The organism is Paenibacillus phytohabitans, assembly GCF_013141775.1.
Lineage (GTDB): Bacteria > Bacillota > Bacilli > Paenibacillales > Paenibacillaceae > Paenibacillus_AQ > Paenibacillus_AQ phytohabitans.
This window is the reverse complement of record NZ_WHOB01000097.1, coordinates 288,357-338,741: the sequence shown is the minus strand read 5'-3', so window position 1 is coordinate 338,741 and position 50,385 is coordinate 288,357. Positions and strand designations below refer to the sequence as shown.

The following is a 50,385-nucleotide window of genomic DNA, read 5'->3' as shown; positions in this document are numbered from 1 at the left end:
CCGGGGCCTCGCTCTTGCCCGGGTACCCGGCCCGCGAACCCGAAGGGCAGCGCTGGGCCGGGGCCTTGCTCTTGCCGGGTACCCGGCCCGCGAACCCGGAGGGCAGCGCTGGGCCGGTGCCTCGCTCTTGCCGGGCATCCGGCCCGCGAACCCGTTAGGGCAGCGCTGGGCCGGGGCTTCGCTCTTGCCCGGGCATCCGACCCGCGAACCCGAAGGGCAGCGCTGGGCCGGTGCCTCGCTCTTGCCGGGCATCCGGCCCGCGAACCCGTTAGGGCAGCACTGGGCCGGGGCCTCGCTCTTGCCGGGCATCCGGCCCGCGAACCCGTTAGGGCAGCGCTGGGCCGGGGCTTCGCTCTTGCCCTGGCACCCGGCCCGCGAACCCGAAGGGCAGCGCTGGGCCGGGCTTCGCCTCGGGTCTTGTCGTTGTAGTTAAGGCCCCGCAGGCGTACCCGTCAGGGCAGCCTAAGAAGGGCCGCGCCCTCCGCCGCAGTAATCCTTCCCCTTCCGCCATCGTCCCTCCCCACTCGGAGCAGTTGTTGCGGGTGTCCAGAGGGCGGCCAGCCCTTGGGGTCCCCCTTGGAAAGGGGGATTTAGGGGGATGTAAACACAAACGAGCGCCATCCAGCCCCCAAAGGGGCGAGACAGCGCTCGCGATACCACCCTAATTTGCACCTCATGCACATCCTTAGGGGAGTGTATTCAGTACAATCTCAGTTCCGCATGCAGAAATGCCACACGGGTCCGGGATAACGTCCGGCAGACGGCATAGCTTACACACGTATGCATATACGCTTCAGCTTAGCTTCTAGGGGAGGATCTTCCGGCAAGGCGTGAACGATCGGCTCGCAGCAAACACCGACTCTCTGGAGAACGTTACCTTATCGTACTTGTCCCGTCATCGAATTTCGATTCAATGGATTACAGATATGTTCTAGTTATAGTCTGTTTAGAACCAATTGTCAAGATCCATAGGCCCGGAACCGGGAAGGCAGGGTTATAATAACAGCTCCCAGCTTACCGGAGTGCCGCGGGGAAGATCCTTTTTCATTTGTTTTCCTAACAGCAGGTCGTAGTATTTCGGATCTAGACCATATCCTGGACGAATTACTTTAATATTATCCCCAGTCAGCACTTCACCAGCCTTTATATCCTTAGATACATATATCGACCGCCTGAATTGAAGTGATTTCTCCTCGTCCTTCGTGGGACCGATGGAAACCCTGCCGAGTGCCCTCCAGGCCGTATCCGTCTCTCTCACGAGGGAAGCAAATTCCCCGGGCTCCAGTGAAAAAGCCGCATCAACCCCGCCATCCTCACGGTTAAGGGTAAAATGCTTTTCAATGACAGTGCTGCCCAGCGCTACACTTGCAACGGCGGCCCCCACGCCCAGGGTATGATCTGATAAGCCTACCTGGCAATGAAATACTACGCTCAGATACGGAATGGTGTTCAGATTTGAGTTTTCGGGCGAAGCCGGATAACTGCTTGTGCATTTTAATAGAATATACTCACTGCAGCCTGCACCGGTTATTGTGTTTACCGCATGTTCGATTTCGCCGAGCGAAGCCATTCCTGTGGAAATAATCATCGGCTTTCCCTTGGAGGCGACTTTTTTGAGCAACGGGATATCATTATTTTCAAAAGAGGCAATTTTATAGCAGGCAACACCCAGGGTCTCCAAAAACTCAAGCGAGGTTTCATCAAACGGTGTACTGAAGGGAATCATCCCTAATTCCCTGCAGGCGTCGAATATTCTACCGTGCCATTCCCAGGGGGTATACGCCTCCTTATAGAGCTCAAATAGAGACTTTCCTTTCCAAAGCCCGTTGGATTCCGGAATCATGAAATCTCTCTCATGGATATTCAGCGTCATCGTTTCGGGTGTATACGTTTGAATTTTAAACGCGTGTGCGCCAGCCTTGGCCGCTGCCTTAACCAGCTCAAGCGCCCGGTCAAGTGACTTGTTATGATTGCCGGACATTTCCGCGATGATAAAAGGTGGATGCCCGCTTCCTATACGCCGGTTACCGATCGTGATTTCCTTCATTTGCTCCCGCAGCCTCCTCTTTCAACACTTCACTGTGCTTCTCCCATTGCTCGCGAAAGATCGCCATTAATACCACATCGGTATATTGTTGATTTCTTAGAATCTGCTTGCACAGCCTGCCTTCCTCCACAAACCCTAATCTGCGGTGATAGGACAAGCTCTTCTGGTTAAAATCCAGGATTTGGGCGCTTACCTTCCTCATCTGTCTTTCTTTGAAAATCAGATCAAGCGCTAAGATCCCCATGATCTTTCCCGAACCCCGGGGAGAAGCCTGATCCCCAATATATAAGCCCCATTCACAGGTTTGGTTAGTGAGATTGATATGTGAGAATTGAACAAGACCTATAGGCTGTTCTTGATAAAAGCATAATTTCACCAGCTTGCTTGCATCCTTCTCCGCAGAATTCAGCCATCTGTAATGCTCCTCTAAGGGAATGGGCTCAGCATGATTCATAAAAGGACGGATATGGCCGGCATTGCGCCACTCCAGGACAAGGCTCTTGTGTTCTTGACCCAGGTTCTCCAGCTTATAGTCGTTAATGTCCGCCATTGTCCCCTCCCATGATCCTGTCTATAACCTCATTCAACCGCCCTTCTCCCATAAGCTGAAGAGCCTTCTCAGACATTTCTTTCACCAGTGAGGGGCTGGCAAGCATTTCGTTTAATCCGTCTTCAATTCTTTGTACGGTTACGTCAGCACTAAGGCCCAGGCAACGGGCAGCCCCTTTATCATGAACCAGGGCTGTGATCTCCCTTTGGTTATCAGCCGTTACAACGGAGAGCGTAGGTAAGCCTAAATAGCACCGCTCCCAGGTTGTGCTTCCGCCGGCTCCGATGGACAGGTCAGCCTTCCGCATTAATTCGGCTATATAATCGATCTGACAATGAAATACGGCATTCGGCATAGCGCTGCATGCTTCTGCAATGGCTTCCTTGTTGTTGTTCATAGCGCCGGTTACTACATCAATGTGAATATCAGCAAAGGCAGGAAGGGTTAAGGCCTGTAATGTTTTTAAGGTTTCTCCGGTTGGATCTGTGCCGCCAAAAAACACAAGAATTCTGTTGATTCTTCCGTCACGTTCCGCTAACCGCCGCCTGGCAGAGCGGAATTCAGGCCGCAGCAGGGTATAACGGGTACCTATTAATTTCACGCAGCCGTCCGGGACCAGACCCTGATAACGATCCTTGGCATACGATTCATTGGCATCCAGCAGCATGCTGCATTGATGCGGCCGGTCGGCCAAGTCGTCAATTACAACAATCCTGTCCACCTTCTCCGCAAGGACTGCCTCCCATTTGTGATCAATGCCATAATGGTCAATGATCAGGCAATCCGCCGGTGAAGAGGAGGTCATTCGCTCCGCTGTCTCCGCCGCATCCCGGCGCCAGTCTACCTGGAGCCAGGATGCCGCATAAGCCGGATCACCCGGCGCAGGCAGCAGCAATACCTGATGGCCCTGATCCATAATATAATGTGCCAGATTTCCGGGCAGGTCACGGCAAATGAACGTAACCCCCGCACCTCTTCCGGCAAGCTCATTAGCAAGTGTAAGGCAGCGCATAACATGGCCTGTACCCATTTGACGGGAAGAATCGACCCGGAAGAATATATTCACCTGCTTATGCGCCCCGGTTACCATGCGGTCCACCCGCCGTCTACCGAAATGTTCTCCCCTGTAATGTAGCCTGATGCCGCTGAGGCAAGAAATACCATGACCCCTTTTAAATCTTCAGGCTTACCGATCCGGCCCAACGGATTTTTCTCTTCAAGCTGCCGGATGAAATGGGGATTATCTTGAACCGATGGATTGGGAAAAGGGCCAGGGGATACTGTATTGGCTCTGATTCCGTGTTTCCCGAAGTGGCAGGCAATATAACGGGTGAATTGATTAATGGCCGCTTTGCCTGCCCCGTAATTTGCCGGGTTATCCATCCCGCTGTCACCATAGATCACGGGGTTTGGAGAGACCAGGCCATACATGGAGGATATATTGATAATAGAGCCGTTTTTTTGTTCGATCATGTAAGGCAATACGGCTTTAATGCATCTGAACGTCCCGTTAATCGTGCCATCCATCCCTGCCAGCCATTGCTCCTCAGTCATGGTGACCAGCTTTCCCGGTGCGCTGAAGGCGGCATTATTCACTAGAATGTCAATGCTCCCTGCCTCTGCGGAGATGTCCTCAAAACATTTTTTTATAGATTCTTCTTTGCGGATATCCATATATTTACCGAAGCATGCGGCGGCAGTTTGCCCGGCGATCCTCTCCGCAGACTCCCTGCATTTCTGCTCATTGGAGCTTACAAGGTACACGGCAGCACCGGCTTCAGCAAGCCCCTCTGAGATCGCTGTGCCTAAATACCCTGCACCGCCTGTTACTACCGCTGTTTTGCCGTCTAAATTAAATAGTTCATTCAGCGTGCGCACCATGTCATTTCCACCTCCTGGGGTCAATGATCTGTAAAGACAGTTCAGCGAATAAGCCACCCGCCTCTTTCATTATCTTTTGCTTCAAAGGAGGCAAGGACATCCATTTAAGATTTTCCTCTAATTGCTCCACCGTCTCACACCCGACTACGATCCCCGTTAACCCCGGAAGATCTCTTACAAATAAAAAGCAAAGCTCCTTTATGGATATCCCTGTATCTTCGCAATACTTCAGCAGCAGGTTCAAGGGTGCCTCGGCTTGTTTCAGCTTATCAGGAAGCTTCTCCGGGTCCATAAGAAGTAGTCCTTGAAGATAGACACTCCGGGCAAAGATCTCTGTTCCTTTTTCAGATAAGCGGTTTAGCATTCCATTCCTTATCAATCTTTGGTCAAACAAGTTAACTGGTATTTGAATACTGTCCACACCCTCCAAGCTCAAAAAAGTCTCAACCTCCTGAGGATCATATACCGAAACACCGATTCTGCGGATCATCTGTTTTTGCTTTAGCTCATTAAGAATTTCAATTATTCCGCCCTTGTAGGCGCTCATATCCAGAGGATCGTGTAAAAGACAGACATCCAGAGCAGCCAGCTTTAATCTGTCCAGCGAAGACATAACGGAGGAATATACGAAGCTTCTGCGCTCTTCTTCCGTCTTGAGCCCTAATCTCTGTACCGAAGGCAGCTTCGTTACAACTGCAGGCCTGGTCTTCGGATTGAAATCTCCCAAGCAACCGCCAATGATGGTTTCACTGTCCCCGTATCCCGGTGCTGTGTCTAAATAACCGATCCCTGCAGAAATGGCATAGTTAATTAATTGTCTGCTGCTTTGCACAGTCAGATTAGCCTCTGCATTTGCAATCCCATAATTTCCGCCCAGCTGGGCCGTACCCAGCATAAGCCTGGTTTTATTATTCATCATCCGAAGCCTCACATAGTTCATAGTCCGTTCAGTTTTGTCGCTTCATTCAGCTCATGAACCAGTATCGTATCATCCCGCCATTTCACTGTATTCCCTCTGTTTATCGCGGTCACCTTAGGGTTGTTCAGCAAATAGGTCTTTAATTCTTCAAAGTGAAGCGGTCCTTTTCCAATGTCCAAATCACGGTATATTTGCTCAAACAGCTCCAAATCGTTAGCCTCATCCAGTGTCAGTCTCCAGTCCGGATAGACCCATTTCTCGGGAAGGACTAAGGCATTTACATTAAAGATGGTGGGATTATTGATGAAATAAAAGGACAGATATTCTGCATGCGTCAGTTGGTCTGTATGCTGCAACAACCTTCTGAGCGCTTCAACGGTAATGACATCTCCGACTGTGCCCATCGTAGACTCCTTGGCATGGGTGAAATCGGCTCCGCTTTTTACATGCTGCTCTATCATGAAGCCAAGCATCTCCGGTGAAATAGCAGGATTGTCGCCTGTGACACGGACAACAATATCCGAATTTGTTGCTTCAGCAGCAATCAGCAGTCTCTCCGCAACATTCTCCGGATCTCCAGTTACAATCTTCACCCGGTTATCCAGAGTGAACTGCGTAAGGGGCTGATCGTCCGGAAGATCTGAAGTAGCCAGAATTACCTGATAACCATTGGGGACTGCCAGACAATTCATTAGACATCTTTCAATGGAAGGGACACCATGGATCGGAAGCAGCGCCTTCCGCCGGAGCCGTGTTGACTTCAGTCTGCAGAGCACGGCAATACAAATTTTGGGCTCGTGTACCTTATCTGGAGTGATGGGAGTATTGGCTGGAACAGCTACCCTTGAGATAAGGGGAAATCGTTCCGCTGCCTGTTGTGCCATGAAGGCATCGGGTACAGAAGAGCGTTTATAAATAATTTTTTCTTCTGTAATCAGCTCACCCGGACGGAGATCCTTTCTGGAAACTATCTTTAACGTGGAATCCTCAAGATACTTTCTTTCTGATTCTTTTACTTCCAAGCTGCCCTGGACACTCTCTGCGCTGCGCAGCTTATCCACCATGAGCTTGAATTCGCTCGGCTCCAGTGCGGAATAATAATCTATCCCGTTCTCCGAACGGTTCATAGTAATATGCTTTTCAATGAGATCTGCCCCCAGTAAATACGCATACACTGGCATATCTACCGCCATTTCATGGCCCCCATCCTCGTGATCGGCAAATCCAACTTTCAATTGATATTTTTGCTTGAAATAGGCAATACGGCTTAGATTGGCATCTTCCGTGCGTGTAGGGTATCCTTGAAAGCCGTGCATCAAAATGAGCGGACCTTTAAAATTATTTTTAATATAATTTACTTGGGTCTCCATTTCTTGTTCATACCAGCCGCCCACCCCGATTAACAATGGCTTGTTAAACTTCTTCAGCGCTTGAATCAGGGGCTTCGACTGTAATACAGTCGTTGGCAGCTTCAAACCGTCCACCTGATCCTCCAGCTCGGTTAACAGCTCCACGCCCCATTCATCATAGATGTCTACCCATACTTCTAATCCGAGACCCTTCGCAAGAGTTACGGCATCGGCCCACAGGGTCTTATCCATGGACAAATCCATATACGTCTGATAGTGGATAAAGTCCGGTGTGGCTATACTGCCGTAATTAAACCATTGAAATTTCACCCCATCCGCGCCGCTGCCGGCGGCAGCAAGAATCAATGCGCTCAGCTGCCCGGGATCACCTGAATGAGCATTGGCAATCTCCGCAATCACCTTTACTTTGGCCATCCTGATCCCTCCCTTCTTCATTGATTAGAATAATGGCTGATTACCTTCTTCACGGCAGCCACCACATCCATTACATCCTCCTGATCCATTCCTGCGAATAAGGGAAGAGTAATAAACTCCTCGTAGCAGCTTTCAGCGACCGGGCAAATTCCTTTTTGAAAGCCTAAGCTTTCGTAATAGGGGTGAAGATACGTCGGGATATAGTGGACATTCACACCGATATTTTCTTTTTGCAGCGCCTGAAAGATCAGTCTTCTGGTGGCATTCAGTTTGGAGAGCTGAAGCTTGACAATAAACAGATGCCAGCTCGACTCCACATAGGGAAGCTGATGCGGGAGAATGATTTCCTGGATTGCGCCCAGCTCCCGGATATACAGTTCCGCCAGCTGCTTGCGTTTTTCGATGAAGCTGCCGATTTTACGTAACTGTGAGGTACCCAGTGAGGTTTGAATATCTGTGATTCTGTAGTTAAACCCGAGAAACTGCATTTCATAATACCAGGGGCCATGATTATCCCTTAAGCGGCTCTGATCCCTTGTGATTCCATGGGTCCGGAATTGCAGCAGCTTCTCATAATACACCGGGTTATTTGTCGCAATCATTCCGCCTTCTCCCGTTGTTATATGCTTTACCGGATGGAAGCTGAACATCGTCATGTCACCGATGGCTCCGATGCTTCTGTTTTTATATGTTGCACCCAGCGCATGGGCCGCATCTTCAATCACAATCAGGTTATGTTCACGGGCAATTTGCATGATTTCATCCAGCTCAGCGGGCTGGCCGGTAAAATGAACAGGAATAATTGCTTTGGTGTTTGGTGTAATGCTGGCCTGGATCAGCTTTGGATTCAGATTATACGTCAGCGGATCGATATCGACGAATACCGGCTTTCCTCCCTGGTAGAGCACACAGTTGGATGAGGCAGCAAAGGTCATTGGTGTGGTAATAACCTCATCTCCCCCGCCAATTCCGGCTGCATAGCAGGCACCATGCAGTGCTGCTGTCCCGCTTGAGAAGGCCACTGCATACTTTGCTCCGGTAAACGCTGCGATCTCGGATTCAAATTGCTCAATGGCCGGACCCCCTGTCAAGAAGTCACTTTGCAGCACCTTCACCACCGCTTTAATATCCTCTTCATCGATGATCTGTTGTCCATAAGGCAAATATTGCGCACGTACGGGAGCTCCGCCAAGGATAGCCAATCTGCTTTTACTCATGATTGGAAAGGCTCCTTTCGATGAAGGGCGGATTGAATCCATTGCTCCGTCTGTTTGATTCCCTCTTCAATCGGTACCTTCGGTGTCCAGGACAGCTTCCGTTCAGCCATTTGAAAATTGCATAACAGCTTTTGGATCTCACTTTGCGGATGAATATGGGGAATATGATGAATAGGCACTTGTCCATCTGAAATAAGCTCTGCCAAACGGTTAATAGTAATATCCTTTCCGGTGCCCGCATTGACAATTTCTCCGTTTAACTGATCGCTATAGCCCGCTTCAACCACAAAATCAGCGCAGTCCTCCACATACAGCAAATCCCTTGATTGTGTGCCGTCCCCATAGATATTAAGGGGCTCGCCCTTTAATTTATTGTGAATAAAGATGGCGACCACTCCGCCTTCACCGCCGGTCTTCTGAAAAGGGCCATACGTATTAAACGGTCTCACGACCACAACGGGCAATCCGTAGGCGAAGAAATAGGATAATACCATATTTTCAGCAGCAATTTTGGCGCCTGCATAGGGGGATGCCGGCTTGATGGGAGACAACTCGTCAATGCCCTGTTCATCATTGGCTCTGGCATAGACCATGCATGTACTCATAAAGACCATTTTCACTTTCTGCTTACGGCACTCTTCCAGTAAATAAAAGGTAGCCATTGTATCGTTGTTAAACGTCGTTTCAGGATCGTCTATGCTGTCTTGAACATTGATGCTCGCGGCAAGATGGTAGCACAGGTCAAATGCGTTCTCCCGGAAAAGCTCCTGTAAGGACGCTCTGTTTTTGAGATCCATTATTTTAACCCTTTGCAGATTTTCATCGCCCGCATACTCGTTCAAATTATCCAGCGATGAATTGGCCAAATTATCGATTACCCATACCTTTTGTCCATCTTTTAACAAACGCCCTACAACCCATCTGCCAATGAAGCCTGTGCCACCGGTTACGAGTATGTTCATAATAACCTCCACTAGATTAGATTTTGTGCAATGGCCAACTTCCTTATTTGTTCCTTAGTCAGCGGAATCTCGCCTTCAGAGCTGTAGGTACCGGGCTTCGGCCTGCTTGCCTTCCGGTATGCTTTTGGAGAAGCAAACGGAGAGGGCACAATATACAGATCCGGCAGCTCATAAGCACTTAAGGATTCCTCATACGTCATCAGCTCTTCATACCTTTTTTCACCAGGCTTTAGGCCAACCTCAACGATGTCCACTGCTGACGGATGAAGCCCATATTTCTCCGATGCCAATTCCGCAACAATCTCTGCCAGGTCGTTCAGTTTAATTACAGGCATTTTTAGAATAAACGTTTCTCCGCCTTTAGCCAGTTGCAGGGACTGGACGGTTAGCCTGGTCGCCTGTTCTAAGGTCATCATAAATCTTGTCATCGATAAATCTGTCACGGTGATGGCTTTACCTTCTCTGACCTGCTTATCAAATAAGGGAATGACCGAACCTCTGGAGCCCATCACATTGCCAAAGCGCACCGTACAGAACACGGTTGTGCCGGAACCCCGCGAATATTCAGCAGAGGAGATAAGCTTCTCCGCGGATAGCTTGGTTGCACCATAATTGTTGGTCGGAGCAATAGCTTTATCCGTACTGGTAAACACGACTTTTTGCACGTTTTGCTGATTCGCGGCTTTAATCACGTTGTACGTGCCGACAATATTCGTAAGGACAGCTTCATAAGGGTTATTTTCACAAAATGACACATGCTTCATCGCCGCTGTATGGAACACATAATCCATATCCTGCATCGCATACAACACACGGTCATAATCACGAATATCCCCAATCAGGAAGCTTAGCTTTGGATGTCCGCCCAGTTCATTTTGCAGCTCAAATTGTTTATATTCATCTCTGCTGAATACTCTGATAACTTTAGGCTCATCCTGTAAAATCAGTCTGACAATGCTCTTTCCAATGGTGCCCGTTCCGCCGATAATCAGGATTCTTTTATTCCTAAAAAACATCCTTCCTCCTCCCTTCTCATAAGCCCTGTGTTAGATTAGTCAATCGGTTAATCAACTCCGACAGTTCTCTGCCGGAATGCCGGATGCTGTAGGACTGCAGCAAAAACTTATTCTTCACTGCTCTATAGTGTAACTTCTCTTTGTTACTTGAATAATATAAAGAGACGATTGTTGTTAATTCGCCGGGCTCCTTCTGAATATATTTTTCAAGAGCATTATAGTAATTATATTCACGGTTGGCTTCAATGAAATTATAGACAAACACGGGTTTGTTAAATAAAAGACCTTCCAAAGCAACGGTAGAGAGTGTCGCGACAACAGCGTCTGAGTTCATAATCAGATTACGCGTGTCAGCCTTTCTGTCTGTAACAACTCGGATATTATTATGTTGTGACTCCAAACCGGTATACAGTGAAATCAGTTTTTTGGAGAGCTCCCAGGGATGGGGTTTGATGACGATTTGAAATTTCGGATTCGCAGCGAGCTCAGTAATTAGCGCCTGTATCTTGTTTTCATTTAAAGTAGGACCTGTAGCTATTAATAACGTAGTTTTATGGGGGTCAAGCTCATATAAATCTATAAAGCTGCCCTTGGAGGGTGGTGTTGAGGTGAAGATGTCATCATACCGGGGGTGGCCGGTGATCACAATCCGCTTGTCCTCAAGCCCTCTTGCCACATACCATTCATGCTCGTATTCTCCATATATTCCGATATGACTTGAGAAGACAGGGATAAACGCTTCTTCCCCCATCAGAATTCCATGCTGCAGGCAAACGCTGGGAATGCCCTTCATCCCTGCAACGACGGCGAGGGTCCGGCTGACCACATCCTCTGTCGTCCCAACCATTAGAGCGGCTACCGGAATATGATCATAAAGATTAAAAACCATTTCAATTGCCTCAACAATGGCGGGAATCCGTTTGATGAAGGTTTGGCTGAAGAAATCGTTGCTAAAAGCAGGATGTCCTTCGTAGTTAGCCAAAGTTGAAGCTGCTTTACTAACCAGCTCTTCCGCTGCTTGCTTGGTATCCTCCTTAAAGTCCAGGCTGCATACATTGGGTATCCCGTAAAGCTCAGGAGCTCTGGAACGGGACAATATCATTGCCTGATCTCCGCTGAAGTGCTCGCTTATTGTTGTCTCCGAAATTCTTATATAGTCGAGATTGATTAGGATCTTTCCATTCCGATTGGACCTCAAAGGCTGATTTAGAGGTGCGACCACCGTTTCAAAAAAAGGCTGAATCTGATGTTGCTCCTTAATGCTGGAATGCTTCAATTGCATCGCGAATTCCTTGCTCCCCATATCGCTTCTAAGCTCATCATCAATTTGCTGATAGAAATTCGTCATGAGGGCAATGGGAATGTTTCTATACTTCAGATCCTTTGTTACATGGATGAATTCGCTATAGAGAGACCAGTAATTAGACAGATAGACGGACAATCCGTTTCCCCCTTCTTAAAGCACCGTTTTGCAGATCCATTATTTCTTTTGCTGCATTAATTTCAGTTCTTCTCTCAGCTCCTTGCAGGTTCTCTGGGGGGGCAGCATTTGTATGAATTGACTCTTCTCCTGGTGCGCCAATTGATAGTGAATAGATAATTCGGTAATATAGTTGTCATCCAAAACGTCCTCTACCGGGTAGAAATCCCAGAACTGATTGAGCCGCCAAAAAAATCGGCCGTCGCCAATCCGGTAAAACTCCGGATTCTCATCCCAGTAGGAGCCGAACTTCTCTTTGATTACCGGAAGAATGGAGCTTCTGTGCATAACGGAGCAATGATCGATTACGCAAGGCGCTACCGAGACTATTTTTTTGGCCGGCCTCAGCTGGCTCTTGGTAATCTCTTGGTGTTCATTCAGATAATTGACGAGTGATGCAGAGTAAGCAATCATGACGTCGGGATGATTCTCCAGATAGTCCACCATTTGCTCCAGTCTAGTATGTCTATAACGGTTATCATCCGTTGCATATGAAATATACTCACCCGACGATTTCTCCAGGGCTTCATTGATTAGAACAGCATATCTAACCTTCTCCACCCGCTCCTTCATGGTTTGAATATTACTCTTAATAAACTTTATTCTTTTATCCTCTAAAAATGGCTCAATGACTTTCCTGGTTTCTTCATTCGAGTTATCATCCATCAGGAAGAGCTCAAAATCTGTAAACGTCTGATTCAACATGGACTCAATGGACTTTGCGATATATCCGGCCTTATTGTAGCTGGTCATGATTACAGTTACCTTTGGCAATACAAAACCTCCCTCGCTGTTTACTTGCTATAATATGTCTCGCTAATCAAAACGTTATAGGTTAGAAGACTAAATTTTCAAATGAAATAGCACAAACTTTCACCGGATATACAGCCGCATATGAATAAAACGCCTAACAGATTCCCTGTTAAACGTTTTAAAGTCCGGTAAGTCAGGTAAACCTGATAATTCCGGTTATTCCGGTAAACCCGGTATTTCAGGATTGGACCTTCATCAATAATTGATGAATCCGGTGTTGAAACGTATGTGACTCCAGAACCCGTTTTCTGGCTGCTTTTGCAATATGGTCGCGTTCCTCACCGTTTGTCATGTAATAATCAATCTTCTTAAGTAAATCCTCCTTATCTCTGAAGGAAATAACCTCTTCGCCATCCTTGAAATTACATTCAAGCTCTTCTTTATAATCTGTAAGCTGGAAGGCTTCACAGCTGGCAGCATCAAAGGTACGGTTGTTAATACTTTTAGCGATAATCCCCATACGATTTCTATTATATTTCTCATCAGAAGGACGATGGACATTCAAAACGATCTTGGAGCCATTGTAATAATTTACTACGGTTTCGGGCTTTACCCAGGCATTCACCAGCTCTATATTCCGGTTTGAGTGTTGTACCCACTCCTTATAATATTTGCCCCACCCTCTCCCCACGATTTGAATATGATAGTCTGTTCTCTCCAGCAGGAATTCAATCAGCTCAATCCGGTTCCTATAAGGTACTCCTACTAAACAAAGATCACTTGCATACTCTTCAGAGATGGGTGCGGGATGAAATAGCTGCGGATCTGTTCCCAGCGGCAGATGATATACACGGGGATGGCCACGCTGTTGATATTGCTCCAATGCGGCTTGATCGATAGTGAAAATGTAGTCAAAATACGGGGTTAGCGGAACGGTCCAGTCCATGTAATAAGGATCCTCCGTCATCCATATGGCTGACTTCACTTGTGTTTGCTTTATGAATTCCAGCACAGGTATGGAGATTTTCAACCCGGACATGACCAAAATTAGATCTGGCTGCATAGATTCGCTCTTAAGCTTCAATCCATTTAATAAACCATTATTTAAATTATAGGATTCACAATCGTGACCTGTTTTCTGGAACGCTTCTATTATAGTTTTTTCAAAAAAGTGATAAACGGCCCGAAAACCTGAAGTAATAAATAGAATATTCAACTCTAGTCCTCCTTTGCAAATCACAGATTATTCTTAAGTATAGGATGGTGTCTCAAACATAATATCCACCAAGTCCATATAATGTGATTATGAAAAATTGGAGGTGAAAAAATGGCGTATACCTTAGTTGAATTTGTCAGGAGTCTTCAAACCAATCTGAGCCATGGAGTAGTCGCTCCAGTTCAGGCAACACCAACTTTAATATTAGAATTTGGTGCTGGTGTTCCTACTTCAATAAATTTTTTAGAACTTACTACAACCGTAGGCTGGCAGGTGACCAACGTATTTGCTACCCCGCCCGTTCAGCCGAAGCTTTTACTACAAGTCCTTGTGGATGGAATCCTTGTAGGCAGTGCTGAACAACAGTCCGTTTCGAACGATGAAGATGAGCCGCTTCAAATGACCACAATGTTCCAGACCATCCTTAGGAATGTATCTGTAGGACATCATGTTTTTCAGGTATTTGCCACAAACCAAGAGGATCTTCAGGGAGACATCACTGTAACCGGCCCTGTTATCATTACTGCAAAGGTTTTTGCGCCGCAATAAAACACAAAAAAACTCCTTTGTAGAAGTCTTGTTTATTAAACAAACAAGATCAATAACTTCTACTAAGGAGTTTTTTATTCAAATGAATGGCCCGGATTCCCGCTCACAAGGCGTTCTCAGTAACCTCGCGGCTCTCAAGCGCATTCCAGTCATCCTGCGACAGCAGCTCCAGCTGGGCTTCCAGCAGGGTCCGGAAACGGGTACGGTAGATTGAAGCCTGCTTGCGCAGCTCTTCTGTCTCGATCGCTACCTTGCGGGATTTGGACAACGCTTCGTTGATAATCCGGTCCGCATTTTTTTCCGCTTCCTTGAGGATCAGCTGTGACTCTTTTTTGGAGTTGTTCTTCACATCATCTGCAGCCTCCTGAGCTACGATAATGGTCTTGGACAGGCTTTCTTCAATATTGACAAAATGATCAAGGCGTTCCTGAATGGATAAAAGCTGGTTGTGCAGCTCTTTGTTCTCACGAATAACGCTTTCGTAATCCTTAATGACCTGATCCAGAAATTCGTTGACCTCATCTTCGTCATAACCGCGGATTCTCCGAGAGAATTCCTTGTTATGTATATCGAGCGGTGTTAATGGCATGCTGTGCACCTCCTAGAAATTTCGGACATCCATTGTCCCTGAACGATAGTCTGTCCGGATGACAAAGATGAAAGACTGCTTGCTTGGATATCCCCAAAAGTGAAGGGGGGTGTTTCCCTTGAGAATATCAATTTCGACAAGCACGCCTGTAATCCTGCAAAGAACTCAGACAAATTTGCCTACCAGAATCCGGTAACGGCCTTTCTTCGTCAAGCTGCCGATCTCCAGCACCTTGAACCGCCCGAAGCCCTGGATCGAAACTACATCACCGTCTTTCAGACTGCAGGACGGATCCTCCTCTACCTTCCAGTTCACCCGCACCCGTCCGGCTTTGATGGGAGCCAGAATTTTGCTCCGGCTTAGCCGGGTCACATCCGCTGCAATTCCGTCAAGTCTCAGGGAAGCCACGGTGAAATCCATCGTCTCCAGCTTAACCTGGCTGCTGCGTAAGCCGGATAATGGCAGTATCTCTGTACTAACGTTGATCCGGTGTACACCGGTCAGATTCATGGACAAATAATCGGCGATATCCTCAGCTACCACAACGTGACAGCCGTCCTCCAGCACATGAATATCACCGATCTTGCCTCTTTTGATGCCCAGTCCCAGGATGGCCCCCATATAATCACCATGCTCCAGCGCAAGGAATTTCTGCTCCCCCGAGGTAATGGCCAGCACCTTCAGCTCCATGTCCTCACCCGTGAGATCACGGTAATCCGGCGCAACCATAGCCCGCTTCCGCTCGGCATCGTCAGAACCGCCCTCCCAGCGTACAATGACATCGGGGTGGCGGTTCACCAGGCTCTGCAGTATATAACCCTGACGGGGATCGAGAAATTCAGTCAGCTTGGTCTCATGGTACTCTCCTGCATTCGTAACCCATTCCCAGGCCTTGTCCACAAATTGCCGTTCATCCGGGTGGAAGTGGCCGTAAATTTCATTCTTCATGTGATTAGCCGAACACCAGGGCCACAATGGAATGAAGCCCGCCTACCGCAAACCGGAGCACCACGATCGCAATAATCGGGGAGATGTCGATGGTTCCGAACAGAGGCGGGATGATTTTCCGGAATGGCGTAAGATACGGCTCCACAAGCTTGCCAAGCAGCTCACCGATAAAGTTCTCACGCAGATTAGGCAGCCAGGACATGAGAATGTATACGATAATCATGTAATAGTAAATTGTAAATAGGATGTCTATAATTGAAGATATTTGATCCAAAACCTGCTCACCTCATTCTGTTGTAGTCTTGATCGTCACCAAGAATTTCTGTTATGGAGCCTTGAATTTCCACTGTATCTGGAGTGCACATAAATATATTGCCCCCAATCTTGGATATTCCTCCACCCAGGGCATAAACCGTTCCGCTTAAAAAATCAATAATCCTCATTGCCTGATCGTTACGCACCCGCTGCAAATTAATAACTACCGTGCGGTGCGCACGCAGATGGTCGGCAATCTCCTGGGCCTCGTCATACGAACGCGGCTCGTAGAGCACAACCTTCACATTTTTTTGCGAATGGATACTGACGACGTTGGCCCGCTGATTTTTGCGTGTTTCTACAGGGGCGGGTTCGTATTCATCCTCATCACGGGAAATTTGCTCCCGCTCCACTATTTCCTCTTCCTCCTGCAAACCCAAGAAACTCATAAACCGGTTCATCACGCCCATCAATCTCCCTCCTAATGACCTACTAGTACCGTACCCAGGCGCACCCGGGTGGCTCCTTCCTGTATCGCCACTTCAAAATCATTCGACATTCCCATCGACAGCTCTTGTATAGGCTCAGGTGTCAAAGCAAGCTGATTAAGCGAATCGCGCAGCTCACGCAGCCCCCGGAATACGGGACGGGTAAGCTCCGGATCTTCCTCGTGCGGAGCCATGGTCATCAGTCCGATTACCTTCACACGGCTTAGCGGGGCGATGTCCTTCAGGAAACCCTCCACCGCTTCGGGCGGCAAACCGAACTTCGTATCTTCTCCGGAAATATTCACCTGCAGGAACACCTTAACATCCAGTCCGGCGGCGTCCGCCTTCTTGTGCAGCTCCCGTGCCAGCGATAGCCGGTCGAGCGAGTGTATATATTCAAATTTACCTATAACGTCTTTTACCTTATTGGTCTGCAAATGCCCGATAAAGTGCCAGATTCCCTTGTGTCCAAGCGCATTCCATTTAGGCTCTGCATCCTGCCAGCGGCTCTCCGCAATCTCCGTGAGCCCTGCTTCCAGCACAGCGGCTACCGTATCCAGAGGTACATATTTCGTCACCGCGATAACCTTGACGTCACTTACATCACGGCCGCTGACAGCGCAGGCCTGTGCGACACGTTCCAGGGTGATGGCGATTCTTTCCTGTAATGAGGCCAAAATTCAACTCTCCTTTATTCCGATCCAGCTCGTCATTCTCCCCGTAACCCCATTTTCCTTGCGGTACGAAAAGAACAGATCACTGTTACAGCTTGTACACCAAGTTGTACATTCGATATGAGTCGGCAATATTCCTGCTTTTATCATAATGCGTTGATTCATTTCTTTCAAGTTAAGCATACTTTTGCTGCTGTCCTTATCCGAGCTTCTATATAAGTCCGGCGCCCCTTCCACCATCATCAGCGGGTTCAGCCCGGCCTCCAGCCGGCGGACGTGGTCCATTACATAATCATCTACCTCGTAGCAGCATTCGCCAATCGAAGGGCCTATGGCAGCCTGGATATCCTCTGGACGGCTTCCATACTCCTGAGTCATTCTGTCCACCATCGCTGCTGCGATCTCTGCCACAGTCCCCTTCCAGCCTGCATGCGCCAGCCCCACAACACTGTGCACGGGGTCATAGAAGTAGAGCGGCACACAATCCGCATAAAAGGAAGTCAGCAGCACACCCGGCACATTCGTCAGGAGCCCGTCGGTAGCCTGAAAAGCTGTAGACCGGTCCAGGCTGCCTTTTCCGCGGTCCTGTTCTGTAATTACTGCTATATCCTTACCATGGGTTTGTTCTCCGCAGGTCCAGGACTGGAGCCCGAAACCAAGACTTTCCGCCAGCAGCTTCCTGTTGCTGAGCACAACAGCCGGATCATCACCGACATGAAATGCACAGTTGAAGCTGTCATACGGCTTCGTACCGCTGCCGCCTTCTCTGCCTGTGAATCCTGCTGTGATTGCATTATACTTCTCTCGCCACGGCTCCAGATGAAGCAGCATAGGCGTTCCGTCACTCCGCATAAACGGTTCCATATCTTCACCTCCGCTTAAGTGTAACATAAACTCAGCCCCATAAACTCTACCCCACAAAGTGATGTTACGCTCCGATGCCCATCCAAGTACTTTGCGGGGACCCCGAAAACCTGCCAGACAAAATAATCCCCACAAAGCGATGTTATGCTCCGATGCCTATCCAAGTACTTTGCGGGGACCCGACTGAGCCCACCCTATGCCTTTACCTATATCCGCAGAAAAAAGACGCACCCGATTAATAAGTGCGCCGCTCGCTGCGTTCCGGCCGCTCCAGATACATCATCTCCCGCTCTTCCTGGCCCTGAGGCATCCGGGATTCCTCAATCTTCACCAGGACGACATCGGCACCGATCTTGACGATATTCCGCCACGGGATAATCAGATCGGCACCGCCTCCGAACAGTCCCATGAACCTTGTATATCCCGGTACGATGATGGCATCAATAACCCCGCGGCGCAGATCCAGCTCCAGATCACTAATCTGCCCGAGCCGCTTGCCGTCCACAATATTAATGACATCCTTGGTTTGAAAATCAGAAATTTTCATCTTTTTGCCTGACCCTACGGAATCTTCATTCATCCTGCCACCCCTGTACATTCAGACCTATAGCTCCAGTATATGTCCTTAAGGCTTGGCAACATGTCTTAATTCATTTCCGGCCTTCGCCGTTACATACAAAAGGATACCCCGGGCAGCTGCTCACGCGCCTTCCGGAATATCCCCCGCTTATCTATAGCCTGCTGTTTAAGACTTCACATGCTTTTGCATTTGCTGGATAGCCGACTTCTCAAGCCGCGATACCTGCGCCTGTGAGATCCCAATCTCATCCGCTACCTCCATCTGGGTTTTACCTTCAAAGAACCGCATGGACAAAATACGTTTCTCGCGCTGTCCCAGCCGCTGCATGGCTTCACGAAGAGCAATCTCTTCAATCCAGGATACATCTTTGTTCTTATCATCGCTGATCTGATCCATCACATAGATCGGATCACCGCCGTCATGATAGATCGGCTCGAACAGGGATACCGGGTCCTGAATAGCATCAAGGGCAAAGACGACATCCTCTTTAGGTACCCCGAGCGCTTCTGAAATTTCGAGGATCGTCGGTTCCCGCGAATTCTGATTGGTCAGGCTGTCACGGACCTGAAGGGCCTTATAGGCAATATCCCGCAGCGAGCGCGATACCCGGATCGGGTTGTTGTCACGCAAGTAGCGGCGGATCTCTCCGATGATCATCGGCACCGCATAGGTAGAGAACTTGACATTCTGCGATAAATCAAAATTATCGATGGCTTTCATGAGTCCGATGCAGCCTACCTGAAACAGATCATCCACGAACTCCCCACGATTATTGAACCTTTGAATTACGCTAAGAACAAGTCTAAGGTTACCATTTACCAATTTCTCTCTGGCGGATCGCTCGCCCTGCTGCTGCAGCGAAGTGAACAATGCCCGCATTTCCACGTTCGTAAGAACGGGTAGCTTAGCGGTGTCCACACCGCAAATCTCGACTTTATTTCGGGTCATGATGATTTACCTCCCAAGGAGAAACATTACTGTACATTATCTCCCCGGTCCGGCATTTTATTCCTCGGTTCCTTCAGCTTACACCATCTTGTTGAACTCCTTGCGCAGCCGCTTGATAATTCTTTTCTCCAGCCGCGAGATGTAGGATTGGGAAATGCCAAGCAAATCAGCAACATCCTTTTGGGTTTTTTCCTCACCGCCGCGCAGTCCGAACCGCAGCTCCATAATTAATCTTTCCCGTTCACTGAGCTTCTCCAGCGCCTTCTGCAGCAGCTTGCGGTCCACCTGTTCTTCGATATTCCGGTAAATCGTGTCATTCTCCGTTCCCAGCACATCCGATAACAGCAGCTCGTTGCCGTCCCAGTCAATATTCAGAGGTTCATCAAAAGAAACCTCGCTTCTAGTTTTGCTGTTGCGCCGCAGATACATCAGAATTTCATTCTCAATGCAGCGTGAGGCATAGGTGGCCAGTTTTATTTTTTTCTCCGGATCAAAGGTATTGACCGCCTTAATCAGTCCAATCGCCCCGATGGAAACAAGATCCTCGATATTAATCCCTGTGTTCTCGAATTTCCGGGCGATATACACCACCAGCCGCAGGTTGCGTTCAATCAGCATGGCCCGGACTGCCGCATCACCGCTTGAGAGCCGCTGCAGCAGGAATTCTTCCTCTTCCCGTGTAAGCGGAGGAGGCAGCGCTTCACTGCCCCCGATATAATAAATTTCCTGGCTCTTCAGTCCCAGCAGAAACAGCATGCGATAATACTGCAGTTGCAGCACAAGTTTGAATTTGACCATTTATTGTTCCTCCTATATGTTCCTTAACTCATAGCCTTGTCTGCCGGCGCCTCTACAGCGCTCTCATTGTGGGTCAGGTCAGGATGTATGACCGCCCGGTACGCTCCGTCTCCCGACAGTGTCCCGCCATCCAGCCCGATGAGAACCCTCTTGCTGTAAAAGGTTTCTCCGCCAAGCTTTATCATCACTGAATCCGGCTTCAACGCGAGCATGAAGGATGCCCCGCGGTTAACGCCTCTGTACGGCACCAGCCGTATTCTGTCCTGCCACGCAAACGACTGCCCGTCCGCTTCCAGCACAAGTGTATCTGCCCCTGTCTGTGTCAGCCTCCCTTTCCATGAGGCCGGCAGATGGCCTTCCCATAGTGAGGATTCCATAACCATGACCGGAATTCGCGTAAGCGGATCATTGAGCCGGTTTCCGGTGTCCAGCAGCCCTGGACAGGTAACAGATACTCCGTCAATCTCCACGGTCACTTCACCGATATATGTCTCCAGCTGCTCCCTGCGCCTGCGCGAGGATTGAATCAGCTTGAAGAGAAGAAGCACCAGCGGAAGCATCGCAAGCACGAACCAGAATCCAATTTTCAACCGGTAAGCTTGGCCGCCTGAAGAAGTAAAGATAATCCCGTTCCAGATGTCGCCTGAGCTTTGCAGCAAATAATGAATCCCTACTATACCTCCTGCCGCCGCAAAATTAATGATATAAAATGCCCCTAATGCACGAAGATAGCTTTGCAGACTTCTAAATCCGAACGCGATCCACAGCATCACTACCGACAACCCGAATTTGATGAGGAAGGTGTACATGAAGGACAGCTCCGGTACAAACATCATCACGACATAGAGCGCGCCAACCAGCGCAGAGAGAGACAGGCGCCACCAGGACACCTTCAGCTTGACCAGCCAGCTGGTCAGCCACAATAGAATTCCGTCGATCAGCAGATTGGCGGCGAAGATCAAGTCAATATAAACAACCAGTGTTTTCACCTGCCTGGTAACGGATATCTAGCCGGAGGCCAGGGTGAAGGCTCTCTTTTTAGACGATAAGATTAGTATAGGAACTCTCGCATTCAAAGTCTGTCTAAACTTGGGGGGCGTACTTACGTTTTTTTTGTCGAGTTATAGGTCAGCAGAGATATTAAGAGGATAAAAGAAAAAGCCAGCCTGTAGAGGCTGACTTCAAGTTCGAATATTCATTCAAGTGATAGATTTCAACTCTTCTTCAGTCAGTCCGGTTGCCTTCATTACAGCAGGAAGATCCAGCCCCATAGCCAGGAGATTCCTGGCTATTTCCAATTTTGCCTCGAGCTCGCCTTCTGCTCTGCCTTCTGCTCTGCCTTCTGCTATGCCTTGCACTATGCCTTCTGCTCTGCCTTCTGCTTTTCCTACTTCTCTGCCTTCTGATATGCCTTTAGCAAACCCTTCTCTTTGTGCACCGTCTCTCTGCGAGGCTTCGTCAAGCAGAAACTTCTGGCGGTCCTCATATTTACGCCGGGCTTCCGAATCCTGACTCAGAAACTCCAGGGTTTCCATCGCCTTCCTCAAAGCAGGCTCGTTCATCAATAGCACCTCCCAATCCGAGTGGTTTATTCCCTTCAAGAACAGCAGCCAGTTCACCAGACCGCCTTGGCCGGGAACAGCTGGCTGATTCAGCTTGGGTAATTCCAGAAAATGAATTTCAATATCATCCGTGAGCGGCGTTCCGGTTGCATCCTCCCGTAAGTGAAACACACTATGCGGATGTTCGTTAGGCAGCACCTTATAATTCAGAATGTTGATTGTTACGCATTTCTTGAGGTCTGTATATTTGCCGCTTACCTGAAGCTGGCCCGCATAACGTTTGCTCCAGTAATATAAGGTCCTTTTCTCAATATCATATTTGTTGAACAGCTGCATTTCAATATTGATCAGCTTGCCGTCTGCAGACTTCGCCCAAATATCAAATATTGATTGCTTATCCAGCGGATCATCCTTATCTGTATAAGGATTGAGCAGCACTACTTCCTCCAGCGGGGAATCTCCCGCATCCATGAATATCCGGTTCAGAAAAGCCAGCAGCACATCCTTGTTACTCTCGCTTGCAAATATCCGTTTAAATACAAAATCCACCCGGGGGTCCAGCAGTTCCATTCCATCGTCTCCCGTTATCGTTATTATAACAGCCTAAAAACAAAAAAACACCGTATTCGTCCCAGCTCTAGGCGGGTCGAATACGGTGCTTCCGTAAAAAAGCTATGCAGTTCATTGCTCTTCGTTCTTAATCATTGTTGCCGCGTGTCCGGTTGCGCAGGAAGGTTGGAATATCCAGCTGATCAGAGGTTGTCTGATTGCCGAACGGACGCAGATTCGCATTCTTATCCTTGTCCGCTGCCGGCTCACTGCTGGATGCAGGACGGCGAGCAGGCGCTACAGGGGAAGGCTTATGTTCAAAGCCGGTAGCAATTACCGTAACCTTGATTTCGTCCTTCATGCTCTCTTCGATAATCGCACCGAAGATCATATTCACTTCAGGATCGGAAGCAGAGGTAACAATCTCAGCCGCTTCATTAACCTCATACAAGGAGAGGTTGGAGCCGCCTGTAATGTTCATAATTACGCCGCGTGCACCTTCGATGGAGGTTTCGAGGAGCGGGCTCATAATGGCTTTGCGGGCCGCTTCCGAGGCACGGTTCTCGCCGGTCGCAATACCGATACCCATAAGCGCTGAACCGCGCTCCGTCATAATTGTCTTCACATCGGCAAAGTCAAGGTTGATCAGGCCGGGAACGGCAATGAGATCAGATATCCCTTGCACAGCCTGGCGGAGTACATTATCCGCTTCACGGAATGCCTCCAGCATTGGTGTTTTCTTATCCACAATTTCCAGCAGGCGGTCATTCGGAATCACGATCAGCGTATCCACTTTTTCTTTCAACGCTTCGATTCCCAGTTCTGCCTGATTGGAACGTTTTCTGCCTTCAAAAGTAAACGGACGGGTCACGACGCCAACCGTCAATGCTCCGCACTCTCTGGCAATCTCGGCAATTACAGGCGCTGCGCCTGTTCCGGTACCCCCGCCCATACCTGCGGTTACGAATACCATATCTGCACCTTTAAGCGTATTTGAAATCAGATCGCGGGATTCTTCAGCCGCTTTCTTCCCCACCTCAGGATTGGCTCCAGCGCCAAGTCCGCGGGTCAGTTTATCCCCGATTTGCAGTTTATGCTCCGATTTGGCCATATGCAGCGCTTGGGCATCTGTATTAACCGTGATGAATTCAACACCCTGAACGCCATTTTCAATCATCCGGTTTACAGCATTGCTTCCGCCGCCGCCTACGCCGATGACCTTTATTTGGGCTAAGCTCTCCATTTCAAAATCAAATTCCAACATATTGTTTCCATCTCCCCCTTGAGTAGTGCTTGGATGGCCAGTCCAAGTATATCTGGACTTACACTTATATGAACTCGCTGAACATATTCTTTAGACGTTCTACCAGCCCCGGCTTCTTGGAAGAATCCTGGCTAGGTGCAGCACTTTGCTTGCTGCGGTTAACCGTCTTCTTATTGGCGCTTCCGCCGCTGCTTCGTCCGCGGAATCTGCGCACAACGGTATGGAGTATACCTACACCGCCGGTGAAGCCGGGGTCACGTACTCCAATATAATCAGGTACGGCAATACGTACGGAGGCTGCCAGCTCAGTCTGGGCGACCTTCAGGACACCCGGCATCGAAACGGTGCCACCCGTTAGTATATAACCTCCCGGAAGCTCATTGTAACCAAGCCGCTTCACTTCCTGGCGGATCAGATGGAAGATTTCTTGAACTCTGGGCTCAATAATCGCCGCCAGATCCTCCTGGTTGAATTCCTTCTCAACATTGCTGCCGATCCGCAGAACCTTGAACACGACATCCGAGGCGGCGTCATCAATCCAGGCACAGCCATATTTCAGCTTGACCTTCTCGGCCTGATCGGTAAGCGTTCGCAGACCGTATGCAATATCATTGGTTATAAATTCTCCTCCGATCGGAATCGTAGAGGTTGCGCACAAGGAACCTTCTTCATATACGGCTATCGTCGCCTGGCCGGCACCGATATCCACCAGTACTGCTCCCATTGATTTCTCATCCTTGGAAAGCGCTAATCCGCCTGCCCCGAGAGACATAAGCACAAGATCTTTAACCTTCAGACCTGATTTCTCCACGCAGCGCAGCAGATTATGTATTGGTGTCTTAGCCCCGGTAATGATCGTTGCTTCAACCTCGAGGCGAACTCCGATCATTCCGCGCGGATCTTGAATTCCTTCAAGCCCGTCGACGATATATTGCTTGGCGACAACATCAATGACTTCGCGCTCAGGAGGCAGTGCTATGACCTCAGCAGCCTTGATTACGCGGTCGATATCATCTTCGCCGATCTCACGGTCTTCATTCTGCACGGCAACTACGCCGTGACTGGATTGCAGGCCGATATGATTACCGGATATACCGACATACACCTCGGATATTTGAATACCGACCATTTGCTCCGCATGCTCTACGGCACTCTTGATCGATTGCACAGTCTGATCGATGTCTACAATCGCACCCTTGCGTATTCCTTCCGAATCAGCAGATCCAACGCCAATAATATTAAAGGTTCCATTGGTAACTTCCCCAATAATTGCCCGAACTTTGGATGTACCGATGTCCAAACTAACAATGATGTCATTGTTGCTCAAGCCCTATGGCACCTCCTGTTATAATCATAATGAATTGTGAAGCCAAATAAATAGAAAATACGCTTTGATCCCGGTCCCGGGAAACTTCTCTGTACATATTCAACATCCCTAATCCTTTCCCTCTTTTTTCTACAAATTTTTTGAATGGAATAATATAACAGCCTTTTGACATGCAAACAACTGCTTTCAATTTTGCGTAAAGCATATAAGTTCTTACCTTTTAAGAAATGACAGCTATATCCATGAATGCATTTCAAAAAATCCGCAGAAAAAAGAGGGATATTGCTTATTGCCCGTAAAACCGATTGTAGCATTTTTTCCGCTCTATTAGTAGGGACTATTTACTCTTGTGTGTCTGCATCCTCCCCGGAATCCTCAGCTTCCGTATGAAATGGGACATAAGAATCGGCCTCAAGCATCTTGATCAATCCCGGCTGCTCGTTTTCAATCACTTGATTCAGGTATTCCACTTTATCCTTAAGCAGTGAAATTGCCGTAATGACCTCAAACCGTGAACGTGTATACAGCTTGATACGGTCCGGAAAAGACAAAGTCGGGGAGGGGACGATCTCGGATATATCACTGGTCAGTTCATTCGGAATATCAGCCAGCGCCTGGCACAGCTTCGTCTTGTAAGGATCATCAGCCTTCCAGTTGGTTAATATCGGCTTCTCAACGGCAATCCCTGTATCCTTGACAGATACTGCAGCTCCGCTGGACAGAATCGCCTCAAGCGATCCAGCCTCATCCAGCTCGTATGCCACTGCGGGGAATTCCTTAATGCTGATGTTAATCACACCGGGGAATTTCTTGTCCACAGCCGCTTCCTGAACCGTCTTCAGTCCTGTCAGTGCACTTTCCACGGAATCTCCGGAGACCGCGAAGAACTGTCCGCCGATTGTAAGACCGCTTGCGGTAAGCAATTCCTCCCGGGATGTATATTTATCCCCCTGGAAATTGATAGCCGTAATCTTACTGACGGACGAACGGAAAAATATCACGGCCAGCAGCGCAATAAACAGCAGCAGCAGGATAATGGTGATTTTACGGCTCATTCTCTTACTGGGCTTGTCCTCTTTAAGAAGAGGCATTCGGGTTTTAGGCATTCTCATATCTCCGTAATAAGGCCCTGTCTCCTTCCCGCGCACTCGGGCCGAAGGAGACAGGGAGCTTTAATTGGCCAAATCCAGCGGGTCCGGCACAGGTACCTTGCGGCTAATGCGTGCACCCAGCTTCTGAAACAGTATCTCGATGCCGTCATATCCGCGGTCAATATGATGCGCCTGCTCAACAACGGTAGTTCCTTGAGCGGCAAGTCCGGCGATAACCAGGGCAGCTCCGGCACGCAGGTCGGTGGCTTCTACCGTAGCCCCGTATAATCTCTGCACTCCGCGTATAAACGCCCGGTTCAGGTCAATGGAAATGTCGGCTCCCATCCGGGCCATCTCCTCCACATGCTTAAAGCGTCCTTCAAATACAGTTTCTTTAATCACACTGAATCCGTCAGCCAGGGACAAAAGGACCATCACCTGGGATTGCAGATCTGTAGGGAACGAAGGATACGGGGAGGTTACAATTCTTTCTACTGCACGCGGACGCCCCATACAGCTGATATTAATTATATCATTGCAAACTGTAATTTGAACACCGGCACGCCTCAGAACATGAATCAGAGAAGTCAAGTGTCCTGCGTTGGTGTGGGTGAGCGTCACATTCCCCCTTGTAGCTGCAGCTGCGATCATTACGGTCCCGGCAACTATCCGGTCGGGAATGACCTCATAATTGCAAGGATACAGCTTGGAGACGCCCTGAATGGTGATCGTATCTGTTCCCGCACCGATGATTTGCGCACCCATCGCATTCAGGAAATTCTGCAGATCCTGAATTTCCGGCTCTCTGGCCGCTCCGGACACCGTTGTGGTCCCCTCCGCCATAGCGGCAGCCATCATGATATTCTCCGTGGCTCCGACGCTTGGATAATCCAGATGAATATCACAGCCTGTCAGTTTGGCAGCCCGGCAGCAGATCATCCCGCTGGTCTCCTCAATCTCCGCCCCGAGCAGCTTCAGACCCTGCAGGTGAAGATCAATTTTGCGTTCCCCGATGGCACAGCCGCCCGGCTGATAAATCGTTACTTCACCAAACCTGGACAGAAGCGGTCCCATTAGAAAAATGGAGGATCTCATCTGCCGCATTAAATCCTCCGGAACATGGGAGGTTGCGACGCAGGTTGTATCGACCGTAACTGTTTCATCTTCATGCACGGCCCTGCAGCCCAGCCTTTCCAGAATATCCAGCATAGTTTCGATGTCCAGCAGCTTCGGCACATTATGCAGTGAGTGAACTCCTTCGGCCAGCAGGCTTGCCGCCAGAATCGGCAGGGCCGCATTTTTCGCTCCATGGATACGTATGGTGCCTGACAGGGGATTTCCACCCTCAATCACCAATTTGTCCAATGTATCACCTCCGAGATTACCGCTCACCCACCGTTGGGCACTTCCTGTACACAGATCAACAGAAATAGGCCGGGAAGCTACCCCGCTCCACATTTCATGAACTGGAAGTGCTCTGGGTGATTGTCACGATTATAGGATCATCCTATGTTCGTGACCTCTCGTGTGTGACAATGTAAGCCCGGGATTCTAGCGTTTCCGGCCTGCGGCCAATCTGCGGAGCTCGGCGACAACCAGCGAGGCGGAGTCTCTTTTACCCAGCCGCCTTGAGGCATCAGACATACTGCGGCGTGCAGCGTCCGCTCCGATAATCTTATGCACCGCTGCGAATAGTGCGTCGCCGCTTAAATCCTTCTCCAGCAGCACAACGGCTGCCCCTTCACGTTCAAGCTGTCTGGCATTCGCTTCCTGGTGATTATTCGTCACATTGGGAGAAGGGATAAGCACAGAGGGAATGCCTAGCGCAGTAATCTCTGCAAGAAACGATGCCCCCGCCCGGTTCACGATGAGTGAAGTACAGGCCAATACCTCGGGCATATTATGAATATACGGAAGAATATGCAGGGAGTTCGGCAAGCTTCCGAGCTTCTCACGCACAGCTTTACGGGTTTCCTCGAAATAAGCCTCTCCGGTAACGTACACATAGTGAACACCATTACCCTTACCCACAAACGGAGCCATTTCAATCATCGCCCGGTTAATTGCCCTGGCGCCTCCGCTGCCTCCGACTACCAGCACAACCGTACTGCCTTCAGGAATCCCCAGTGAAGCGAATCCCCGCTGCGGGTTGGCAGTCATTACCGTAGTTGCCCGGGGGTTGCCTGTGTAGATTACGTTCTTAGCCCCCGGAAAAGCCGGCTCCGTGCCTTCAAAACTTACGGCGACCGTATCGGCATACCGGCTGAGGAAGCGGTTGGTCAGGCCGGGGATCGCGTTCTGTTCATGGATAAGCGTCGGGATGCCTAGCCGGGATGCAGCGTACACTACCGGCCCGCAGACATATCCGCCTGTGCCGATGACAACATCCGGCTTGAACTCCCGCAGCATGGCTTTGGAGGCCTTCACCCCCTTCAGGAAACGCATTACCGTCTTCACATTGTCCATTGAGAGCTTACGGCGGAAGCCGGTAATATCAATCGCTTTAAAGGGCAGATTCTCTTGGGGAACAAGCTTGCTCTCCAGACCGCGTTTGCCCCCGATATACAGGAAGACGGATTTCTCTTCTTCGGATTCCAGCTGTCTGGCTACGGCTACGGCCGGATAGATATGTCCGCCCGTACCGCCGCCGCTTAATACAATACGCATGTCTTTCACCTCGCATAACGGGATAAATTAAGTAGAATGCCAAGGGCTGTAAGCATCAGGGTCAGCGATGAGCCTCCATAGCTGATCAGCGGAAGCGTAATGCCGGTAACCGGCATCAGGCCGATAACCACACCGATGTTGATGATCACCTGAATAGCAACCATACAGACGATACCTACGGCCAGATAGCTGCCGAAACGGTCCGGCAGACTCATCGCTACCTTCATTCCGCGCCAAATTAGAATCAGGAAGAGCAGCAGCACTGCCAGCCCCCCGATAAACCCCAGCTCCTCAGCCAATATGGAGAAAATAAAATCGGTCTGCGGCTCCGGCACATAGCTGTACTTCTGCCGGCTCATGCCGAGACCCAAGCCCCCCAGTCCTCCGGGTCCAATCGCGTACAGCGACTGTATGATCTGATATCCGGCCCCGAGCGGATCGGACCAGGGGTCCAGGAAGGCCGTAATCCGCTGCAGACGGTAGGGTGCGGCGGCAATAAGCCCCACGAACCCGGCAACACCCAGTGCGCCCAGGGAGAGCAGATGCTTCATCCGGGCCCCTGCCGTGAAGACCATCATCAAGGCAGCCCCGAACATGACAGTGCCTGTACCGAGATCCGGCTGGAGCATGATCAGCGCAAAAGCGGAACCGATCAGCGCAAGCGGCGGAAGCAGGCCGCGGGTGAAGCTGGAAATATCGTAATCCTCTGTTCCGAGCCATTTGGCGAGAAAGAGGATCATCCCCATCTTCATGAACTCCGAGGGCTGAATGCCGAAAGAACTGATTCCCAGCCAGCTGCGCGCACCGCCGCGCACGACCCCGATGCCGGGAACCAGCACCAGCACCAGCAGTACGAAGCAGAAAATCAGGGCCGGCCTGGCGAACTTCTTCAGCACCACATAATCCGTATTCGCGGTGATGAACATGGCGATAAGACCCAGGCCTGCGAACAGCAGCTGTCTTTTGACAAAATAAAACGAGTCGCCATAATTGCGGAAGCCCAAAACGGACCCGGCGCTGTATACCATTACCATACCGATGGCCAGCAAAGCCAATATCGGAAGCAGCAGCCAGATATCGGGCGCATGACGGGATTTGTTCATCAGGAGCACACCTCTTGCATCCGTAGTAGGGGCTTATCCACCCCCCTACTTAAAGGTTATGCACCGCCTCTTTAAAAATACGCCCGCGCTCCTCATAGGATGTAAACATATCCCAGCTGGCACAGGCAGGAGAGAGGAGAACTACATCTCCTGCTTCCGCAAGAGCGGAAGCCTCCCGCACGGCCTCTTGCAGCACGGCGGCGGCGCTCTCCCCATTATCGACGGAGATGATTGTCTTTACTCCTGCCAGCTGCGCAACCGCGGCCAGCTTGTCCTTCGTCTCCCCAAGAGCCACCAGTGCCTTGACGTTCCCGCCGAGGACAGGCAGCAGCTCCATATAATCAGAACCGCGGTCCAGCCCTCCGGCAACGAGGATGACCGGCTTCTTGAAGGACCCCAGCGCCATGGCTGTAGCTTTGGAATTGGTAGCCTTGGAATTGTTATAGTAGGCGGCTCCCGCCTTGTCAGTCACATATTCCAGCCGGTGCTCCACACCGCGGAAGGAAGCCAGCACTCCGCCAAGCACTGCCGGGTCCGCGCCTGCGGCAATGGCGATGCCGCAGGCGGCCAGTGCATTCTCCACATTGAAGCGGCCCGGAAGGCCGATTGAATCCACATCGGCTATTTCGGTCTCGCTCTCCGTATAATCCCGGTAGATGATCACCCGCTTCAGAGCATCTTCTGTCTCCGGCACAAAGGATGGACGGACAAAGATGCCCTGAACCAGTTCTTCGGTCATGGAGAAGGGCAGGATTCCTGCTTTGATATAAGGAACCAGCTCGCGGCACACCGGATCATCCCAGTTCAGTACAGCCGTGTCGCTTGGCCCCTGATTCGCGAACAGCTTGGATTTGGAGGCCACATAATCCTCCATCCCCCCATGATAATCCAGATGGGTCTCGGCAACATTCAACAGGGCAGCGACCTTGGGCCGAAAGGCTTCCGTGCCCTTGAGCTGGAAGCTGCTGAGCTCGACAACCATCCAGTTGTCCACGTCAGCCTCCTGAGCGGCCTGACAGAGCGGCGTACCGATGTTCCCGGCAACTATAGGCCTCATCCCCGCTGCCTCCAGCATACGGCCAACCCAGGTCGTTGTAGTCGTCTTCCCGTTGGAGCCCGTAATACCGATCATAGGTGCGGCGCAGAGATGGTAAGCCACCTCTACCTCCGTTACGACTTCGATGCCAAGCCCAAGAGCCTGCTGCACCGGAGCCACGGAATAGGGAATCCCCGGATTCTTAACAACAAGCGCAACACCCTCATGAATCAGCCCCTCCGGATGCCCGCCGCATATAACAGAAATTCCCAAAGATTCCAGTTCGGAAGCTTCGGGACTTTGATCTCTTTCCTTTTTATCATTGACCGTTACAACCGCGCCGCGCTCATGCAGCACCTTGGCCACCTGGACGCCGCTTTTGGCGAGCCCCAGGACGACCACTTCTTCACCACGGTACAAATCCGGATGCTTCATATGTTACAACCCCTTGATGAGATATAGTCCAACAGCCGCGAGCACCAGGCTCACCGCCCAGAAGGAGACAACCACACGCCACTCCGACCAGCCGCCCAGCTCAAAGTGATGATGGATCGGGCTCATTCGGAACACCCGTTTGCCCCGTGTTTTGAACGAAGCAACCTGAATAATTACGGACAGCATTTCGACTACGAAGACACCGCCGATCACCACGAAGAGCAGCTCGGTCTTCGTTACAATGGCAATCGCGCCAATCGCGCCGCCAATCCCGAAGGAGCCGAAATCACCCATGAACACTTTAGCCGGATGGGCATTGAATACCAGAAAGCCAAGTACTGCACCAATCATCGCTGCAGCGCAGACACCGGCAGCAATGGAGGTTGCCTGCATGGCGACTACAGCAAAAGCAGCGAGCGCGATCGCACTGACACCGGACAGCAGTCCGTCCACACCATCCGTGAAGTTAACCGCATTGGTTACCGCCATCATCATCAGGACAATAAACGGATAGTAGAACCAGCCGCCCCAGTCAAAGCTCACCGATGTTCCCGGAATGCTGATGTTTGTATGATGTCCGCCGGAAATGAGCAGGGCGCAGAGAATGATACCAACCAGCAGCTGGCCGGCAAGCTTCTGGCGTGCCGTCAGCCCTAGGGAACGTTTGAAGGCAATTTTAATATAGTCATCCAGGAAACCGATCAGACCGTAACCCAGCGTAGCTACCAGAAGTACGTAGAAATCCGAATTAATCACCGAAAATTTCAGAAAAGACAACGTGAATGCCACCATGATGATAATTCCGCCCATTGTAGGCGTTCCCGCCTTCTTCAGATGGGTCTGAGGCCCGTCGTCGCGAACCTGTTGTCCGAACTTCATCCGGCGCAGCAGCGGGATAATCAGCGGAGCGGCAATGACCGCAAGGATAAAGGACACAGCAATAGTCAGCAGAAGTAATTGATAATCCATGGGTACACCCCCTCCATTAGTTTAAGTCAGCTTCAGAATATTCTTTCAGGCGGTGAAGCACTTCCTCCAGACGCATCCCCCGGGACGCTTTGAAGAGTACTACATCCCTGGGCCCACATTTGGTATTCAAGGCCGTGATTAAGGCTTCTTTGTCTTCAAAAGCAAATACATGTCCGGCCCCGAATCTCTCCGCCGCAGCCGCAGCAATATGAGCAGCGAGCGGTCCGTAAGTGTATACCTCATCCGTCGATGCAGGATCGAGATAGCTGCCGATCTGCTGGTGGAACAGAACTTCATCAGGCCCAAGTTCCAGCATGTCCCCCAGCACTGCGATTTTGCTCCCGCTGCACTTCATGGACTGCAGCACATCTATCGCTGCTCTCATGGACGTAGGGCTGGCATTGTAAGCATCGTTCAGCAGCGTCAGCCCGTTCGCTGCCTGCATCACTTCAATCCGCATGCCGGTCAGCTTAAGCCCGGCTAATCCGGTCTCTATATTCTCGTCAGTCACACGGAAATGCCGGGCAACCGCTAGTGCAGCGAGTGCGTTAATGACATTGTGACGCCCCGGCAGAGGCAGCGTGAAGGCACGCTCGGCATGAAGATGCGAAGTGAAGGTCATTCCAGCGCCATGAGTCATGAGACCTGAAGGATAGTCATCATTGTCTCCGGACAGCCCGAAACGGAAGCTGAGCATCCCTTCCGGCGGATTAAACCCGGGCTCTGCCATAACTTCTGCGAGCAGCGGTTCATCCCCGTTATAGATGAGTAGGCCGCCCGGCTTAAGTCCGTCCACAATCTCAAGCTTCGCCCGGGCAATTTCCTTGCGGGACCCGAGCTGCAGCAGATGGGATTCGCCCACATTGGTAATCACAGCCACATCAGGGGCAGCTATCCTGGACAGCAGGGCAATCTCACCGCGCGAGCTCATGCCCATCTCCAGCACAGCAATCTCAACATCACTGTCCATGGAGAGAATCGTAAGCGGCAGACCGATGTGATTATTGAAATTGCCCTGTGTTTTGTGTACCTTGTACTGCACTTCAAGAAGAGCGGTAATCATATCTTTGGTCGTTGTCTTGCCATTGCTGCCTGTCACGGCGACTACACGCGGCGCGAGCTCCCCCAGATATGCCGAGGACAGTCTCTGCAAAGCGGCCAGTGTATCCTCAACCAGAATAACAGGACCGCCTTCAGGCGCAGGCCCCTTATCCCGCTGCCAGAGCGTAGCGGCCGCTCCTGATGCCAGAGAGGCAGCAGCGTAATGATGGCCGTCAAAGTTGTCTCCGGCCAGCGGAACGAACAGGCAGGCAGGCGTAATTTTGCGGGAATCGGTTACGACTCCCGCAAGTTCAATATCCTTATCTTCAGCAGAGGACAGCTCTCCCCCGCACATTCCCGCGATAGTATACAGCGTTCTTGTAATCAATAGCTTCGGCCCCTTATCACTTCTTTGGCTACGATGCGGTCATCAAAATCATGAACGACCCCGCCGATTAGCTGATAGGTCTCATGACCTTTCCCCGCAATCAATACTACATCGCCGGGGCTTGCCATTTCAATAGCTTTTCTGATCGCTTCCCGCCGGTCGGGAATCATCTCATACCGTTCCTGTGATACGCCGTCCTCAAGAAGTCCCGCTTCAATATCGCGCAGAATCAGCAGCGGATCCTCTGTCCGGGGATTGTCGGAGGTAACCATGACATGATCACTGTATTTGGCAGCTATTTTGCCCATCAGCGGCCGTTTGGTCGTATCCCGGTCTCCCCCGCAGCCAAAGACGGTAATTACCTTGCCGGCAGCGAATTCACAGACAGCCTTCAGCACATTCTCCAGACCATCCGGCGTATGCGCGTAGTCTACGATGACCGCGAAATCCTGTCCGGCATCCACAGACTCGACACGTCCGTCCACACCGGCTACTGACTCCAGACTGGCTTTGATATCTTCCAGCGGCACATCCTCCAGCAGAGCAGCAGTAATGGCCGCAAGTGCATTATAGACATTGAACTTGCCGACCATCCGGAGCGAAATATCTGTCTCCCCCTTAAACGTATCCACATGGAAAAAAGTTCCTTTGGACGTGATCGAAATTTGAGAGGCCCGGACATTGGCAGGGTTGTCGATACCATATGTAATCACTTCCGCAGCGGTCTGGTCAGCAAAATAACTGCTTGCTGCATCATCCGCGTTGAGAACTGCATATTTACGCTCTTCCTTCCACGGAGAGATCACATTGCCAAGCCGCGAGAAGAACAATGCCTTAGCCGCGCGGTACTCCTCCATCGTATGGTGATAATCCAGATGATCCTGAGTCAGGTTAGTGAATATCGCTGTGCGGTAGTCCGTTCCCTTCACCCGTCCCTGCTGAAGTGCATGGGAGGATACCTCCATCACACAGCACTGCACTCCTTTGGAGGCCATATCGTTCAAAGTGCGCTGAAGCTCAAGCGATTCCTGCGTAGTACCGGACATCGGATAGCTTTGTCCGTCATAACGCATCTGAATCGTCCCGATCAGCCCCGTCTTCACGCCATGGTCCTGCATGATTTTCTCAATCAGATACGTAGTGGTGGTTTTGCCGTTGGTCCCGGTAATCCCAATCATCTTCATCCGGCTGCTGGGTGAGCCGAAGAACGCATTCGACAGCACGGACATCGCAAACCGGCAGTCATCTACCACGATCTGCGGCAGATCGATTTCCAGCTTCCGCTCACAGACTAGGGCAGCCGCACCGCTTGCGGCTGCCTGCGGTGCGTAATCATGTCCGTCCACTGTATGGCCGGGCAGGCAAATGAACAAATCGCCCGGCTTAACCTTGCGGGAATCCACCTGCAAATCCGTAATCTCGGTCTCACCTTCCCCGTATAGACGCGAAGCGGCAAGACAGGATGACAATTCATTAATTTTCATAGTAATCCCTCACTCTACATTTGTCAGACTACCCTATTATTCACTGGAAGTTCCCATATAAATCCGGATGGTTGAACCCTGCTCCACTCTTGCCCCCGCTTTGGGTGCCTGATTAATCACTGTATTGCCTGATCCGGAGCGGGCCAGCATGAAATTCATGTTCAAATCCTCATAAATATCCTGAACGGTAGCTCCTGTTAAATCGGGAACTGTTACAATCGGAGTCTCCCCATATTTATAGGTCTTCGGCAGCTGATCCTTACGCTGCGGAACCTTCAGATAATGAAGCGAATCCTCAAGAATATTCTGGACGATCGGAGCTGCTACCACACCCCCAAACTGAATTCCCTTGGGATTGTCAACTGCAGTGTAGACTACGATCTGCGGATCATCCGCTGGTGCAAATCCGATAAAAGAAACGATATGCTCCGTAGGAGAATACCGGCCGTTAATAACCTTCTGTGCCGTCCCTGTCTTGCCGCCCACACGGTAGCCGTCAATAAACGCCGGCCGGCCTGTGCCTTTGGCAACCACGCTCTCAAGGGCGGCCCGCACCTTCTTCGAAGTCTCCTCCGAGATCACCTGCCGCACTTCCTCCGGCTCTACCTCGGATACTATATTACCGGTATCCGGATTAATCCAGGCTTTGGCAACATGCGGAGTATACAGCCTGCCGCCGTTAATTGCTGCAGACACCGCAGCAATCTGCTGGATCGGTGTTACGGATACCCCTTGGCCAAAGGCCGTGGTAGCAAGCTCGACCGGACCTACCTGCGCCGGCTTGAACAGAATCCCGTTCGCTTCACCGTTGAGGTCGATCCCTGTCTTCGTGCCAAACCCGAAATCACGGATATACTTAAACAGGGTATCCTTGCCGAGACGCTGTCCCAGGGCAACAAACCCGGGGTTGCAGGAGTTCTCCACCACTTCAAGGAACGTCTGGCTTCCGTGGCCGCCTTTTTTCCAGCAGCGCAGCTTGGCACCGCCCACTTCAATATATCCCGGATCGAAAAAATGCTCATGCTGCAGATCAACCTTCCCCTCCTGCAGTGCAGCAGCCAGGGTAATGATCTTGAAGGTGGACCCCGGTTCGTACGTCATCCAGATCGGCAGATTCCGGTTATATACATCGGCATCGTATTCCTTATAGGAGCCCGGCTCATAACCCGGACGGCTTGCCATGGCTAGAATCTCACCATTGCGGGGGTCCATCGCAATCGACCAGGCACCTTGCGCCTGATACTTCACCATGGCCTGATCCAGCTCGCGTTCCATGATCGACTGAATCTGCTTATCAATCGTCAGCTGCAGGCTCAGCCCGTCCTGCGGCTCGGTATACTTCTCCGAGGAGCCAGGCATCAGCCGTCCTCCGGCATCGGACAGATACGATATATTGCCAGCGCTGCCCTGAAGCAGCTTATCGTATATGCTCTCTATCCCGGTGATCCCCTGATTGTCTATTCCCGTGAAGCCGAGAATATGTGCGGCTAAATCGCCAAAGGGATAATACCGTTTGTTATCCTCAGCCACAACGATGCCCGGCAGCTGCAAATCACGGATGCTCGCGGCAAGCTCCATCGTAATTTTGCGGCCGCCGGGCTGCAGTTTCACCGAGGCTTTCTTTTGGGTCAGCAGAGTGACCAGCTTCTCCTCGGTCATACCGAGCAGCGGAGCCAGCTGCTTCGCGGTCTGTTCCTTTTCCTTCACCTGCACAGGAATGGCATAGATCGTTGGCGAGCTGATATTATAAGCCAGTGCAACGCCCTCCCTGTCCAGAATCTCGCCGCGTTTGGCGGTGAAGGGAATATTCCGCCGCCAGGATTCCTCAGCCTTGGCGCTCAGCTTCTCCCCTTGTGATAACTGTACATAGGCAAGACGCACGGCCAGCGAACCGAACAACACGGCCAGTCCCAGCAGCGTCCACAGCATTCTCCGCCGAGTTACGACTTTCGAAACCTTCATTCCGTTCTCCCCGCTTTCGCTCGTATAGACATGATCTCTTATCTTCATGACTATTCGGGACAAACAGGGGTTAGAACAAGCCTATACAGGCGCTACTCCGCAGAATCCTCTGCATCGGGGTCAACGTTGACGGCTACAGGGATATTCTCCCCGTATTCATTCAGGGGACTGAGCTTCAGAGAAATATGCGTTTTGTTGTTATTCTTGGTCTGCGTCTGCTCTGTGACATAACCTTCGCCCTCAACCGTTATCCCTACTTTGAGCAGATTGAGAATTTCCAGGGCATCACGCAAAGATTCTCCCTTCAAATCGGGAATAGTTATTGCTTCATCCTGCTGGGTAAGCAGATAAATCCGCTGTCCGGCGGCAAGCTTTGTGCTCTTATCCGGATATTGGCTGATTACCTTTGCCCCTGTGCCGACAATCTCGAAGTCAAAGCCTTGATTAAGGAGCAGCTGTCTGGATTCCTTAACGGTTTTGTTCACGAGATCAGGTGTACTGCGCAGCTCTGAGGAGTCAGCCGCCAGCTTGACTGACGTTTTGCTTCCCACTGTGTTATCCGATTCAACCGTTTTGGGTACGCCCATATATTGCAGGGACTGCGAGACTATCTCTTTGAAAATAGGTCCGGCTGCGGCTCCGCCGCCGGCAGCATCCGCAGGCTCATCAATTACGACGAATACCGCGATCTTCGGATTATTGGCCGGAGCGTAGCCGAGGAAGGAGGCAAGTACCTTATCCCGGTCATACCCGCCCTTGCCGTCAGGCTTAATCGCCGTTCCGGTCTTGCCGGCCACCCGGTATCCTTCGATATAAGCATGCCGTCCGGTTCCGATTACCTGGTCTGCCACGACCTGCTCGAGGTAGCTGCCGGTTTCGCGGGCGCTTTCCTCTGAAATCACCTGCCGTACAACCTCCGGCTGAGTCACCGTAGTCTTGCCTGTATTAGGATCGGTAACTTCCTTCACTACATGCGGCACCATCAGCTTGCCGCCGTTCGCAATCGCAGCCATCGCCGTGAGCTGCTGAATCGGTGTAACCAGCAGCTTGCCATGGCCATAGGCCAAGGTAGCATTCTCTATCGGCCTGTTCGGATTCGGGTTGACAATACCGGTGGTCTCACCCGGAAGGTCAATGCCTGTCTTTTCCGTAAAGCCGAAATCCTTGATATATTTCAGCAGCTTTTCCTGGCCCAGCAGCTCATAACCAATCTTGACAAAGGCTACGTTACTTGAACGTTTGACCCCTTGAAGCAAGGTGATATCTCCATAACCGGCTCTGTTCATATCATAGATCGGTTTGCTGTACCCTTTGATCCGGATAGAGCCCGAATGGACGGTCTCTTCGGGATTAAACAGCTTCTCCTGAACGGCACCGGCCAGCGGTACAATCTTGAACGTGGAGCCCGGCTCAAATCTCGACATGATCGCGTGGTTATAGAAGCCAGCCGCATCCTGATTAAGGTCATAATATTCATTGGGATTGAAGGTCGGCATATTTGCCAGTCCCAGAATCTCCATCGTATTCGGATCGGCAGCAATGACGCTTATCGACTTTGGTTTGTACTCGGCATAAGCCTTCTTCATCGCCTCTTCGATATAGTGCTGAATGGTGCTGTCGATGGTCAGCTTGAAATTGCTTCCGTTCACTACAGGCTGGTAGCTATCCTGCGAATCGGGCAGCTTGATTCCCTTGCCGTCACTCTGATAATTCAGCTTACCATCCGTACCGGAGAGCTGTTTGTCGAAGTACTTTTCCAGACCCATGACCGCATTGCCGTCCCTGTCGGTGTAGCCCAGAATATGCGCAGCCAGCGAATCCTTCGGATAATAACGCTTCTGCTCCCTTACGAGACCTACACCCGTTTCCAGGGTATCATGCTCTTTCTTGAGCTTGTCCACAAAAGCCGTTACCTTATCGGCCAGATCCTGATTAATCTTCCAGCCTTCGTTGCGGATCTCCCGGTTCTTATAGTAGTTGCCCTTATCGTCTTTGGCCTCTACCAGTTTCTTCAGCTGATCTTCAGGCTTGCCAAGCAGTTCATTCAGTCCCTGGATGACCTCCTGGCCGATCCCCTTCTCGGCAATGACCTCGGGGTCAACCACAACAGTATAGGCAGGAACGTCACTGGCCAGAACACTGCCGTTACGGTCTTCAATCACACCGCGGACCGCCTTGATGGTTGAAGTATGTGCCCACTGCGTAGCTGCTTCCTTCTGCCACTTTTCACTCTGCATTACCTGAATCCAGAAAACTCTGCCGACTAAAACAAGAAAAAAGAGGGTAATACACCCTCCTATAAACAGCGTGCGAAGTTTTATTCTTTTTACCATAGCAAACCTCACAGATTCTATTATTGCGATTGAAGTCAATCGCTGATTAGTTGCCGGCTTTGTCAGTGACCTGTTTACTAAGCGGTACATAGATTGTTGAATCTACAGGAGGAGTCTTATATCCCATCTCTTCCGCCCGCTTGACCACCGTCTGTTCAAGGGTCTGCTTCTCCATCTGATAGGTAGCAATTTGCTTCTTGCTCTTCGCGATCTCGCTATCCAGCTTCTGTGCCTGCAAGTTCAAATCATAAATATGGACGTAACGCCAGATCAGGGCGGCAGATACCAGGATAAAGGCTCCCAGCGTCATCATATACAAAAGCTTCTCCTGCAGCGGAAGCACTCTCCGCCTGGTGACGACTTTTGTCTTCTCACGGTAAAGCGGGTTTACCTCTTCTTTTCTCTTGGGTTGAACTGCTAAATTGCCGCGGGTATAGGCCATCTCTGACTCTCCTTTATCGTCATTTACAATTTCTCTGCAATGCGCAGTTTGGCTGAACGGGCACGTGAATTAAGCTCCAGTTCTTCTTCTCCGGGTACGATGGGCTTGCGGTTAATCAGTTTCAGGGTTCCTTTGGCGCCGCACACGCAGTAGGGCAGATCAGGCGGACAGGTACATCTGCTTAAATAGCTGCTGAAAATCTGTTTGCAGATCCGGTCCTCCAGCGAATGGAAGGTAATTACGGATACTCTTCCCTCAGGTGCAAGGCAGCGTACAGCAGCATGCAGGCCATCCTCAAAAGCTCCCAGCTCATCATTGACAGCAATCCGCAGGCCCTGGAAGCTCCGTTTGGCAGGATGTCCTCCTGTTCTCCGCGCAGCCGCTGGAATGCCCTCTTTAATCAGCTCAGCCAATTCTCCGGTGCCCTCCACCGGACGTTCTTCCCGGCGCTCCACAATTTTGCGGGCAATCCGCCGTGAGAACTTCTCTTCTCCATACTGGAAAAGCACACGGGCAATTTCCTGTTCACTCCAGGTATTGACGATATCGGCCGCAGTCAGCTGTGCCGACTGGTCCATCCGCATATCCAGCGGAGCATCGTGATTGTAGCTGAAGCCCCGCTCCCCTTCGTCAAACTGCGGAGAAGATACCCCCAGATCGAACAGAATCCCGTCCACTTGGGGAACTCCGTCCTTTTGCGGAACAAAAGGCAGTTCCTTCAGCACTTGCTCGAGGTCACGGAAGTTGGTCTTAACCGTAACCACTTTGTCTCCGTACTCGGCCAATCTCTCTTTGGCATTGTTCAGCGCCCAGTCATCCTGGTCCAGACAGATCAGCCGGCCTTCGCCGCTAAGCTTGGATGCAATAAGCGAACTGTGCCCGGCTCCTCCGAGCGTACAGTCAACATATATACCATCCTTCTTGATGTGCAGCCCTTCTGTCGCTTCTTCCTTAAGCACCGTGATGTGGTGAAACAAGCTGCATCCCTCCAAGGCAGTAATTCGAATTGTATGTTTTATAGATCAAAATTGAAATCAACCAATTTCTCGGCAATCTCGTTGAACGATTCCTCTGACTGTTCGAAGTACTGCTCCCATAGCTCCTTGTTCCAGATCTCCACCCGGTTCGAAACGCCCAGAATAACACAGTCCTTGTCCAGCTTGGCATATTGCCGCAGATTCCCCGGCAGATTCACCCTGCCTTGCTTGTCCCATACACATTCGGTCGCTCCCGAGAAAAAAAAGCGGCTGAAGGCACGGGCATCCGATTTCATCAGTGATAGGCTTTTAAGCTTTTGCTCCATGATTCCCCATTCTTCCATGGGATAAACAAACAAGCAGGAGTCGAGGCCGCGGGTCGCCACGAAGGAGGTTCCGAGCAATTCACGGAATTTAGCCGGGATAATGATCCGGCCTTTGTCGTCAATGCTATGCTGGTATTCCCCCATAAACATGATCTTTCCCCACCCCTAAGTACCGATTCCCCACTTTGCCCCACTTTTCACCACTTAAGCATAATAGATTCGCCATTAAAAATCAAAAACCTTTTTCCGAAGCAAGGTAATTTTTTCTTGTTTGTCAAGTGGCTCTGCAATATTCCGTAAAAAATAAAAACCCGGGCCAGTTGATTGGCTCCGGGTTTTGCAGATCCATTCTTTAGTCGTTCAGATTCCAGCTGTCCAGGTAGTCCACCTGTGCCTGCGTCAGGCTGTCAATGGCGATTCCCAGACTCTCCAGCTTATAACGCGCAACCTGCTCATCAAGCTCATACGGAACATTCTCCACCTTGACGCCGATATCTTTATAATTATCATTCACATATTTGAGGGATAATGCCTGCAGCGCAAAGGTGGTATCCATAATTTCTGCCGGATGGCCATCGGCTGCGCCCAGGTTCACCAGACGTCCTTCAGCCAGCAGGTACAGCTTGCGTCCATCCTTCAGCAGATACTCTTCAATATTCTTCCGCACCGTCCGCTGGGAGGTGGAGCGTTCAGCCAGCTCCGGCTTGTTCACTTCAACATCGAAGTGTCCGGCATTACAGAGGATCGCACCATCCTTCATGACATCATAATGCTCGCCGCGGATAACATACCTGTTGCCGGTAACGGTTACGAAGAAGTCGCCGCGCTTCGCTGCTTCCAGCATTGGCATCACATGGAATCCGTCCATGTGGGCTTCTACGGCCTTAATCGCATCCACTTCAGTAACAATCACGTTCGCTCCGAGACCCTTGGCCCGCATCGCTACACCTTTACCGCACCAGCCGTAGCCCACTACAACCACTGTCTTGCCGGCTACAATCAGGTTGGTTGTGCGAACAATGCCGTCCCATGCCGATTGGCCTGTGCCATAGCGGTTATCGAACAAATATTTACAATAGGCATCATTTACAGCCACCATCGGGAACTTCAGCATGCCTTGCTTCTGCAGCGCCTTCAGCCGGATAATTCCTGTAGTTGTTTCTTCAGCGCCGCCGCGGATATTCTCCATCAGGTCAGGACGCTCAGAATGCAGCAGTGTGGCGAAATCTCCGCCGTCATCGATAATCAGATCCGGCTTGCTCTCCAGCGCCTTGATGTTCAGCGCCTTGAATTCTTCTGGTGACGGATTATATTTGGCGAACACGGTGATGCCGTCCTCAACTAATGCGGCACACACATCATCCTGTGTGGACAGCGGGTTCGAGCCGGTAATCGTAACTTCGGCACCGCCAGCCTGTACCACCTTGGCCAGGTAAGCGGTCTTGGCTTCCAGGTGAAGCGTGATCGATACCTTAAGGCCCTTGAACGGCTGCTCCGCTTCGAACTGCTCACGGATACGGTTCAGTACCGGCATATGCTGGCGAACCCAGTCGATTTTGAGATGCCCCTCGGGCGCGAGCGACATATCGGTTACGATACTATTTTCCTTGGACAAAGAACTCATGTTATAACCTCCTAAAATATATTCCTACATATAAATGATGCGGTGTGTTCCGCTGTAATCGGCGGGTACGGCCATTAGTTCCTCCAGCCAGCCCGGACCGTAACGGTTCAGATAATACATCATATTATATACTCTCTCCTGCAGTTTACCCAGAGGCATAACGGACAGCTCAATCCGTTCCCACTGCCGCAGCGCCGCCTCATTCTGCTTCTCCATCGCATCCAGTGCTTTGCCCTGCAGGAAGGAAATCTGATCCATAATCTTGTCCTTGTTGCTGTTCCCCAGCTTCAGCAGACCTGCCTGAATTCCGCCAAGCTGCTCAATCAGCGGCTCGTACATCGCGGAGAATGCGGCTTTGGTCTGTTCAAACCGTTCTTCAATCTTCAGCTCATCCTGCGCCGTTAACCACTCTTTGCGTTTATCATCCAGACCAAGACGTACATCCGTGAAGGATAGTCCGTATTTATCCATATGCTTGTGAAGCGTTCCCTCTATGACTGTAAAAGACATGCGCGGAATAATCAGCGGCATTTGTCCGCCCATCACCTTAAAGGCCTGATGCGGAATCGCCCAGTAAGCCATTTCTCCTTGTCCCAGCACCGTAGCCAGCACTGGCAGTACATAGTCCTGCATCAAAGGCCGTGTCAGCACGTTGTTGCTGAACCGCTCAGGGTGGCTCTCCAACAGCTCCAGCAGCTCTGTGCGGGAGAATGATACCACCGATTTCCGGTCTGTGAATCTGTCCCCCTCCTTATGGAGCAGAAGCCTTGCGCCTTCATGGATATAAAAGAGGTTGGCATTCCCGGGTGTCACATCCGCCTGCAGCACGTATCCGCCCGCAGCAATACGATCAGCCGCTGCGGTGTAGGCAGCCTCGAGTTCGTCATTGCGCTTGATCATTGCAGCAAACATTGGCATTTCAAGTCTGCGCAGCGCGGAATCGGCAGAATCCAGCAGAATCAGCCCGTATTGCCCAAACAGAGAACCCATCAGCTTGGCAAAAGCTGCAGTCATATTGTCCGCACCCAGCGAAGCTGCTGTGACAAACTCCATAACCTGCGGCTTGAATTCGCTATCCTGCAGCAGTCCGTCCAGCTGCCCTATAGCCTGAAGCCAGCTCTCTGCTTCCACCTTGATTTCACTGACAGAAGAACGCGGACCTTCGCCTTTATCCAGCTTAATCCGCGTAATTTCGCCCGTCCGGTTCAGTACATAGGTATGGTTGACTTCATCCCAGTCATGATCTTCACCGGCAATCCAGAACAGCGGAACAACGGGACGCCCAAGCTGGGCTGCTGCTTCCCGCGCAGCCTGAATTGCAGTAATAGCCTTATATACTACAAAGAGCGGACCTGTGAACAAACCGCTCTGCTGGCCGCCTGTGACCACCAGCGTATCCGGCTGCTCCAATAAGTCAAGGGAGCGCATTACCGCATCATGGGCATTATGCTCTGCGTTATAGCTGCGTAGGTATGAAACAACCCCGGTACGGTCTGCACGGAGGCTTGCCGTTCCATCAAGCCATTCTGCGCGCTTAACCCGGCTCTCCCGGTTGCGGAAATCCCCGCCGTACAAATGTCCTACAGTTTCATATTGATGTATATAGTCACTGGCGAGCGCAGATCCGCCAGGAAGTGGTTCCGGTACAACATTCATATGCAATTGCCTCCTGTTCTACTATAACCTGCTGTATGTAATCATAAATCGGTAAACCCTTTATGATTGTATCCAAAGTTAGGTGCGGCGTCAAAGAAAGAAGCGCCGGCATGGAGCTATACAAGCTTATATTGAAAGAATAGGCGAGAGCTGAACGCTCCCGCCTACGGTTATGCTGCTGTTAAATTTTAAGCGAACTGTTTAGCAACAAAATGTCCCTTGGACACTTCGACCAATTCAAATTCGCTGTCATTTGTTTTTTCGCCGGCAGCATAGATCGGACTGCCCAGCTCATCATGCAGATGAATGCGTTTTTTGTTCGCTTCGATTTCCGGATCCGGAACCGGAATCGCCGAGAGCAGCGACTTGGTGTACGGGTGGATCGGGTTAGCGTACAATTCTTCGCTTTCTGCAAGTTCAACCATTTTACCCAGGTACATAACAGCTACACGGTCACTGATATGTTTAACCATGGACAGGTCATGCGCAATGAAGAGATAAGTAAGTCCAAGACGATCCTGAAGTTCTTTGAGCAGGTTGACTACCTGTGCCTGAATGGACACGTCCAGCGCGGAGATCGGCTCATCGCAGACGATGAACTTAGGGTTAACCGCAAGGGAACGGGCAATACCGATACGCTGGCGTTGGCCGCCTGAGAATTCATGCGGATAGCGGGTTGCATGATCATGATTAAGTCCAACCATGTCAAGCAGCTCTTCAATCCGTTTCTTGCGTTCCTGACGGCTTCCCGCAAGATTGTGAATGTCCAGTGCTTCACCAATGATATCCGAAACCGTTAACCGCGGATTAAGCGAGGCATACGGATCCTGGAAGATCATTTGCATATCACGGCGCATAGCCTTCATTTTGCTGCCGGACAATTTGTAGATATCTACACCATTGTATTTCACGCTTCCTGCAGTCGGCTCGTACAAGCGGAGAACCGTACGGCCTGCAGTAGTCTTACCGCAACCGGACTCCCCTACCATACCCAGGGTTTCGCCTTCGCGAATCGAGAAATTAATATTATCAACAGCCTTAAGAACTCTTCCTTTGCCTACATTGAAATACTTCTTAAGACCTTCTACTTCAATCAGATTCTTACTCAAACGAACTGCACCTCCTTGGCCATCGAATGCAGATTCCAGCAGCGCGCCATATGCGTTTCGCTGAACTCTGTGGCGCCGGGATCGATCTGTTCGCAGACATGCATTGCTTCGCTGCAACGCGCTGTGAACGGGCAACCGACCGGCGGCTTAATTAGATCCGGGGGAGTACCGATGATCGGAATCAGCGGCTCACCCTTCTTTTGGTCAAGACGCGGCATCGACCGCAAAAGACCTTTGGTGTAAGGATGCTGGGGATTCTTGAAAATCTCCCAGCGTGTCCCTGTTTCGACCACTTCACCAGCATACATTACGATGACCCGGTCACACATGCCGGCAACCACGCCGAGATCATGTGTAATCAGGATGATGGAGGTCCCTAGTCTTTGCTGCATCTCTTTCATAACTTCCATGATTTGCGCCTGAATGGTTACGTCAAGCGCCGTTGTCGGCTCATCCGCAATCAGGAGAGCCGGGCGGCAGGCCAGAGCAATGGCAATCATTACGCGTTGGCGCATCCCGCCGGAGAATTCGTGGGGATATTGGTTAAAGCGAGCCTCCGCATTTTTAATGCCTACTAATTGCAGCATTTCAATACCTTGCTGTTTCGCTTCGGCCGCTGACATATTCTGATGTTTGATCAAAACTTCGGTTATCTGTTTGCCCACTTTGATAGTTGGGTTCAAAGAAGTCATCGGGTCTTGAAATATCATGCCAATATCTTTGCCGCGAATCGATTCCATTTGTTTCATGCTAAGGTCCAGCAGATTCTTTCCTTGAAAAACAATCTCGCCTTGCTTCACTTTGGAGAGCGGGGCAGGCAGCAGCCGCATAATTGACTGTGCAGTGACACTTTTGCCGCTGCCGGATTCACCGACAATGGCTACGGTCTCGCCTTTGCCTACTTCAAAGTTCATACCGCGTACAGCCTGAACCTCTCCGCCTTTTACAAAAAAGGAAACTTGCAAATCCTTGACTTGCAGAATGGGTTCCATCATTGTTCACCTCCTTATTTCTTCAGCTTAGGATCCAGTGCATCACGGAGACCGTCACCAAAAATATTAAAGGAAAGCATGGTCAAGCTGATCAGGATAGCCGGGAACAGGAAACGCCACGGATAATAAAGCCAGCCAGTCAGTGAATCATTGATCATCGATCCGAGGGAAGCTACAGGAGCCTGTACACCAAGTCCGAGGAAACTCAGGAACGCTTCAGCAAAGATGGCATTTGGTACAGACAGTGTAATGGTTACGATAATCGGACCTACCGCATTCGGCAAAAGGTGTTTGAACAACAGTCTTTTGGACCCTGCACCCATCGAACGCGAAGCCAGAACGAACTCACGGTTCTTCAGCTGCATAATCTCGCCGCGGACAATCCAGGACATGGTAATCCAGCCCGTTATCGTCAGCGCCAGGATGATCGTCCCAAGGCTTGGTTCAAGCACAACCAGGAGCAGGATAACAACCAGCAGGTAAGGAATGGAGTAAAGAATTTCAGATACTTTATTCATGATATTGTCTACACGTCCACCGAAGTAACCCATGATTCCGCCGTAGATAACCCCGATCAAAAGGTCAATGGCAGCGGCAGCCAGGCCGACAATCAGTGAGATACGTGCACCGTACCAGGTACGGACAAAGATGTCGCGTCCCAGATCATCTGTACCAAACCAGTGCTCGGATGAAGGAGGCTTATTGGTACTGAGCAAATCATTTGAGTAGTAATTGTACTTTGAGAACAACGGAGCGATAAGCGCCGCAAGGATAATCAGTCCAAGAATACCCAGTGCTGTCATTGCCATTTTGTTCTGGCGCAGACGTTCCCAGGAATCCCGCCAGGCAGACAAACTTTCGCGCTGAATGACTTCAGCTTGCCGCTCATCAATTCCGATTTTACGGAAATCTTCCGGTTTCAGGCTCGCATCCTGCGATACCAATTTTTTGTCAGAAGCCAATCTTTAGCCCTCCTTTCCACCACTTAGTTTGATACGCGGATCTACAAACACATAAGCAATATCCGTGATAAAGCGTGCTAGCATGAGCAATACACCGTAGAAGATCGTAATCCCCATAATAACGGTATAGTCACGCACACCAATCGCTTCGACGAATTGCTTACCGATACCGCCGACACCGAAGATCTGCTCGATAACTACAGAACCTGTTACGATGTTAGCCGTCATAGGTCCCATATAAGTTACAACCGGCAGAATTCCGTTCCGCAGTACGTGACGGCTTAGGATTGCTGCCCAGCTTAGGCCTTTGGCCTTAGCCGTCTTGATGTAATCTGCATGCAGCACTTCCAGCATACTTGAGCGCGTTAGCCTCGCTATAAAGGCTATCGGCTGTGCCGAGAGTGCGGTTACAGGTAAGACATAATACAGCGGCCCCTTAAATCCGGAAACCGGGAACATGTGGAACTTGTAGGCGAACACATACTGAAGCAGCGAGGCGACTACAAAGCTCGGAACTGCAATCCCCAGCACCGCCAGCACCATAGCCGCACTGTCAATAAACTTGCGGTGATAGAGTGCCGCCATCATGCCGAGAAAGACTCCGACAATAACCGACACAATAATTGCGATAACCCCCAGCTTTAGAGACGCCGAGAACGTCTGTCCGATCAAGTGAGTTACATCCTGATTCAGACGCTTCATGGATACACCCAGATCACCCTGGACAATTTCACCCAAATACTTGAAATACTGATGATAGAGCGGCTTGTCCAGTCCATATTGCTCGTATAAACGCGCTTTTATTTCCGGCGGAACTTTCTTTTCAGAAGTAAACGGGTCCCCCGGAATGGCTTTCATCAGAAAAAAGGTCGCTGAAATTAGCACAAACAGCGAGACAAGCATATAGAAGAACTTATTGGCAACATAACGAACCATCCCCATCAACACCTCCTTCGACAATTTTTTTGAGACACATAATTAGATTTTATGAAAAAAATGGCCATTTGTCTAATTTCTTATTTTGTAAGTTCGTGAAATCTTTAACAAAAAGCCTGAAATGCAAAAAAAAGGGATATATATGGAATTCCACATATATATCCCGAAGTATATTGCTACCTTCAGACAACCACTATTCAGTTATGTTAACCGAAGGTTCTACAATTCTTAGTGCTCAAGCAGGTAAGCACGAGTGAAGTCAATTGCACCGCTGAAGTCAAGAGTTACACCTTTGAGGTACTCTTTAGTCAGGGAGTTGTTTGTGTAGTAGTAGAACGGAATCAGGATCATATCATCTTCAATGATCATTTTTTCAGCTTTAGCAAACATTTCTTGACGTGCTGCCAAGTCGGAGCTTGCTTTAGCGTCAGCGATCAGCTTGTCATATTCAGGGTTAGCGTAACCAGTATCGTTGTTACCGCCGCCTGTTACCCACATATCCAGGAAGGTCATTGGATCATTGTAATCCGCAGTCCAGCCAGCACGTGCGATCTGGTAGTTCAGGTTTTGACGGTTGTCGATAAATACTGCCCATTCCTGGTTAACAGTGTTTACAGTGATGCCCAGAGCTTGTTTCCACATGTCAGCTACAGCCAAAGCGATTTTCTTGTGGCCTTCACTTGTGTTGTAAGACAGTTCAACCGGTGGCAGTTCAGTCAGACCTTCTTCAGCCAGACCTTCAGCCAGCAACTTCTTAGCTGCTTCGGTATCTTCAGTGAAGTAGCTGTCTTTAACTGCAGTACGGAATTCACCGTCAGCGCCAGCGATACCCGGAGGTACATAGCCGTATGCCGGAATTTGTCCGCCAAGTGTTACATTGTCGATCAGCGATTGACGGTTAACAGTCATTGCCAGGGCTTTACGGATTTTAACGTTGTCGAAAGGTTTTTCAGTGATGTTGAATTCATAGTAGTAGGTACTTGCGATACCTTTTCTCTGGAATTCGTTAGGAAGCTCTTTTTGTACGATAGGAATCTGTTCTTGCGGGATTTCGCCGTGTGGTGCACCAGCGCGGTCAAGTTCACCGTTCTTGTAGCTCAGCAGTTCAGTTGCACCGCTGTTAACCAGGGAGAAGTCGATTTTAGCAAGCTTGATGTTAGCAGCATCCCAATATTTATCGTTCTTGCTTACTTGCAGGGATTGGCCGGTAGTCCACTCAGTCAATGTGAACGCACCGTTAGTGATCATAGTATCTTTGTTTGTTGCCCATTTAGTATTACCCTCAACGGATTTGTGTACAGGGTAATAAGTATAGAAGGACAGAAGGCCAAGGAAGTATGGAGTTGGTGCTTTCAGCGTAACTTCAAGAGTTTTCGCATCAACAGCTTTTACGCCCACTTCGTTGAAATCTGTAACTTTCTTTCCATAATATTCTTCAGCATTCTTCAGGTAGTACAATTGGTAAGCATAAGGTGCAGTTGGATCTGTGTTAGGATCCAGCACGATTTTCCAAGCGCGAACGAAGTCAGCAGCTTCTACAGGGTCGCCGTTGCTCCATTGTGCATCACGCAGTTTGAATGTATATACCAGACCGTCAGGGGAAATTTCCCAAGATTCGGCAATTCCCGGCTC

46 protein-coding genes (1 of these 46 cut by a window edge) are annotated in these 50,385 nt (G+C 50.3%); 1 reads left to right on the top strand and 45 read right to left on the bottom strand.

All coding sequences use genetic code 11. The features are described from left to right. Positions 1-994: 994 nt before the first annotated feature. The 12 genes from pseI to GC101_RS34960 form a co-directional block, all read right to left on the bottom strand. On the bottom strand, positions 995-2,047 hold the full coding sequence (gene pseI, locus GC101_RS35015) for a pseudaminic acid synthase (protein WP_171721038.1): 1,053 nt from the start codon (positions 2,045-2,047) through the stop codon (positions 995-997). Then, positions 2,025-2,597, bottom strand: a complete 573-nt coding sequence (pseH, locus tag GC101_RS35010) for a UDP-4-amino-4,6-dideoxy-N-acetyl-beta-L-altrosamine N-acetyltransferase (protein WP_171721037.1) — start codon at positions 2,595-2,597, stop codon at positions 2,025-2,027. Before pseH ends, pseI begins: the two co-directional genes overlap by 23 nt. Next, on the bottom strand, positions 2,584-3,687 hold the full coding sequence (pseG, locus tag GC101_RS35005; RefSeq protein WP_246354653.1) for a UDP-2,4-diacetamido-2,4,6-trideoxy-beta-L-altropyranose hydrolase: 1,104 nt from the start codon (positions 3,685-3,687) through the stop codon (positions 2,584-2,586). Before pseG ends, pseH begins: the two co-directional genes overlap by 14 nt. Continuing rightward, positions 3,681-4,478 carry an SDR family NAD(P)-dependent oxidoreductase gene (locus GC101_RS35000; RefSeq protein WP_171721035.1) on the bottom strand — a complete coding sequence of 266 codons (798 nt, stop codon included), beginning with the start codon at positions 4,476-4,478 and terminating at the stop codon, positions 3,681-3,683. The genes pseG and GC101_RS35000 overlap by 7 nt, the downstream gene beginning before the upstream one ends. A gap of 1 nt (position 4,479) precedes the next feature. Continuing rightward, complete coding sequence (locus tag GC101_RS34995) at positions 4,480-5,373, bottom strand: aldo/keto reductase (RefSeq protein ID WP_246354652.1); 894 nt, start codon at positions 5,371-5,373, stop codon at positions 4,480-4,482. Positions 5,374-5,414: 41 nt separating this feature from the next. Then, entirely contained in the window at positions 5,415-7,181 is a 1,767-nt protein-coding gene (locus GC101_RS34990) for an N-acetylneuraminate synthase family protein (RefSeq protein ID WP_171721033.1), read from the bottom strand. A 17-nt stretch (positions 7,182-7,198) separates the two neighbouring features. Continuing rightward, positions 7,199-8,398: a UDP-4-amino-4,6-dideoxy-N-acetyl-beta-L-altrosamine transaminase gene (gene pseC, locus GC101_RS34985; RefSeq protein WP_171721032.1), complete on the bottom strand. Its 1,200-nt coding sequence runs from the start codon at positions 8,396-8,398 to the stop codon at positions 7,199-7,201. Then, positions 8,395-9,360: a dTDP-glucose 4,6-dehydratase gene (locus GC101_RS34980; protein WP_171721031.1), complete on the bottom strand. Its 966-nt coding sequence runs from the start codon at positions 9,358-9,360 to the stop codon at positions 8,395-8,397. Before GC101_RS34980 ends, pseC begins: the two co-directional genes overlap by 4 nt. Before the next feature lie 11 nt (positions 9,361-9,371). After that, the gene (locus GC101_RS34975) at positions 9,372-10,376 is read right to left on the bottom strand and encodes an SDR family NAD(P)-dependent oxidoreductase (RefSeq protein ID WP_171721030.1); all 1,005 of its coding nucleotides are present in this window, start codon (positions 10,374-10,376) and stop codon (positions 9,372-9,374) included. Positions 10,377-10,392: 16 nt separating this feature from the next. Continuing rightward, positions 10,393-11,817, bottom strand: a complete 1,425-nt coding sequence (locus GC101_RS34970) for a CDP-glycerol glycerophosphotransferase family protein (RefSeq protein ID WP_171721029.1) — start codon at positions 11,815-11,817, stop codon at positions 10,393-10,395. A 39-nt stretch (positions 11,818-11,856) separates the two neighbouring features. Further along, positions 11,857-12,630, bottom strand: a complete 774-nt coding sequence (locus GC101_RS34965; protein WP_171721028.1) for a glycosyltransferase family 2 protein — start codon at positions 12,628-12,630, stop codon at positions 11,857-11,859. A gap of 217 nt (positions 12,631-12,847) precedes the next feature. Further along, complete coding sequence (locus GC101_RS34960; protein WP_171721027.1) at positions 12,848-13,825, bottom strand: CgeB family protein; 978 nt, start codon at positions 13,823-13,825, stop codon at positions 12,848-12,850. Positions 13,826-13,936: 111 nt separating this feature from the next. Between GC101_RS34960 and GC101_RS34955 the strand changes: the two genes are divergently transcribed. After that, positions 13,937-14,374: a hypothetical protein gene (locus tag GC101_RS34955; RefSeq protein WP_171721026.1), complete on the top strand. Its 438-nt coding sequence runs from the start codon at positions 13,937-13,939 to the stop codon at positions 14,372-14,374. Positions 14,375-14,477: 103 nt separating this feature from the next. On the opposite strand, the gene GC101_RS34950 is transcribed toward GC101_RS34955, so the two are convergent. The 33 genes from GC101_RS34950 to GC101_RS34790 form a co-directional block, all read right to left on the bottom strand. After that, on the bottom strand, positions 14,478-14,963 hold the full coding sequence (locus GC101_RS34950; protein ID WP_042139375.1) for a DivIVA domain-containing protein: 486 nt from the start codon (positions 14,961-14,963) through the stop codon (positions 14,478-14,480). A gap of 165 nt (positions 14,964-15,128) precedes the next feature. Continuing rightward, on the bottom strand, positions 15,129-15,911 hold the full coding sequence (locus tag GC101_RS34945; RefSeq protein ID WP_076244023.1) for a YlmH family RNA-binding protein: 783 nt from the start codon (positions 15,909-15,911) through the stop codon (positions 15,129-15,131). 4 nt (positions 15,912-15,915) lie between these two features. Continuing rightward, positions 15,916-16,185, bottom strand: coding sequence for a YggT family protein (locus GC101_RS34940; protein ID WP_039304304.1), 270 nt, complete (start codon positions 16,183-16,185; stop codon positions 15,916-15,918). A gap of 7 nt (positions 16,186-16,192) precedes the next feature. Further along, on the bottom strand, positions 16,193-16,636 hold the full coding sequence (locus GC101_RS34935) for a cell division protein SepF (protein WP_039304302.1): 444 nt from the start codon (positions 16,634-16,636) through the stop codon (positions 16,193-16,195). Between the two features lie 11 nt (positions 16,637-16,647). Next, complete coding sequence (locus GC101_RS34930; RefSeq protein ID WP_039304298.1) at positions 16,648-17,331, bottom strand: YggS family pyridoxal phosphate-dependent enzyme; 684 nt, start codon at positions 17,329-17,331, stop codon at positions 16,648-16,650. Between the two features lie 3 nt (positions 17,332-17,334). Next, complete coding sequence (gene pgeF, locus GC101_RS34925) at positions 17,335-18,192, bottom strand: peptidoglycan editing factor PgeF (RefSeq protein WP_171721025.1); 858 nt, start codon at positions 18,190-18,192, stop codon at positions 17,335-17,337. Positions 18,193-18,427: 235 nt separating this feature from the next. Continuing rightward, on the bottom strand, positions 18,428-18,772 hold the full coding sequence (locus GC101_RS34920; protein WP_039304293.1) for a YlmC/YmxH family sporulation protein: 345 nt from the start codon (positions 18,770-18,772) through the stop codon (positions 18,428-18,430). Between the two features lie 165 nt (positions 18,773-18,937). Beyond that, a complete protein-coding gene (gene sigG / locus GC101_RS34915; protein ID WP_039304289.1) occupies positions 18,938-19,720 on the bottom strand; it encodes an RNA polymerase sporulation sigma factor SigG in 783 nt (260 codons plus the stop codon). 78 nt (positions 19,721-19,798) lie between these two features. Further along, on the bottom strand, positions 19,799-20,518 hold the full coding sequence (gene sigE / locus GC101_RS34910; protein WP_039304286.1) for an RNA polymerase sporulation sigma factor SigE: 720 nt from the start codon (positions 20,516-20,518) through the stop codon (positions 19,799-19,801). Between the two features lie 23 nt (positions 20,519-20,541). Further along, a complete protein-coding gene (spoIIGA, locus tag GC101_RS34905; protein ID WP_171721024.1) occupies positions 20,542-21,507 on the bottom strand; it encodes a sigma-E processing peptidase SpoIIGA in 966 nt (321 codons plus the stop codon). Between the two features lie 210 nt (positions 21,508-21,717). After that, positions 21,718-22,650 (bottom strand): Rpn family recombination-promoting nuclease/putative transposase, encoded by a 933-nt coding sequence (locus GC101_RS34900; protein WP_171721023.1) that lies wholly within the window; start codon positions 22,648-22,650, stop codon positions 21,718-21,720. A 127-nt stretch (positions 22,651-22,777) separates the two neighbouring features. Then, entirely contained in the window at positions 22,778-23,893 is a 1,116-nt protein-coding gene (gene ftsZ, locus GC101_RS34895; RefSeq protein ID WP_042139382.1) for a cell division protein FtsZ, read from the bottom strand. A 64-nt stretch (positions 23,894-23,957) separates the two neighbouring features. After that, the gene (ftsA, locus tag GC101_RS34890; protein WP_039304274.1) at positions 23,958-25,220 is read right to left on the bottom strand and encodes a cell division protein FtsA; all 1,263 of its coding nucleotides are present in this window, start codon (positions 25,218-25,220) and stop codon (positions 23,958-23,960) included. Positions 25,221-25,561: 341 nt separating this feature from the next. Then, positions 25,562-26,326 (bottom strand): cell division protein FtsQ/DivIB, encoded by a 765-nt coding sequence (locus GC101_RS34885; RefSeq protein WP_171721022.1) that lies wholly within the window; start codon positions 26,324-26,326, stop codon positions 25,562-25,564. A gap of 66 nt (positions 26,327-26,392) precedes the next feature. After that, positions 26,393-27,676 (bottom strand): UDP-N-acetylglucosamine 1-carboxyvinyltransferase, encoded by a 1,284-nt coding sequence (murA, locus tag GC101_RS34880; RefSeq protein WP_042139384.1) that lies wholly within the window; start codon positions 27,674-27,676, stop codon positions 26,393-26,395. Positions 27,677-27,862: 186 nt separating this feature from the next. Then, complete coding sequence (gene murG, locus GC101_RS34875) at positions 27,863-28,978, bottom strand: undecaprenyldiphospho-muramoylpentapeptide beta-N-acetylglucosaminyltransferase (protein WP_171721021.1); 1,116 nt, start codon at positions 28,976-28,978, stop codon at positions 27,863-27,865. 5 nt (positions 28,979-28,983) lie between these two features. Further along, on the bottom strand, positions 28,984-30,081 hold the full coding sequence (gene spoVE / locus GC101_RS34870; protein WP_171721020.1) for a stage V sporulation protein E: 1,098 nt from the start codon (positions 30,079-30,081) through the stop codon (positions 28,984-28,986). Between the two features lie 49 nt (positions 30,082-30,130). Further along, positions 30,131-31,552 (bottom strand): UDP-N-acetylmuramoyl-L-alanine--D-glutamate ligase, encoded by a 1,422-nt coding sequence (murD, locus tag GC101_RS34865; RefSeq protein ID WP_171721019.1) that lies wholly within the window; start codon positions 31,550-31,552, stop codon positions 30,131-30,133. Between the two features lie 3 nt (positions 31,553-31,555). After that, positions 31,556-32,521 carry a phospho-N-acetylmuramoyl-pentapeptide-transferase gene (gene mraY, locus GC101_RS34860; protein ID WP_171721018.1) on the bottom strand — a complete coding sequence of 322 codons (966 nt, stop codon included), beginning with the start codon at positions 32,519-32,521 and terminating at the stop codon, positions 31,556-31,558. A 16-nt stretch (positions 32,522-32,537) separates the two neighbouring features. Next, positions 32,538-33,950: a UDP-N-acetylmuramoyl-tripeptide--D-alanyl-D-alanine ligase gene (locus GC101_RS34855; protein ID WP_171721017.1), complete on the bottom strand. Its 1,413-nt coding sequence runs from the start codon at positions 33,948-33,950 to the stop codon at positions 32,538-32,540. Next, positions 33,947-35,434, bottom strand: a complete 1,488-nt coding sequence (locus GC101_RS34850; RefSeq protein WP_171721016.1) for a UDP-N-acetylmuramoyl-L-alanyl-D-glutamate--2,6-diaminopimelate ligase — start codon at positions 35,432-35,434, stop codon at positions 33,947-33,949. The genes GC101_RS34855 and GC101_RS34850 overlap by 4 nt, the downstream gene beginning before the upstream one ends. Before the next feature lie 36 nt (positions 35,435-35,470). Continuing rightward, positions 35,471-37,396 (bottom strand): stage V sporulation protein D, encoded by a 1,926-nt coding sequence (locus GC101_RS34845; protein ID WP_171721015.1) that lies wholly within the window; start codon positions 37,394-37,396, stop codon positions 35,471-35,473. 92 nt (positions 37,397-37,488) lie between these two features. Next, a complete protein-coding gene (locus GC101_RS34840; protein ID WP_246354640.1) occupies positions 37,489-39,633 on the bottom strand; it encodes a PASTA domain-containing penicillin-binding protein in 2,145 nt (714 codons plus the stop codon). A gap of 142 nt (positions 39,634-39,775) precedes the next feature. Then, a complete protein-coding gene (locus GC101_RS34835; protein ID WP_042139392.1) occupies positions 39,776-40,171 on the bottom strand; it encodes a hypothetical protein in 396 nt (131 codons plus the stop codon). Between the two features lie 23 nt (positions 40,172-40,194). Continuing rightward, on the bottom strand, positions 40,195-41,148 hold the full coding sequence (gene rsmH / locus GC101_RS34830) for a 16S rRNA (cytosine(1402)-N(4))-methyltransferase RsmH (RefSeq protein WP_039304239.1): 954 nt from the start codon (positions 41,146-41,148) through the stop codon (positions 40,195-40,197). 38 nt (positions 41,149-41,186) lie between these two features. Further along, on the bottom strand, positions 41,187-41,624 hold the full coding sequence (mraZ, locus tag GC101_RS34825; protein WP_039304237.1) for a division/cell wall cluster transcriptional repressor MraZ: 438 nt from the start codon (positions 41,622-41,624) through the stop codon (positions 41,187-41,189). A gap of 202 nt (positions 41,625-41,826) precedes the next feature. After that, positions 41,827-43,098: an adenosylhomocysteinase gene (locus GC101_RS34820; RefSeq protein WP_171721013.1), complete on the bottom strand. Its 1,272-nt coding sequence runs from the start codon at positions 43,096-43,098 to the stop codon at positions 41,827-41,829. Positions 43,099-43,122: 24 nt separating this feature from the next. Beyond that, complete coding sequence (gene bshC / locus GC101_RS34815) at positions 43,123-44,754, bottom strand: bacillithiol biosynthesis cysteine-adding enzyme BshC (protein WP_171721012.1); 1,632 nt, start codon at positions 44,752-44,754, stop codon at positions 43,123-43,125. A gap of 188 nt (positions 44,755-44,942) precedes the next feature. Continuing rightward, on the bottom strand, positions 44,943-45,863 hold the full coding sequence (locus GC101_RS34810) for an ABC transporter ATP-binding protein (RefSeq protein ID WP_039304228.1): 921 nt from the start codon (positions 45,861-45,863) through the stop codon (positions 44,943-44,945). Next, positions 45,860-46,855, bottom strand: coding sequence for an ABC transporter ATP-binding protein (locus GC101_RS34805; RefSeq protein ID WP_042141541.1), 996 nt, complete (start codon positions 46,853-46,855; stop codon positions 45,860-45,862). The genes GC101_RS34810 and GC101_RS34805 overlap by 4 nt, the downstream gene beginning before the upstream one ends. Positions 46,856-46,869: 14 nt before the next feature. Next, positions 46,870-47,817 (bottom strand): ABC transporter permease, encoded by a 948-nt coding sequence (locus GC101_RS34800; RefSeq protein WP_281365947.1) that lies wholly within the window; start codon positions 47,815-47,817, stop codon positions 46,870-46,872. Positions 47,818-47,820: 3 nt separating this feature from the next. Continuing rightward, positions 47,821-48,753 (bottom strand): ABC transporter permease, encoded by a 933-nt coding sequence (locus GC101_RS34795; protein WP_039304450.1) that lies wholly within the window; start codon positions 48,751-48,753, stop codon positions 47,821-47,823. 228 nt (positions 48,754-48,981) lie between these two features. After that, positions 48,982-50,385, bottom strand: the 3' portion of a protein-coding gene (locus GC101_RS34790) for a peptide ABC transporter substrate-binding protein (RefSeq protein WP_171721011.1). It continues 321 nt past the right edge of the window; 1,404 of the gene's 1,725 nt are visible here — the last part of the coding sequence; the start codon falls outside the window, past its right edge; the stop codon is at positions 48,982-48,984.

Excerpts from the sequence above, each read along its gene's own strand:
- pgeF (WP_171721025.1), bottom strand. The coding sequence starts at position 18,192 with ATGGAACCGTTTATGCGGAGTGACGGAACGCCTATGCTGCTTCATCTG.
- murG (WP_171721021.1), bottom strand. The coding sequence starts at position 28,978 with ATGCGTATTGTATTAAGCGGCGGCGGTACGGGCGGACATATCTATCCG.
- GC101_RS35000 (WP_171721035.1), bottom strand. The coding sequence starts at position 4,478 with ATGGTGCGCACGCTGAATGAACTATTTAATTTAGACGGCAAAACAGCG.
- mraY (WP_171721018.1), bottom strand. The coding sequence starts at position 32,521 with ATGGATTATCAATTACTTCTGCTGACTATTGCTGTGTCCTTTATCCTT.
- GC101_RS34945 (WP_076244023.1), bottom strand. The coding sequence starts at position 15,911 with ATGAAGAATGAAATTTACGGCCACTTCCACCCGGATGAACGGCAATTT.
- GC101_RS34845 (WP_171721015.1), bottom strand. The coding sequence starts at position 37,396 with ATGAAGGTTTCGAAAGTCGTAACTCGGCGGAGAATGCTGTGGACGCTG.
- pseI (WP_171721038.1), bottom strand. The coding sequence starts at position 2,047 with ATGAAGGAAATCACGATCGGTAACCGGCGTATAGGAAGCGGGCATCCA.
- pseC (WP_171721032.1), bottom strand. The coding sequence starts at position 8,398 with ATGAGTAAAAGCAGATTGGCTATCCTTGGCGGAGCTCCCGTACGTGCG.
- GC101_RS34935 (WP_039304302.1), bottom strand. The coding sequence starts at position 16,636 with ATGGGCGTGATGAACCGGTTTATGAGTTTCTTGGGTTTGCAGGAGGAA.
- GC101_RS34900 (WP_171721023.1), bottom strand. The coding sequence starts at position 22,650 with ATGGAACTGCTGGACCCCCGGGTGGATTTTGTATTTAAACGGATATTT.
- GC101_RS34920 (WP_039304293.1), bottom strand. The coding sequence starts at position 18,772 with ATGAATGAAGATTCCGTAGGGTCAGGCAAAAAGATGAAAATTTCTGAT.
- ftsZ (WP_042139382.1), bottom strand. The coding sequence starts at position 23,893 with ATGTTGGAATTTGATTTTGAAATGGAGAGCTTAGCCCAAATAAAGGTC.
- GC101_RS34975 (WP_171721030.1), bottom strand. The coding sequence starts at position 10,376 with ATGTTTTTTAGGAATAAAAGAATCCTGATTATCGGCGGAACGGGCACC.
- GC101_RS34885 (WP_171721022.1), bottom strand. The coding sequence starts at position 26,326 with ATGCCTAAAACCCGAATGCCTCTTCTTAAAGAGGACAAGCCCAGTAAG.
- murD (WP_171721019.1), bottom strand. The coding sequence starts at position 31,552 with ATGAAGCATCCGGATTTGTACCGTGGTGAAGAAGTGGTCGTCCTGGGG.
- mraZ (WP_039304237.1), bottom strand. The coding sequence starts at position 41,624 with ATGTTTATGGGGGAATACCAGCATAGCATTGACGACAAAGGCCGGATC.
- pseG (WP_246354653.1), bottom strand. The coding sequence starts at position 3,687 with ATGGTAACCGGGGCGCATAAGCAGGTGAATATATTCTTCCGGGTCGAT.
- GC101_RS34850 (WP_171721016.1), bottom strand. The coding sequence starts at position 35,434 with ATGAAAATTAATGAATTGTCATCCTGTCTTGCCGCTTCGCGTCTATAC.
- GC101_RS34955 (WP_171721026.1), top strand. The coding sequence starts at position 13,937 with ATGGCGTATACCTTAGTTGAATTTGTCAGGAGTCTTCAAACCAATCTG.
- GC101_RS34840 (WP_246354640.1), bottom strand. The coding sequence starts at position 39,633 with ATGCAGAGTGAAAAGTGGCAGAAGGAAGCAGCTACGCAGTGGGCACAT.
- sigE (WP_039304286.1), bottom strand. The coding sequence starts at position 20,518 with ATGGTCAAATTCAAACTTGTGCTGCAACTGCAGTATTATCGCATGCTG.
- GC101_RS34820 (WP_171721013.1), bottom strand. The coding sequence starts at position 43,098 with ATGAGTTCTTTGTCCAAGGAAAATAGTATCGTAACCGATATGTCGCTC.
- GC101_RS34980 (WP_171721031.1), bottom strand. The coding sequence starts at position 9,360 with ATGAACATACTCGTAACCGGTGGCACAGGCTTCATTGGCAGATGGGTT.
- spoVE (WP_171721020.1), bottom strand. The coding sequence starts at position 30,081 with ATGAACAAATCCCGTCATGCGCCCGATATCTGGCTGCTGCTTCCGATA.
- GC101_RS34990 (WP_171721033.1), bottom strand. The coding sequence starts at position 7,181 with ATGGCCAAAGTAAAGGTGATTGCGGAGATTGCCAATGCTCATTCAGGT.
- GC101_RS34835 (WP_042139392.1), bottom strand. The coding sequence starts at position 40,171 with ATGGCCTATACCCGCGGCAATTTAGCAGTTCAACCCAAGAGAAAAGAA.
- GC101_RS34995 (WP_246354652.1), bottom strand. The coding sequence starts at position 5,373 with ATGCTGGGTACGGCCCAGCTGGGCGGAAATTATGGGATTGCAAATGCA.
- GC101_RS34795 (WP_039304450.1), bottom strand. The coding sequence starts at position 48,753 with ATGGTTCGTTATGTTGCCAATAAGTTCTTCTATATGCTTGTCTCGCTG.
- GC101_RS34950 (WP_042139375.1), bottom strand. The coding sequence starts at position 14,963 with ATGCCATTAACACCGCTCGATATACATAACAAGGAATTCTCTCGGAGA.
- bshC (WP_171721012.1), bottom strand. The coding sequence starts at position 44,754 with ATGAATGTTGTACCGGAACCACTTCCTGGCGGATCTGCGCTCGCCAGT.
- pseH (WP_171721037.1), bottom strand. The coding sequence starts at position 2,597 with ATGGCGGACATTAACGACTATAAGCTGGAGAACCTGGGTCAAGAACAC.
- GC101_RS34805 (WP_042141541.1), bottom strand. The coding sequence starts at position 46,855 with ATGGAACCCATTCTGCAAGTCAAGGATTTGCAAGTTTCCTTTTTTGTA.
- sigG (WP_039304289.1), bottom strand. The coding sequence starts at position 19,720 with ATGACCCGAAATAAAGTCGAGATTTGCGGTGTGGACACCGCTAAGCTA.